54 protein-coding genes and 1 tRNA gene (2 of these 55 running past the window's edge) are annotated in these 55,639 nt (G+C 65.5%); 29 read left to right on the top strand and 26 right to left on the bottom strand.

The window, feature by feature from the left end; genetic code table 11:
• Positions 1 to 899, bottom strand: partial view of a DNA topoisomerase IV subunit B gene (locus tag BFE01S_RS14635; RefSeq protein WP_028226164.1) — the 5' portion only. The gene continues 1,084 nt to the left of window position 1, outside the view; only the first 899 of its 1,983 coding nucleotides appear in the window; the start codon lies at positions 897 to 899; its stop codon lies off the left edge, out of view.
• 322 nt (positions 900 to 1,221) lie between these two features.
• Between BFE01S_RS14635 and BFE01S_RS14630 the strand changes: the two genes are divergently transcribed.
• A complete protein-coding gene (locus BFE01S_RS14630; protein ID WP_028226163.1) occupies positions 1,222 to 1,512 on the top strand; it encodes a nucleotidyltransferase family protein in 291 nt (96 codons plus the stop codon).
• Positions 1,509 to 1,862, top strand: a complete 354-nt coding sequence (locus BFE01S_RS14625; RefSeq protein WP_028226162.1) for a HepT-like ribonuclease domain-containing protein — start codon at positions 1,509 to 1,511, stop codon at positions 1,860 to 1,862. Before BFE01S_RS14630 ends, BFE01S_RS14625 begins: the two co-directional genes overlap by 4 nt.
• A 45-nt stretch (positions 1,863 to 1,907) precedes the next feature.
• Here BFE01S_RS14625 and abc-f read toward each other — a convergent pair whose 3' ends face one another.
• Positions 1,908 to 3,836: a ribosomal protection-like ABC-F family protein gene (gene abc-f / locus BFE01S_RS14620; RefSeq protein ID WP_028226161.1), complete on the bottom strand. Its 1,929-nt coding sequence runs from the start codon at positions 3,834 to 3,836 to the stop codon at positions 1,908 to 1,910.
• Between the two features lie 166 nt (positions 3,837 to 4,002).
• Entirely contained in the window at positions 4,003 to 4,416 is a 414-nt protein-coding gene (locus BFE01S_RS14615) for a DUF4399 domain-containing protein (protein WP_028226160.1), read from the bottom strand.
• Between the two features lie 274 nt (positions 4,417 to 4,690).
• Here BFE01S_RS14615 and BFE01S_RS14610 point away from each other — a divergent pair, with 274 nt between their 5' ends.
• Complete coding sequence (locus tag BFE01S_RS14610) at positions 4,691 to 4,873, top strand: rubredoxin (RefSeq protein ID WP_028226159.1); 183 nt, start codon at positions 4,691 to 4,693, stop codon at positions 4,871 to 4,873.
• A 453-nt stretch (positions 4,874 to 5,326) separates the two neighbouring features.
• Here BFE01S_RS14610 and BFE01S_RS14605 read toward each other — a convergent pair.
• A tRNA-Arg gene (locus BFE01S_RS14605) sits at positions 5,327 to 5,401 on the bottom strand.
• A gap of 445 nt (positions 5,402 to 5,846) precedes the next feature.
• Between BFE01S_RS14605 and BFE01S_RS14600 the strand changes: the two genes are divergently transcribed.
• Entirely contained in the window at positions 5,847 to 6,401 is a 555-nt protein-coding gene (locus BFE01S_RS14600; protein WP_156967014.1) for a hypothetical protein, read from the top strand.
• Positions 6,402 to 6,555: 154 nt separating this feature from the next.
• On the opposite strand, the gene BFE01S_RS45025 is transcribed toward BFE01S_RS14600, so the two are convergent.
• Positions 6,556 to 6,723 carry a hypothetical protein gene (locus tag BFE01S_RS45025; RefSeq protein ID WP_169742631.1) on the bottom strand — a complete coding sequence of 56 codons (168 nt, stop codon included), beginning with the start codon at positions 6,721 to 6,723 and terminating at the stop codon, positions 6,556 to 6,558.
• Between the two features lie 284 nt (positions 6,724 to 7,007).
• Positions 7,008 to 7,667 (bottom strand): hypothetical protein, encoded by a 660-nt coding sequence (locus tag BFE01S_RS14590; protein WP_156967013.1) that lies wholly within the window; start codon positions 7,665 to 7,667, stop codon positions 7,008 to 7,010.
• A gap of 152 nt (positions 7,668 to 7,819) precedes the next feature.
• Here BFE01S_RS14590 and BFE01S_RS43005 point away from each other — a divergent pair, with 152 nt between their 5' ends.
• A complete protein-coding gene (locus BFE01S_RS43005; protein WP_084169845.1) occupies positions 7,820 to 8,512 on the top strand; it encodes a YadA C-terminal domain-containing protein in 693 nt (230 codons plus the stop codon).
• Positions 8,513 to 8,581: 69 nt separating this feature from the next.
• On the opposite strand, the gene BFE01S_RS44285 is transcribed toward BFE01S_RS43005, so the two are convergent.
• From BFE01S_RS44285 to BFE01S_RS44270, 4 genes are all read right to left on the bottom strand, one after another.
• Positions 8,582 to 9,496 (bottom strand): hypothetical protein, encoded by a 915-nt coding sequence (locus tag BFE01S_RS44285; protein ID WP_156967012.1) that lies wholly within the window; start codon positions 9,494 to 9,496, stop codon positions 8,582 to 8,584.
• A 31-nt stretch (positions 9,497 to 9,527) separates the two neighbouring features.
• A complete protein-coding gene (locus BFE01S_RS44280) occupies positions 9,528 to 10,082 on the bottom strand; it encodes a hypothetical protein (RefSeq protein ID WP_156967011.1) in 555 nt (184 codons plus the stop codon).
• Positions 10,079 to 10,321, bottom strand: a complete 243-nt coding sequence (locus tag BFE01S_RS44275; protein ID WP_156967010.1) for a hypothetical protein — start codon at positions 10,319 to 10,321, stop codon at positions 10,079 to 10,081. Before BFE01S_RS44275 ends, BFE01S_RS44280 begins: the two co-directional genes overlap by 4 nt.
• Positions 10,322 to 10,449: 128 nt before the next feature.
• Positions 10,450 to 10,611 (bottom strand): hypothetical protein, encoded by a 162-nt coding sequence (locus BFE01S_RS44270; RefSeq protein ID WP_156967009.1) that lies wholly within the window; start codon positions 10,609 to 10,611, stop codon positions 10,450 to 10,452.
• A gap of 573 nt (positions 10,612 to 11,184) precedes the next feature.
• Here BFE01S_RS44270 and BFE01S_RS14580 point away from each other — a divergent pair.
• The 7 genes from BFE01S_RS14580 (at position 11,185) to BFE01S_RS14540 (ending at position 17,098) form a co-directional block, all read left to right on the top strand.
• Complete coding sequence (locus tag BFE01S_RS14580; protein WP_028226155.1) at positions 11,185 to 11,457, top strand: hypothetical protein; 273 nt, start codon at positions 11,185 to 11,187, stop codon at positions 11,455 to 11,457.
• A gap of 404 nt (positions 11,458 to 11,861) precedes the next feature.
• Positions 11,862 to 12,125, top strand: a complete 264-nt coding sequence (locus tag BFE01S_RS38630; protein WP_322787827.1) for a hypothetical protein — start codon at positions 11,862 to 11,864, stop codon at positions 12,123 to 12,125.
• Positions 12,126 to 12,216: 91 nt separating this feature from the next.
• Complete coding sequence (gene dcm, locus BFE01S_RS38625) at positions 12,217 to 13,569, top strand: DNA (cytosine-5-)-methyltransferase (RefSeq protein ID WP_084169843.1); 1,353 nt, start codon at positions 12,217 to 12,219, stop codon at positions 13,567 to 13,569.
• Between the two features lie 33 nt (positions 13,570 to 13,602).
• Positions 13,603 to 14,052 carry a very short patch repair endonuclease gene (locus BFE01S_RS14555; protein ID WP_028226153.1) on the top strand — a complete coding sequence of 150 codons (450 nt, stop codon included), beginning with the start codon at positions 13,603 to 13,605 and terminating at the stop codon, positions 14,050 to 14,052.
• A gap of 185 nt (positions 14,053 to 14,237) precedes the next feature.
• The gene (locus BFE01S_RS14550) at positions 14,238 to 14,741 is read left to right on the top strand and encodes a YbhB/YbcL family Raf kinase inhibitor-like protein (RefSeq protein WP_028226152.1); all 504 of its coding nucleotides are present in this window, start codon (positions 14,238 to 14,240) and stop codon (positions 14,739 to 14,741) included.
• 142 nt (positions 14,742 to 14,883) lie between these two features.
• Positions 14,884 to 16,299, top strand: a complete 1,416-nt coding sequence (locus BFE01S_RS14545) for an MFS transporter (protein WP_042337667.1) — start codon at positions 14,884 to 14,886, stop codon at positions 16,297 to 16,299.
• Between the two features lie 229 nt (positions 16,300 to 16,528).
• Positions 16,529 to 17,098: a hypothetical protein gene (locus BFE01S_RS14540; RefSeq protein WP_028226150.1), complete on the top strand. Its 570-nt coding sequence runs from the start codon at positions 16,529 to 16,531 to the stop codon at positions 17,096 to 17,098.
• Positions 17,099 to 17,208: 110 nt separating this feature from the next.
• Here the strand turns inward: BFE01S_RS14540 and otsA are convergent, their stop codons facing one another.
• The 5 genes from otsA to BFE01S_RS38610 form a co-directional block, all read right to left on the bottom strand.
• Entirely contained in the window at positions 17,209 to 18,693 is a 1,485-nt protein-coding gene (gene otsA / locus BFE01S_RS38620) for an alpha,alpha-trehalose-phosphate synthase (UDP-forming) (protein WP_084169841.1), read from the bottom strand.
• A gap of 245 nt (positions 18,694 to 18,938) precedes the next feature.
• Complete coding sequence (locus BFE01S_RS14530) at positions 18,939 to 19,163, bottom strand: hypothetical protein (RefSeq protein WP_028226149.1); 225 nt, start codon at positions 19,161 to 19,163, stop codon at positions 18,939 to 18,941.
• Between the two features lie 147 nt (positions 19,164 to 19,310).
• Positions 19,311 to 19,508 (bottom strand): hypothetical protein, encoded by a 198-nt coding sequence (locus BFE01S_RS38615; protein ID WP_042337666.1) that lies wholly within the window; start codon positions 19,506 to 19,508, stop codon positions 19,311 to 19,313.
• Between the two features lie 67 nt (positions 19,509 to 19,575).
• Positions 19,576 to 20,982, bottom strand: coding sequence for a sigma-54-dependent transcriptional regulator (locus BFE01S_RS14520; protein WP_028226148.1), 1,407 nt, complete (start codon positions 20,980 to 20,982; stop codon positions 19,576 to 19,578).
• A gap of 341 nt (positions 20,983 to 21,323) precedes the next feature.
• Positions 21,324 to 21,635 (bottom strand): hypothetical protein, encoded by a 312-nt coding sequence (locus tag BFE01S_RS38610; protein WP_052420878.1) that lies wholly within the window; start codon positions 21,633 to 21,635, stop codon positions 21,324 to 21,326.
• Positions 21,636 to 22,101: 466 nt separating this feature from the next.
• Between BFE01S_RS38610 and BFE01S_RS14510 the strand changes: the two genes are divergently transcribed.
• From BFE01S_RS14510 to BFE01S_RS14500, 3 genes are all read left to right on the top strand, one after another.
• Positions 22,102 to 23,244, top strand: coding sequence for a sigma-54 interaction domain-containing protein (locus BFE01S_RS14510; protein WP_028226147.1), 1,143 nt, complete (start codon positions 22,102 to 22,104; stop codon positions 23,242 to 23,244).
• Between the two features lie 175 nt (positions 23,245 to 23,419).
• Positions 23,420 to 24,001 (top strand): hypothetical protein, encoded by a 582-nt coding sequence (locus BFE01S_RS14505; RefSeq protein ID WP_156967007.1) that lies wholly within the window; start codon positions 23,420 to 23,422, stop codon positions 23,999 to 24,001.
• Positions 23,998 to 24,531 (top strand): hypothetical protein, encoded by a 534-nt coding sequence (locus BFE01S_RS14500; RefSeq protein ID WP_028226145.1) that lies wholly within the window; start codon positions 23,998 to 24,000, stop codon positions 24,529 to 24,531. Before BFE01S_RS14505 ends, BFE01S_RS14500 begins: the two co-directional genes overlap by 4 nt.
• Positions 24,532 to 24,652: 121 nt before the next feature.
• Here BFE01S_RS14500 and BFE01S_RS14495 read toward each other — a convergent pair whose 3' ends face one another.
• Positions 24,653 to 25,999, bottom strand: a complete 1,347-nt coding sequence (locus BFE01S_RS14495; RefSeq protein ID WP_028226144.1) for an ABC transporter ATP-binding protein — start codon at positions 25,997 to 25,999, stop codon at positions 24,653 to 24,655.
• A gap of 22 nt (positions 26,000 to 26,021) precedes the next feature.
• On the bottom strand, positions 26,022 to 27,785 hold the full coding sequence (locus BFE01S_RS14490) for an ABC transporter permease (RefSeq protein WP_028226143.1): 1,764 nt from the start codon (positions 27,783 to 27,785) through the stop codon (positions 26,022 to 26,024).
• A 462-nt stretch (positions 27,786 to 28,247) separates the two neighbouring features.
• Here BFE01S_RS14490 and BFE01S_RS14485 point away from each other — a divergent pair, with 462 nt between their 5' ends.
• Positions 28,248 to 29,927 carry a sensor domain-containing diguanylate cyclase gene (locus BFE01S_RS14485; RefSeq protein WP_028226142.1) on the top strand — a complete coding sequence of 560 codons (1,680 nt, stop codon included), beginning with the start codon at positions 28,248 to 28,250 and terminating at the stop codon, positions 29,925 to 29,927.
• A 205-nt stretch (positions 29,928 to 30,132) separates the two neighbouring features.
• Entirely contained in the window at positions 30,133 to 30,399 is a 267-nt protein-coding gene (locus tag BFE01S_RS14480) for a double-stranded DNA-specific endonuclease (protein WP_028226141.1), read from the top strand.
• A 41-nt stretch (positions 30,400 to 30,440) separates the two neighbouring features.
• Here BFE01S_RS14480 and BFE01S_RS14475 read toward each other — a convergent pair whose 3' ends face one another.
• Entirely contained in the window at positions 30,441 to 31,793 is a 1,353-nt protein-coding gene (locus tag BFE01S_RS14475; RefSeq protein ID WP_028226140.1) for an ATP-binding protein, read from the bottom strand.
• Positions 31,777 to 32,508, bottom strand: a complete 732-nt coding sequence (locus BFE01S_RS14470) for a response regulator (RefSeq protein WP_028226139.1) — start codon at positions 32,506 to 32,508, stop codon at positions 31,777 to 31,779. The genes BFE01S_RS14475 and BFE01S_RS14470 overlap by 17 nt, the downstream gene beginning before the upstream one ends.
• Positions 32,509 to 32,746: 238 nt before the next feature.
• On the opposite strand from BFE01S_RS14470, the gene BFE01S_RS14465 reads away from it, so the two are divergent.
• The gene (locus BFE01S_RS14465) at positions 32,747 to 33,292 is read left to right on the top strand and encodes a periplasmic heavy metal sensor (RefSeq protein WP_028226138.1); all 546 of its coding nucleotides are present in this window, start codon (positions 32,747 to 32,749) and stop codon (positions 33,290 to 33,292) included.
• 231 nt (positions 33,293 to 33,523) lie between these two features.
• On the opposite strand, the gene BFE01S_RS14460 is transcribed toward BFE01S_RS14465, so the two are convergent.
• Positions 33,524 to 34,222 carry a pirin family protein gene (locus BFE01S_RS14460; RefSeq protein WP_028226137.1) on the bottom strand — a complete coding sequence of 233 codons (699 nt, stop codon included), beginning with the start codon at positions 34,220 to 34,222 and terminating at the stop codon, positions 33,524 to 33,526.
• A gap of 440 nt (positions 34,223 to 34,662) precedes the next feature.
• Here BFE01S_RS14460 and BFE01S_RS14455 point away from each other — a divergent pair, with 440 nt between their 5' ends.
• From BFE01S_RS14455 to BFE01S_RS14435, 5 genes are all read left to right on the top strand, one after another.
• Complete coding sequence (locus BFE01S_RS14455) at positions 34,663 to 35,439, top strand: ABC transporter substrate-binding protein (RefSeq protein ID WP_028226136.1); 777 nt, start codon at positions 34,663 to 34,665, stop codon at positions 35,437 to 35,439.
• Positions 35,440 to 35,484: 45 nt separating this feature from the next.
• Entirely contained in the window at positions 35,485 to 36,174 is a 690-nt protein-coding gene (locus BFE01S_RS14450; protein ID WP_028226135.1) for an ABC transporter permease, read from the top strand.
• Positions 36,175 to 36,202: 28 nt separating this feature from the next.
• Positions 36,203 to 36,925, top strand: coding sequence for an ABC transporter permease (locus BFE01S_RS14445; RefSeq protein ID WP_407668212.1), 723 nt, complete (start codon positions 36,203 to 36,205; stop codon positions 36,923 to 36,925).
• A gap of 20 nt (positions 36,926 to 36,945) precedes the next feature.
• A complete protein-coding gene (locus tag BFE01S_RS14440; protein WP_028226133.1) occupies positions 36,946 to 37,728 on the top strand; it encodes an ABC transporter ATP-binding protein in 783 nt (260 codons plus the stop codon).
• Between the two features lie 715 nt (positions 37,729 to 38,443).
• Positions 38,444 to 39,595 carry a porin gene (locus tag BFE01S_RS14435; RefSeq protein WP_028226132.1) on the top strand — a complete coding sequence of 384 codons (1,152 nt, stop codon included), beginning with the start codon at positions 38,444 to 38,446 and terminating at the stop codon, positions 39,593 to 39,595.
• A gap of 167 nt (positions 39,596 to 39,762) precedes the next feature.
• Here the strand turns inward: BFE01S_RS14435 and BFE01S_RS14430 are convergent, their stop codons facing one another.
• Positions 39,763 to 40,101 (bottom strand): P-II family nitrogen regulator, encoded by a 339-nt coding sequence (locus tag BFE01S_RS14430; protein ID WP_028210523.1) that lies wholly within the window; start codon positions 40,099 to 40,101, stop codon positions 39,763 to 39,765.
• 73 nt (positions 40,102 to 40,174) lie between these two features.
• Positions 40,175 to 42,265, bottom strand: coding sequence for an NAD(+) synthase (locus tag BFE01S_RS14425; RefSeq protein ID WP_028226131.1), 2,091 nt, complete (start codon positions 42,263 to 42,265; stop codon positions 40,175 to 40,177).
• 201 nt (positions 42,266 to 42,466) lie between these two features.
• Here BFE01S_RS14425 and BFE01S_RS14420 point away from each other — a divergent pair, with 201 nt between their 5' ends.
• Both BFE01S_RS14420 and BFE01S_RS14415 read left to right on the top strand, forming a co-directional pair.
• The gene (locus tag BFE01S_RS14420) at positions 42,467 to 43,639 is read left to right on the top strand and encodes a GNAT family N-acetyltransferase (RefSeq protein WP_028226130.1); all 1,173 of its coding nucleotides are present in this window, start codon (positions 42,467 to 42,469) and stop codon (positions 43,637 to 43,639) included.
• A 52-nt stretch (positions 43,640 to 43,691) separates the two neighbouring features.
• On the top strand, positions 43,692 to 44,039 hold the full coding sequence (locus BFE01S_RS14415) for a GIY-YIG nuclease family protein (RefSeq protein WP_028226129.1): 348 nt from the start codon (positions 43,692 to 43,694) through the stop codon (positions 44,037 to 44,039).
• Between the two features lie 88 nt (positions 44,040 to 44,127).
• Here BFE01S_RS14415 and ppa read toward each other — a convergent pair whose 3' ends face one another.
• Positions 44,128 to 44,655 carry an inorganic diphosphatase gene (ppa, locus tag BFE01S_RS14410; protein WP_028226128.1) on the bottom strand — a complete coding sequence of 176 codons (528 nt, stop codon included), beginning with the start codon at positions 44,653 to 44,655 and terminating at the stop codon, positions 44,128 to 44,130.
• 284 nt (positions 44,656 to 44,939) lie between these two features.
• On the opposite strand from ppa, the gene BFE01S_RS14405 reads away from it, so the two are divergent.
• The 3 genes from BFE01S_RS14405 to BFE01S_RS14395 all read left to right on the top strand — a co-directional run bounded on the left by BFE01S_RS14405 (position 44,940) and on the right by BFE01S_RS14395 (position 48,597).
• Positions 44,940 to 46,379: an aldehyde dehydrogenase family protein gene (locus tag BFE01S_RS14405; protein ID WP_028226127.1), complete on the top strand. Its 1,440-nt coding sequence runs from the start codon at positions 44,940 to 44,942 to the stop codon at positions 46,377 to 46,379.
• Between the two features lie 43 nt (positions 46,380 to 46,422).
• Positions 46,423 to 47,181, top strand: a complete 759-nt coding sequence (locus BFE01S_RS14400) for an SDR family oxidoreductase (protein ID WP_028226126.1) — start codon at positions 46,423 to 46,425, stop codon at positions 47,179 to 47,181.
• 96 nt (positions 47,182 to 47,277) lie between these two features.
• A complete protein-coding gene (locus tag BFE01S_RS14395) occupies positions 47,278 to 48,597 on the top strand; it encodes an MFS transporter (protein ID WP_028226125.1) in 1,320 nt (439 codons plus the stop codon).
• 128 nt (positions 48,598 to 48,725) lie between these two features.
• Here BFE01S_RS14395 and BFE01S_RS14390 read toward each other — a convergent pair whose 3' ends face one another.
• The 3 genes from BFE01S_RS14390 to hemC are packed head-to-tail and all read right to left on the bottom strand — an operon-like array spanning position 48,726 to position 53,140.
• Positions 48,726 to 49,925 (bottom strand): heme biosynthesis protein HemY, encoded by a 1,200-nt coding sequence (locus tag BFE01S_RS14390; RefSeq protein ID WP_028226124.1) that lies wholly within the window; start codon positions 49,923 to 49,925, stop codon positions 48,726 to 48,728.
• Between the two features lie 3 nt (positions 49,926 to 49,928).
• On the bottom strand, positions 49,929 to 52,076 hold the full coding sequence (hemDX, locus tag BFE01S_RS14385) for a fused uroporphyrinogen-III synthase HemD/membrane protein HemX (RefSeq protein ID WP_084169839.1): 2,148 nt from the start codon (positions 52,074 to 52,076) through the stop codon (positions 49,929 to 49,931).
• Entirely contained in the window at positions 52,073 to 53,140 is a 1,068-nt protein-coding gene (gene hemC, locus BFE01S_RS14380) for a hydroxymethylbilane synthase (RefSeq protein ID WP_028226122.1), read from the bottom strand. Before hemC ends, hemDX begins: the two co-directional genes overlap by 4 nt.
• 524 nt (positions 53,141 to 53,664) lie before the next feature.
• Between hemC and ppc the strand changes: the two genes are divergently transcribed.
• Positions 53,665 to 55,639, top strand: partial view of a phosphoenolpyruvate carboxylase gene (gene ppc / locus BFE01S_RS14375; RefSeq protein ID WP_407668215.1) — the 5' portion only. Its footprint extends 1,037 nt past the window's final position; 1,975 of the gene's 3,012 nt are visible here — the first part of the coding sequence; its start codon is at positions 53,665 to 53,667; its stop codon lies beyond the right edge, outside the window.

Here is a 55,639-nt window from a genome sequence, read left to right as displayed (position 1 = left end):
AGGCCGCTTTCGTGCGTGCCGCCCGCAGGCGTGGGAATGAGGTTCACATACGACTCGCGCGTGAGCGACCCTTCCTCGGTCCAGGCGACCACCCAGGCGGCGCCTTCGCCGTCGGCGAAGGTGTCGTCGCCCGAGCGCGTGTCGGCGTAGTGCTCGCCTTCGAAGAGCGGGATCAGGAGATCGCTGCCGCCCATGCCTTCGAGCAGATAGCCGCGCAGGCCGTCTTCGTACTTCCAGCTCTGGCGCTCGCCCGTCTTTTCGTTGACGAGCTCGACCTCGACGCCGGGCAGCAGCACCGCCTTCGAGCGCAACAGGCGCTGCAGCTCGCCGAACGGCAGATTGGGCGAATCGAAATACCTGGGATCGGGCGAAGCGGTCACGCGCGTGCCGGTTTTCTTCTCCTCGCGCGTGGCGTTGCGCACGCTAAGCGGCGTGACGACGTCGCCATTGGCGAAGCCGATCTGGGCCACCTTGCCGTCGCGCCACACGGTCACGTCGAGGCGCTTCGAAAGCGCGTTGGTGACCGAAACGCCCACGCCGTGCAGGCCGCCCGAGAACGTATAGGCGCCGCCGGCGGCCTTGTCGAACTTGCCGCCCGCGTGCAGGCGCGTGTAGACGATTTCGACGACCGGCACTTTCTCTTCGGGGTGCAGGCCGAACGGAATGCCGCGGCCGTCGTCCTCGACGGAGACGGACTGGTCCGCGTGCAGGGTGACGGTGATGCGGCGGCCGAAGCCGCCAAGGGCTTCGTCCGAGGCGTTGTCGATGACTTCCTGGACGATGTGCAGGGGATTTTCGGTGCGCGTGTACATGCCCGGCCGCTGCCGGACGGGCTCGAGGCCCTTGAGCACCTTGATCGACGCTTCGCTGTAGCCTGCGTTTGACTTCTTCGTAGACATGGTGGTCCGTCGGTTTCCCACGAGGTTATCCACAGCCGCTGTGGACATCTGCGTGGACAACACGTTGAGTTTTCAAAAAAAAGCGAAACGAAACAACGGGATGAACTGGCTTGCCCACCGCGCGGGCAGGTGCGGGGTCGGGCAGATTCGCCAGGTATTGTACTGATTTGGGGCGCTGCGGCAATTTGCTTGGGGGTCGGCCGTTCGGGGGAGGGGTGCGGCGAGGCGGGACTCGCGTAGAATGGGTCGTGCCAGGCACGGTCCGTGCCGCCGCTATGCCGTCCAGTGTGACGCCCCTCCTTGCAAGCCGTCTGGAGCTGTCATGAAACCCTCCGAAGCACTGCGCGCGCACCGCGCCGAGATCAGACAGATCGTCGAGAGTCACCACGCGACGAATGCACGCGTATTCGGCTCGTCGGCACGCGACGAGGACGATGAAAAGAGCGATCTCGACCTGCTGATCGACGCGACGCAAGAGACTTCTCTACTCGACATCGCGCGCATCCAGTTGCGGCTGGAAGCGTTGCTTGGTGTACCGGTGGACGTGCTCACACCCGAAGATCTGCCCGAAAAACTGCGCGGGCGGGTTATCGTCGAGGCGGTTCCGGTATGAAGAGAAGCGATTTGCGCACCCCCGATTACATCGAGCATATGCTCGAGGCCATCGGGCGCATTCGCGAATATACGGCACATCTTTCGCTGGAAGAATTCGAATCGACGCGCATCGCGATCGACGCCGTGGTGCGCAACCTGGAGATCATCGGCGAAGCCGCGCACAACGTCATGCTCCGCGATCCCGACTTCGTGACTGCGCACCCCGGGGTCCCGTGGCAGCCCATGTACGCCATGCGCAACCGCATCTTGCATGGTTACTTTGCAATCAATCTGAAAACCATCTGGGTCACGCTACAGCGCGATTTGCCCGAACTCGAGCGCGCACTGCTGCGCCTGAAGGCCGCATGAAAAAGCGGCCCTTGCAGGCCGCCTCCATGTCGTCCATGACGCGCATCACTTCCGCTTGCTCTCAAGCTCTTCCCAGCGCTCCAGCGCAACGAGCAACTCCTCGTCGATCTGCGCAAAACGCTCCGTGAGCCGCACGCCTTCCTGGGCGTCCTTCGCGAAGATCGAGCCCTCTTCGATCTGCGCGCCGATCGCTTTCTGCTCCGCTTCCAGCGCCTCGATCTGCGCGGGCAGCGCCTCCAGTTCGCGCTGCTCCTTGAACGACAGCTTCACGGTGCGCTGCGCGTTGCGCCCCGCCGCGCTTTCCTTGGGCGCGGCGGCAACCGGCGCGGCCGCCGCGGGCGCGCGCGCCTCGGCAATTTCCTGCGCCCGCGCGCTCTGCGTCTGCCAGTCGGTGAAGCCGCCCACGTATTCGCGCCACTGGCCATTGCCTTCGGAGGCGATCACCGAGGTCACGACGTTGTCGAGAAACGCGCGGTCGTGGCTCACCAGCAGCACGGTGCCGTCGTAATCGGCCAGCAGTTCCTCGAGCAGTTCGAGCGTGGGGATATCGAGGTCGTTGGTCGGTTCGTCGAGCACCAGCACGTTCGCGGGCCGCGCGAAGAGCCGCGCGAGCAGCAGACGGTTGCGCTCGCCGCCCGACAGCGACTTCACGGGCGAACGCGCACGCTCCGGGGAAAACAGGAAGTCGCCCAGATAGCTCATCACGTGCTTCTTCGCGCCATTGATCTCGACCCAGTCGCTGCCCGGGCTGATCGTGTCGGCGAGGCTCTTTTCGAGGTCGAGCTGGGCGCGCATCTGGTCGAAGTACGCCACCTGCAGGTTCGTGCCCACGTGCACCGTGCCCTCGTCCGGCGCCAGCTCGCCCAGGATCAGCTTGAGCAGCGTGGTCTTGCCCGCGCCGTTCGGGCCAATGAAGCCGATCTTGTCGCCGCGCATGACCGTCGTGGAAAAGCGCTCGACGATCGCGCGCCCGCCATAGCGCTTCACCACGTCCGTGAGTTCGGCCACGATCTTGCCGGACTTCTCGCCCTGCGCCACGTCGAGCCGCACGTTGCCCAGCACGTTGCGGCGCTCTTCGCGGTCGCGGCGCATCTGCACGAGCCGCGCAATGCGCCCGACGCTGCGCGTGCGCCGCGCCTCCACGCCCTTGCGGATCCACACCTCTTCCTGCGCGAGCAGCTTGTCGAACTTCTCGTTCTCCACGCGCTCCACTTCGAGCTGCTGCGCCTTGCGCTCCTGGTACTGCGAGAAGTTGCCCGGATACGAGAGCAGCCGGCCGCGGTCGAGTTCGACGATGCGCGTCGCCACGCGGTCGAGGAACGCGCGGTCGTGGGTGATGAAGAGGAGGCTCGAGCGTTGCGTCACGAGCAGGTCTTCGAGCCAGCGGATGCCGTCGAAATCGAGGTGGTTGGTCGGCTCGTCCAGCAGCAGCACGTCCGGCTGCAGCACCAGCGCGCGCGCCAGCGCCACCCGCTTTTGCATGCCGCCCGAGAGCGAGCCCACGCGTGCGTCGCCGTCGAGGCCGATCTGCGCGAGCGTGGTGGACACGCGCGTGCGCCAGTTCCAGGCGTCGGCGGCGTCGAGCGACGACTGCAGCGTGTTCATGCGCGCGAGCAGCGCGTCGTGCTCCGCGCCCTCGGGCGTGTCCGCCAGCTTGTGCGCGACGGCATCGTATTCGTCGAGCAGCGCGCGCACGCCTTCGAGGCCGGAAGCCACCGCGTCGAAGACCGAAACGTCGGCGTCGAACTCGGGCTCCTGCGGCACATAGACGGTGGAGAGACTCTGCTGGCGCGTGACGAGGCCGTCGTCGGGCTTCGCCAGTTCGGCGACGATTTTCAGAAGCGACGACTTGCCCGCGCCGTTGCGCCCGATCAGCCCGACGCGTTCGCCGGGTTCGAGCGAGAAGTCGGCATGATCGAGCAGCGCGACGTGGCCGAACGCGAGTTGCGCGCCGGTGATGGTGTAAAGCGACATGACGGGAAAACGATGCCTGCGTTGGACCTGAAGCGCGCATTGTACCGGTCCGGCGCAGCGGCGTTTTCAGGGGAGCGGCGGGAGCGGGCGCCTTCTGCCTCCTGCGCCCGACTCTGCTGCCTCTGCTGCCCCGCCGCCCGAAGCCGACGCACGGGGGCCGGCCGCGCTACTTCACATGGACTGTGATGGTCTGGCTCCACTCGGGACCGTACGAATGGTGCGCGCCGTCCGCGAACTGCGCGGTGAGCGTATGGTCGCCGGGCGGCAGCGTGATGTCCGTTTCGGTTTGGCCCTTGCCGTAGTGGATCGACTTGTCGCTCACCGGCACGACCTCGCCTTGCGGCAGCGGGCCGCTGTCGATCAGCAGATGATGGTGGCCGGTGCCCGGCGTCATGGTGCCGGCGGGGGCAACCGCCATGCCGTCGACGCCGAACTTCACGTGCACCGGATTCGTTACCGTGGCGCCGTCTTTCGGCTCGACGAAATAAACGCCCTCGGCGCGCGCGATGCCCGCTACCGCAAAGAGGGCCGTGAACGCCGCGGCGGCGAGCCATGTGCTTTTAAGCGTACTTCCGATCATCGTCGTTCTCCTCGGGATGGGGTATCCGACCGGCTCCCGCGCACGCCGTACGAGCCTGCGAGAAGAAGAGACGCAGAGGCGCGGGTGCCTTGCGCACCCAGCATACACCGGGCATGTGACAGCACGTCGCACCCGCGCCCGCGGGGGATGGCACGCCGGCTGCGGTAAGGGTGCCCGGAGGTGTCGCCGTCATTTTCCGGTAACATCGCGGGTCGCCTGCCGTCGCCAATAGGGGACGCATCACAGGCATCGGATTGAATGGAAAGGTAACGCTGTGAGTGAAGTGATCGAATACAAGAGCTGGGTCTGCCTGATCTGCGGCTGGATCTACAACGAGGAAGACGGCCTGCCCGACGAGGGCATCGCCGCGGGCACGCGTTTCGCGGACATCCCGGAAGACTGGCGCTGCCCGCTATGCGACGTGGGCAAGGCGGAATTCACTGTCGTCGAGTTCTGAATTTCCGGGCGCGGGAGCGGGGAGCGCGGCCGTCGCAGAGTGGCCAGCATGGCGGCCATTTTCGCGCCGGATCGCGTTTGCTATACTCCTCGTCCTGCATCGCGATTCGCCGCTTGCGCGAACGACGCGTACGCTTCGCGCCATGACGGGTGACACGGGAAACATGGCGAATAGCGAAGCCCGCAGGCTTCCCGTCCCGCACGCCTCCCTGTAGTTCAATGGATAGAACAAGTGCCTCCTAAGCACAATATACCGCCTTCCGCCATACGGCATTCCCATAAAAATCAATCAGTTATATCCCGTCTGATACCCCCTAATCCAGTCTAATCCCGTGCTTTCGTGTCCCAAATCTGTCCCAAAAGACCGGCAAATTTAATAAGCAATCCAAAACAACTGCGATAAGATGATCGGAAAATAGGCGTAAAAAAACCACCCCCAAGGATGGTTTCTAGATGGTCCCGCGACCAGGAATCGAACCTGGATTTGAGTCTTAGGAGGACCCCGTTCTATCCATTGAACTACCGCGAGACACATGCCGAAGCAAGCCTATTATGATAGCACCTAGCTATCGAAGGCACCACCGAACAACGAAACGCAGGATGCTCGATCCTGCCCAAACAGGCAGAGAATTCCCCGAAGAACCTTTCCGCAAGTCAAGAAATTCATCTCTACGGTGAAAATTGGCGAACCCAATCGTTCACCTACCATGCGGCAAGATCGGGGGGGGGGGCTCGGTGATATCGCCCCGTATTTCACCGGAATCCGTCGTAAGCATTCGGTAAAGATAGGATCGACATCTCGAATTCTCCGCCCGCCACTCGCGATCCAACATGGCTTCAATTGTGGCAAGTAGCCGATGCTCTGATACAAGAATTCTCAGAACATCCAGAACGCATGCAAATTGAAACTTTCCATGTTAACGCACAAGGCGATCTTGAGGTTAAGTGTGTTCTCACAACTTCAGAGTTGCACCATGCCCGCCATTGCATCATTTCATGCCCTACTGAACCCCAAGAATCTCACCAAGGCTCAATGTCTCACCGAGCTTCAGACAATGGTGGATGAATACAACCTGTTGGCTCAGGACTTTGAGCACGCTCAGAATCAAAAGAAACTGGAAGACCGGGAGAGCTTGCCCACTACCTGCTATCTGCGCGACACCTTGAAAGAATTGGCAAAAGTATCGCCAACCCCCAATCCCAATCATTTCATCCAGACCAGGGTGAAAGTCACAGCCTGCACACAGCTTCTGGCTATCGTTTATATGGATAAGATGCTTGGACTGAGAGTAAAATTCCTGCCTGCTACACAATGGGAAGACAGTGCATTGCTCGCCATTGATACCTTGTGGCAGATGTCACCCGCAGGAACCAATCATGAATTGATTGCAAAATTGCCGAACAAACCGATGCCATGGGATGAAGTCAGTTTTCTAAAAATCGTCAAAAACTACTACGACCATGTCGCACAATCTATCTGGTCTGTAGTTGAGCATGTTGAATTCAAGCATAAATTTGGAGTGATTTGAACTTCAAATACAGGTTTGCCAGGAAACAGGTTTATCGGTGTGGGTAGAAAAAGTCTTTCCACAACCTTTGCAACGGTATCGTGGCGTTTTCTGTTGAGTAATCACAAGCAAACGCAGGAACTACGCGCCCTTAGGTAACAAAACAACTATTCCCTCAATTTTTCGAATTTTCATCACCACCGAATTCGGCTTTATCCATAGCGTCAAGTTCAGCAAAAAACTCTTCAGCAGTGACATATTCGCCCCTACTGATATATTCCTGCCCGACTTCCAGAATTTTCAATAACGCTTCTGTTTGCTCCTGTCGTTCCTGTTCGTTCATCGCGACCTCCCGGTTAGTCACTACACAAGGCAAATACTACATCGCCTCGAGCCGAAAATGCCCGAACCCATGAGCCATGCGTGATCTCTTAAATCTAACCGGCTAGCACCGACCAGAACACGAGCATTTTTCACTTTCGCTGACCACTCAACCTCTTTCCCAACGGGATCGGTTTATCAAAGGTAAGCCAGACGGAGGACAATAAAAAGCCCGCCATGAAGACGGGCAATAAACCAAATCTGGTTGCGCACAACCGAGGGGGTGCTCATCTCGTGAGCAGGAGGCTACAGGTTCTCCGCCAGTTTGCCATCCTTATCCAGCGTGGTTCCCTTGGCAGTCTTGATGATGCCCACCTTCTTCAAACCGCGCCCCGTAGCCCACGCAAGCCTGAAGACAAGCCACAGCACATTGAGCGCCATGGCACCGAACACGACGAAGGACTGAAGACGAGTTCCGAGCATAAAATGCGCAAGATGACTCAACAGACCCCAACCGAGCAAATAAGCCAGAACGAACCCACCCAGATACCTCAGGACGAACATTGCCACCGCCATGACTGGAGCCATCAACGGTTTGACCACTGAAGGAGCCGCCTTCGGCACCACAGCAGGAACGGGCTTCGCCGTAACATTACGAGCGCCACCACTCACACCAGTAGCGCGAACCCGATCCGCCGTAGCAAGAGTAGGAGCACGAGGAGCGGCCCCCGCCGAATATTTCATCGGCTTCGCCACGGGTTGAACTGGCTTGTTCCAGCTTTTCGCCTGGTTCCACCGTTGTTGTGCCTGATGGTTCATCAGCTTGAAATGAACCATATGAGCGTTATCGGTGTAGTTGATGCCCGCCGCCTGTTGTTCGGCATAGCTCGCGCTGACATAGCCCGTGCCAGGGATAACCAGGTTCGGGTTCGAAGCCGAGCGTTGCATTTCGTATTCGTTGCTCATTGCCCCCTCTTCTATCGTTGTGCGCTCCCAGCATGACGCACTTTGAGTCGAATTTCAACCTGTTTTGTCTTACCTAACGCCTTGAAGCTATTGATTTATTTTTTCAATCTTCTATATTGACCTTATGACAATAACAACTAGGAGACAACAATATGACAACAACAGAACGAAAAATAGACAAGCTTAACAATGTTGGAAGCGCACTGAGTAGCCTCGATTCTCGTATCACTGCAAACACAACAGCCATCACCAACTTACAAAATAGCAGTTCCAGCACTGGAGGTTCCACTTCTACTGGTCCCGTGTCCTCAACCGATCCCAATGCCCTTCACTATGACAACGGCAACGGCACAGGTTCAGTGAGTATCAATGGAACAGGCCAGATTCATGGAGTGCAAGCAGGAACCGCGAGAACTGATGCAGCAAATGTTGGACAGGTTCAGGATGCCCAGGCAGAGGACAAGAGCTACACCGATTCCGTTGCTTCCCAGACTCTGACAAGTGCAAACAACTACACGAATCAACAAGTCTCAGGATTTCAGAATCAGTTGAACAATCAGCAAAACCAAATCAACGGTTTGCAAGGTCAGATTAACGGCCTGAAAGATGACATCAATGCAGTGGGAGCTACAGCCATGGCTACAGCAAGCTTGGTTCCATTGACCAATCAGCCAGGCAGCACTCAGTTGGCAGCAGGCATGGGTGAATATGGCGGTCAGTCAGCAATCGCAGTTGGAGCCTTCCATGTGTCAGCTTCAGGCAATGCCATCTACAACCTGAAGGTGTCAGCAGCAACCAGAGGACCTGTAGCTGTTGGTCTCGGAGCTACATGGATTATCAAATAATCCCGACATGTAGCAAGCAACAAAAAAGCCCCTGAATTTAGGGGCTTTTCTTCATTCATCGAAACGGTATCAATACCATGCTGATGGAGTGCCACCCTTCCCCTTTGCTTGTGCGGGATACAGATCATCGTGACTGAGCGCGACGAGAGGCTTCACACCTTGCACGTTGCCCCAAGCCACATCCGCATGATCGACATCAACGACGATATAGGCATAGGACTGTTGAGGCGTGACATTGGATACGCCTTGCTTCATGCGCACGTAAAACGTCACAGGCACCTGAAGGCTACCCGCTTGATCGCGAGCACCGCCGACGACATCTTCAATCTCACGAGCCTTGTCCTGCCCTACCTTCTTGACGACTTGAGCCAGACGATTATTGCCGTTACTGCCATCGGTCTCAAAGCGATATTCCCGAGCGATGTTCTGATGTCCAAAATTAAACGACACACCAGCATTGCTCACCATCTGAGTGGGCACGAGGAAATCAATCGTATAGGTTCCCGTGGCGACATCGCTCAATTTCAACGAGGCACCGTTGTCGACCGTGATAGCAATCAGCCCATCCTTGCCCCATGACAAAGCCTTCAGTTTCTCCGCATTCGCTTTGATGATGTCCTGTTGCTTGAACGCATTGTTTTCCTTCCAGAAGTCCGGCAACACAATCCGAGCAAGAGCCACCTGATCGACATTGGGCATGCTCGCGAAGTTGCGAACAAACGTCTCATCGTAGTTCTCAAAGTAGCTCTTCGGTTGAGCATTTACACCTTGTTTGCCGAATGCCAGATTGGTAGATGAGAGGACATCGCCAGAGCCAGTATTCTGTTTGAGCGCGACTTGTTGAACGGATGCTTGAGCCTGAGTATCGGTTGTCGTTGCAGGACTGTTACTGTTACTGGAGGTCTGGGCATCATCTTTATGAGAGCATGCCGACAGAGCCACAAGAGCAGTAACGGCGAGAGCCACTACCTTGAGCGTTTTCATGATGTTGTTTCCGATGTTGTTCGTTCAGTTATTAAGGCCGAGCAATCTTCATTGAAGAGATAAGCGTGTATGGGAGATTGGCATAAAGGGTTTTGAGAACGGGGTAAGCGCGATCAGTGCAGATGGCACCGTTGCAGTTACCACCAGAACCCTCACCGAAGCCATCGAAGTGCCCCGTCAAACCGAGGGCATGCAACATCTCATGTTCAACCAGAGGCTCCAGCGGAGCACAGGCAGCATTGCTGAAATCCACATCGACATTAAACGTCGTGCGCGGATCAATCAGAGGACTGGAGTTGACCTGAGCTTGCCAGTCTGATGACAGCGGAGGATTCACCGAATAATCGGGACCTACCCAAAGCCCAAACATATTTTGTTTATTGGCATAGACCTCGCCACAGTTATTGGGCTCAGATGCGCCTTGAGTCGGAGGAGTCTCGTTGTTGATGATGATTCCGCGAGTAACAGCCGATGCCGCAGTTGATGCAGGAAGACGGTTAAACAGAGTCTCACCCACAGCTTGTTCAAGATTTTTCAAAGCCGTGGCGACTTCAGGGCGGCCCGTAGTATCGAGAACAGGAATCAAACGCCCACCGAGTTATAGGGTTGCGAGGTATCCCAGATAGGCGTGGCGTTTGCGGATGCCTGACTGGTCTGGATGTCCGTGATGATTTGCGCATCCGTGACAGTTTCTGGTGTACCGGTTGAAGACGACGAGGAAGTAGTTTGGCTACCCGAGCCGGAACCCGAACTTCCACCACCTCCCCCCCCGCAACCAGCGAGCACCACACTGGCGAGCAATCCCCAAACCAATTTATTCTTCACGTCTTTTTCCTTCTAAGCAGTTGATTTATCTTGTTGTTACATCCAATCAACACTCAACATCAGAGGGAGCGCCAATTTGACGACTCCAAAGACAACTTATTTTTTCAATTTTGTGAACATGACCAACTTTACTGATCTCGGCTCATATAAGTTTCACCATTATCCACCGCCTCGATTTCAGAGAATAGCTCTTCGACTGGAACATACCGGCCCTGACGAATATCTTCCTGTCCCAATTCTAATCTTTTCAAAAGTGCTTCTGCTTGTTCTCGCCGTTCGTGATCATTCATCGCACAGCCCCGAGAAAAATGCCAATAGCATATTCTGGCGTGCCGAAACAACAGGCTCGATATCGCCTTTGGCGGACCTGACCGTTGCCGACTGCCTGTCCAGTCCCCTTCGCGCAAAGGTATCACCCATCCGAATCATAGACACGCCCGCAGTGGGAAACTTGCGTTTCGACATGTATTCATCGAAAATCTGGACTTTAGCACTAGCGCCTCTGAGACGCCAATTGCAATTCATAGTAACCACTTGTTTTTGAAGAAAAATTTAGCTTACAATCTCCGAACGATTAGTTTTAGACTAAGTGTCCCAAATTTGTCCCAACACTCCTAAATAATCGCGTAACCAACTGATTTTATTAGAGGAAGCCTCGGCCTCCTAAGCGCTAGATGCAGGTTCGATTCCTGCCAGGGGGACCAGTCACCCAATCCCGGCGCGCAATACGTGCAAGCCGCGCAAGCTGTACGGCAAAGGGCGCGGGAAACCGCTCCCGCAGCACGCCGGCGCGCGCGGCGCCGGCCGCCTTGCGGCCCCGCCGCGCCCCCTTCGCCGCGTCACTTTCCGAGCCAGGACACTCCATGGACATCAACAAGCAGGTCGCCGCCCTCACCGCTTCCGAACTGCAGACGGCGGGCGCGAGCCAGGCCACCGCCATCGCGTTGAGCGTGGTGCTGCGCCACCTGAACTCGCCGGAACTGGCGAAGCTGCTCGCGTCGGCGTTCGAAAACCATCAGGCCGTGATGCTTCAGACGCCCTGGCCCGACCAGATGCTGCAATCGTTCGAAGCGACGCGCCGCTTCTTCGAAGGCGCAGCGCGACCCCAGGCCGGCGCCGCGCCGCAGGGCGAATAAGCGCACGCCGGCCCGGCCGCGGCATCGCGCCGGGCCCGGCTGCCGGTTGGTTGTTTACCGCTTGCTCCATCGGATTTTGTCCATTGTTAACCTTTCCGATGCGCGCTATCGCCTACGATTGAATCCGTCAGATTCGATGGTGCAGGCAATGACTCCCTCCTACGTTTTTGCATTCATGGCGGCTTTGGCGACAGTCGTGGCTTCGTCGCTGGCCATGCTCCTGCTGCGCTAGACCCGGCCGCCCGCGGGCTTCCAGCTAGCCCCCGGCACCGTTCGCAGCCGCCGCCGCTGTCCGCCCGTCTCCGCCGATCCGGGTAAACGTGGATGCATGCGACCCTCAAGTTGCGGCGCTGCCTGCCGTAATGGCCCATATGGACTCCAACCGTTCCATCCCAGCCGGGCACATGATGTCGAACCTCATCGATCAGGACATCGCGCACATTCGCCGCGTCATGCCGCTTTCGCTCTCGGGCGACATGGGCGGCTCGATCCTGCCGGCGCCTTACTGGCGCAAGCGCCTGCACCGGCTGCTCGAAACCGGGCACGTCAACAAAGGCCAGTTGGGCGAAATCGACAGCCTTCTCCATCAGCTCGACGAACACGACACGCGCCGCACCGCGCAGGCTTCGGCTCAGCACCGCGCCGCCGCCGGCCCGGTGCACTGCTGAGCACGCCTCACGGGCGGCACGCGAGCCGCCCGCAACACCACGCCTGGCGCCCCACGGAAGTCCTGGCGCCGCGGGTCGCCTGTCGGTCATAATGTCCGCCAAAATACCCAGAGAGGACTTCGTGCCCACGGCCCATCCGCGAGACCTGCTTCAGCAGGCACGTCAGCGTTTCACCCAGCAGCAGATCGCCGAGCACGTCGGCAAGGACGTCAAGACCGTGCGCCGCTGGGAAAAGGGCGAAACGCCTTGCCCCGCGATGCTCGAAGCCGCCCTGCGCGAACTCCTGCGCGGCGGCGAGCGCGCCGCCGCTGCGCCGGCGCGGTTTCGCTTCATCGACCTCTTTGCGGGCATCGGCGGCATCCGCATGGGCTTCGAAGCGCAGGGCGGCGAGTGCGTGTTCACGAGCGAGTGGAATCCGTTCTCGAAGAAGACCTATCTGGAGAACTACGGCGAGCATCACCCCTTCGTCGGCGACATCACGACCTGCGAAGCCGCCGCCGTCCCCGACCACGACGTCCTGCTCGCGGGCTTTCCGTGCCAGCCGTTTTCGATTGCGGGCGTCTCGAAGAAGAACGCGCTCGGCCGGCCGCACGGCTTCGAATGCACGACCCAGGGCACGCTGTTCTTCGACGTGGCGCGCATCATCGCCGAGAAGCGCCCCGCCGCCTTCCTGCTCGAAAACGTCAAGAATCTGCTCTCGCACGACCGCGGCCGGACCTTCGACGTGATTCTCCAGGTACTGCGCGACGAACTGGGCTACGACGTGCATTACCGCGTGATCGACGGGCGGCATTTCACGCCGCAGCATCGCGAACGCATCATCATCGCGGGCTTTCGCGAGAAAACATCGTTTTCGTGGGACGCGCTCGCGCTGCCCGAAGAAGGTCCGCGCCTCGCCTCGATCCTGCATCGCACGGACGGCAGCGAGCCGGTGCTGCCGTGGGACGGCGAACGCTTCTTCGACCACGGCGCGCGCCAGGTGCAGCCGAAATACACGCTCACGCCCGGCCTCTGGCGCTACCTGCAGCAATATGCGGAGAAACACCGCGCCGCGGGCAACGGCTTCGGCTACGGGCTCGCGTTTCCCGAGAGCGTGACGCGCACGCTTTCCGCGCGCTATCACAAGGACGGCAGCGAGATTCTCGTGCATCAGGGCGAAGGTCTGCGTCCGCGCCGCCTCACGCCGCGCGAGTGCGCACGGCTGATGGGCTTTCCCGATACCTTCCGCATTCCCGTGAGCGACACCCAGGCCTACCGCCAGTTCGGCAACAGCGTGGTGATGCCGGTGATGCGCGAGGTGGCGCGCACGATGATGCCGCATCTCGATGCGACGCTCGCCGGGGCGAAAACCCAGGCGAGGGCGAAGGCGCCGGCGAAGGCAGTCACGCCCCGCCGCGCGGCGGCCAGGGCGGCACGCACCCAGCCGGTCGCTGAGGCGGCCTGAACGCTCGCACACCGCAACGGGACGGGCACAACGATGGTCGATGTCGTCGATCCCGCCACCCGCAGCCGGATGATGTCCGGCATCCGCGGCCGCAACACCCGCCCGGAGCGCGTGATCCGCAGCCTGCTGCACCGGCGCGGCTTTCGCTTCCGGATCGACGTGCGCGAGCTCCCGGGGCGCCCGGACATCGTCTTGCCGCGCTACCGCGCCGCCGTGTTCGTGCACGGCTGCTTCTGGCACGGCCACCGTTGCGCGCTCTTCAAATGGCCGCAAACGCGCCCCGAGTTCTGGCGCGAAAAGATCGCGCGCAACCAGGCCAACGACGCCCGGGCGCTCGCCGCGCTGGCCGCGCAGGGCTGGCGCGTCGCGGTGATCTGGGAATGCGCGCTGCGCGGCGCGAATCACGATCCGGCGCAAGTGGTCGAGCGGCTCGAGGCGTGGCTCAAGGACGGGGAATCGGGGTGGTTCGAAGCGCGTGGGTGAGGTGACGCAGCGAGCGACGCCGTCGTGCCATGCGGCGACGCGCGCGTGCGCCGCCCCTGTTTCGCCCTCGCCGTGCCCGCCCGCCATCTGCCTCCACCACGCGGTGATAAACTCGATCGACAAGCCGCATGTCCAGACACACCCAGACACCCACGCGGCGACAACACACGAGAAGGAGACATCCGATGGCTGAATTCCGACTCTGGTCCGACGACTTCCCCAACAACGGCTTCATGCCGAAAGCGCAGGAATTCGACGAACGCGCCTTCGGCGTGGACGGCGACAATGTTCCGCCCGCGCTGCAATGGGACGACCCACCCATCGACACGCAAAGTTTCGCGCTCACCGTCTACGATCCGGACGCGCCGACGGGCAGCGGCTTCTGGCACTGGGTCGTCGTCAACATTCCCGTCGATGTGCGCGCGCTCGCGCGCAACGCCGGCAAGGCGGACGGCAGCCTGCTGCCGGGCGGCGCCGTGCAGGTGCGCAACGATTACGGCACGGTCGGCTTCGGCGGCGCCGCACCGCCGCGCGGCGACAAGCCGCATCGCTACATCTTCCGCGTGCATGCGCTGAAGGTGGAGCAACTTCCGGTCACGCCCGAGACGACCAATGCGGTGGCACGCTTCATGACGCACCTGAACGAGGTCGATTCGACGACCTACGTCGGGCTCTATGAGCTGAAATAAACGCGCACCGGGCACGGCGGACGGGCGGAGGACGGGCGAATCCCGCGCGCCGCCACATGCCGCGCCCGCGTGCCTGCCACCTGCCACAAGGATCGCCACGCCGCTTCCGAATCCAGAACGCGGGCTGCGCGCCCGCTCATCGATGCCCACCACGTCCACGCTGCCCCACCCCGCCGCCGACTCCGCCGCCGATGCGGAACCCGGCCTGCCGCTTCCGCAGCGCTATCACGCCATCGTCGTGGTCGCGCTGGGCATCACGCTCGCCGTGCTCGACAGCGCGATTGCCAACGTTGCGCTGCCCACCATCGCGCGCCATCTTCACGCCAGCGACGCCAGTTCGATCTGGATCGTCAACGCCTACCAGCTTTCGGTCACGATCTCGCTCCTGCCGCTCGCTTCGCTCGGCGACCGCATCGGCTACCGGCGCGTCTATCTGTGGGGCCTCGGGCTCTTCACCATCGCCTCGCTCGGCTGCGCGCTCTCCGATTCGCTGCCCACGCTCGCACTCGCGCGCGTGGTGCAGGGGCTGGGCGGCGCCGGCATCATGAGCGTCAACACCGCGCTCGTACGCATGATCTATCCGCGCGCCCATCTGGGCCGCGGCGTCGCGATCAACGCGATGGTTGTGGCCGTGGCTTCGGCCGTCGGCCCGACCCTCGCTTCGGGCGTGCTCTCGATCGCCTCCTGGCCGTGGCTCTTCGCGATCAACGTGCCGATCGGCATTGCGGGATACGTGCTCGGCCTGCGCGCGCTGCCCGTGAACGAGCCGCATCCCGCCCCCTACGACTACTTGAGCGCCGTGCTCAACGCGCTGGTGTTCGGGCTCCTGATTTTCGCCGTCGACGGTCTCGGCCACGGCGAGCGCCGCACCTGGATCGCCGCCGAATTCGTCGCGGCGGCGGTGATCGGCTGGTTCTTCGTGCGCCGCCAGTTGAGCCAGCCCGCGCCGCTGCTGCCCGTCGATCTCCTCGGCATTCCGGTGTTCGCGCTCTCGATATGCACGTCGGTTTGCTCGTTCTGCGCGCAGATGCTCGCCTTCGTCGCGCTGCCCTTCCTGCTGCAGAACACCTTCGGGCTCTCGCAGGTGCAAACGGGCTTTCTCATGACGCCCTGGCCGCTCGTGATCGTCGGCGCCGCGCCGCTCGCCGGCTGGCTCTCCGACCGCTATCCCGCAGGCATCCTCGGCGGCATCGGGCTCGCGATGTTCGCAGCCGGCCTCGCGCTCCTCGCGACACTCGACGCGCATCCCACCGCCTTCGACATCGGCTGGCGCATGGCGCTGTGCGGCGCGGGCTTCGGCACGTTCCAGTCGCCCAATAACCGGCAGATGCTCTCCTCGGCGCCGCGGGAGCGTTCCGGCGGCGCGAGCGGCATGCTCGGCACGGCGCGGCTCACGGGCCAGACCCTGGGCGCCGCGCTCGTCGCGCTGATTTTCGGCGTGGCGCCGGGGCACGGCCCGACCCTCGCGCTCTACGTTGCGACGGCCTTCGCAGCCGTTGCCGCCGTCATCAGCATGCTGCGGCTCGTGCCGGGCAATGCGGCGCGTACGCCGGCCTGACTTCCACTGCCTATACTCAGTAGTGCTGCAGGGTTTCTACCGCCCCCACGCGCCGGCGAGCGCGCCACGGCGGCCGGGAAACCGCAGAAAGCGCGCAGAAAACCGCGGAGCACCGCGGAAAACAACCGCGGCAGCGGCGCGCCTCGCGTGCCGCGTTTGCGTGCGCCTCGCGCCCCGCCGCCCGGATTCTTCCCTTCACGGCGCATGAGCCAAACCAAGGGGGATGTCCATGTCATTGATCGTCGCTGGACGGTTCACCACCTTTCCCGCCGCCGAGGCCGTTGCCGAGCAATTGTTCGCACGCGGCTTCCTCGAGGAGGACGTGAACCTTTTCTTCGTCAACCCGCGCGGCCAGCATGCCCGCCACGCCGCGCATGCGGCCATGGCGCACGCGCCGGCCCTCGTGTCGCCGCATCTCGCGCGCAACCTGACCGCCGGTGCCGTGGCAGGCGCCGTGGTGGGGGTCGTGATCTTCGGCGGAATGTCGGCGTCGTTTCCGATCGTCGTGATTGCGGCGGGCGTAGGCGCCTGGGTGGGCGCGCGCATCGGCATGAGTGCGAGCCGCCAGCACATGGCCGAGCATCACGAGCGCGTGCTGCACGAAACGCGCAACTCGGGCGTGCTGCTCGCGGTGCACGTGTGCGCCGAAAACCAGGCCATTGCCGCCGAGGTGCTCAGCGCAGCGGGTGCCGCCGATGTCGAACGCGCCTCGGGCCGCTGGCAAGGCGGCCACTGGGCCGACTTCGACCCGACCCGCGCGCCCGAGCCCTACGGCGAGGCGGGGCGGCAGCAGGCTTGAGCAAGCGCTGCTGCACAGCAACGCGGCGGCTCGAAGGCCGCCGCGCGAGTGGGTTTATGTGCCGTGAAGCGGGCCTGGCTTCGGCCGCTGCAACCGCATCGACCGCTTCTTCAACCCGCCTTGGCCTTCGCCGCCGGAGAGGGAACCGGCGCCGGGACCGAAGCGGATGACGGAGCGCCCGCAGCCGGCGCGGCGCTACGCGCCTTTGCCGTCACCGAAGCCGCCGTCGCCACGCTGCGCAAATCGTCGAGGAACGTGTCGCGCCACACCGAAAGATTGTTCTTGCGCAGCCCCGCCATCATGTCCTCGTAGCGCGACCGGCGCTCGGCCAGCGGCATCGAGAGCGCGCGTTCGAGCGCCTCCGCCGTCTGGTTCAGGTCGTACGGGTTCACGACGAGCGCACCCGGCATCTGCTCGGCCGCGCCCGCGAACTGCGAGAGCACGAGCACGCCCGGATCGTCGGGATCCTGCGATGCCACGTACTCCTTCGCAACGAGGTTCATGCCGTCGCGCAGCGGCGCCACGTAGCCCACGTCGGCGAGCCGGAAAAGGCCCATCAGCAGATTGCGTTCGTACTTGCGGTTCAGGTACTGGATCGGCGTCCAGTCGAGCTGCGCGAAGCGTCCGTTGATGCGCCCCGCCTCGCCTTCGAGATTGCGGCGGATCGTCTGATAAGTCTGCACGTCCGAGCGCGTCGGCGGCGCAATCTGCAGCAGCGAGACGCGCCCATGCCAGCCGGGACCGTTCTGCAAGAGACGCTCGAAGGCCTGAAAGCGCTCGGCCAGCCCCTTCGAATAGTCGAGCCGGTCCACGCTCATGATCAGCTTGCGCCCGCGCATCGCATCGCGCAGGCTGCGCACCGGCTTGCGGTCGGAGAACTGGCCGGAGGCCTTCGCGATCGCATCGGGATAGATGCCGATCGGATACGCGCCCACCTTCAGGAAGCGGTCCCACGCGTGCACCATGCCGTCTTCGCTCGCGTTGCCGTGGCCGCCGCGCTCGATGTAATCGACGAACGCCTGGCGGTCCGCATCGGTCTGGAAGCCCACCACGTCGTAGTGGCACATGAACTTCATGAGCTCTTCGTGCGGCGGCACCGAGCGCAGCACCTCGGGCACCGGCAGCGGAATGTGCAGGAAAAAGCCGATGGGGTTCTTCACGCCGAGGTCGCGCAGGCAGCGCGCGAACGGGATCAGGTGATAGTCGTGCACCCAGATGATGTCGTCGGGCTCGATCAGCGGCTGCAACTGGCGCGCGAGCGCCACGTTCACGCGCAGATAGCCGCCGTATTCCTGGCGCTCGTAGCGCGCGAGGTCGTTGCGATAGTGGAAGGTCGGCCAGAGGGTGGTGTTCGAAAAACCTTTGTAGTACTGGTCGTAGTCGCGCCGGGTCAGGCCGACCGTCGCGTACGTGACGCTGCCCTGCTGCTCGATGACAGCCGGCGCGGGCTCCGCGACGGTCTCGCCGCTCCAGCCGAACCACACGCCACCGGTCTCCTTGAGCGCATCCAGCACGCCGACTGCGAGCCCCCCTGCGGCGGGACGCCCTTCCTGGGTCGGTGCGACGCGATTCGATACCACGATCAGTCTGCCCATCGGCAATCCTCCTGTTTCGTTATGACAGAGACTTGCCAGTGAACCGGATGCAAGATGCGTGCCGGCCGCAATCTGGCGGGAGGCACGGGTGTGCCGAACCGCATCCATTTCCTGCTGCCCCGGCGCAGGGGCGAGCGCATTCCGCGCGGGGCGTCGCGCAGAACGCAAGAATCGATAGCGTTCGATGAAACCGCTTGCGGCACACGGCGCGCCTTTGCGCGCGCCGCCCAGGCCCGGGCGTGCTCTCAGGCGTCCTGTTCGGAGCCGAGATCGCGCTGGTAGTCGATACCCTCGGCGCGCGAGCCGCCCTGATTGTGCTCGCCATCCGGCGGAGTGCCGGGTGCGGGACGGTTCTGCCCGGCGGAGTCGGGCACGACCATCGACGGCGGAATGCTGCCCTTCTGTTCTCCGTCGCGCGGGCCGCGTTTGCCCGAGTGACGTGCGGAGCGACGCAATGCAGGATGTCTCATGTCCAGGCCTCCAGCGGAAGGCTGCCACACGGCGGTGGCGCTTTTACAGTCTAGGGTTCGCGGCGTGAAATTGCCGGTAAAAATGGCGCGGCTTTTGTAACTCGTACATAAAAGCGGGGATGGCCACGACAGGGGTACGTCGCAGGGTCACATCGGCGGCGAGGCCGGCCGCGGGCCGCCCGAGCGCGGCACTTCGCCCGGCTCGGGCGGCGGGTCGCCGATGGGCGGTGTGTCGGGGCCGCCGGGTTCGCCCGGCGGAGGATCGTCCGGTTGCGGGGTGTGCGCAAGCCACGGCCGCACACGGGAGAAGTCGGGGGAAAAATCGGCGGATCGGCAAAACGGCATGGTGGACTCCTCGAATGAGCTGTCCTTGCCCGGGTTGCAAGCGACATACCGCGTACGGGGCCGCCGCTCAGACGTTCGCGCCGCCCGCCGCGCGCGCACGCGGCTGCTCTTCCACGCCGCCCTTGCCCGCCGGCTCGTTGCCGTACTCCACCAGCCGGTTATAGAGCGTCTTCAGGCTGATGCCCAGAATTTCTGCCGCCCGCGTCTTCACGCCGCCGCACTGCTCGAGCGTGGCGAGGATCAACTGGCGATCGGCGTCGGCCAGCGAAGTGCCGAACGGGATCGTCACGGCCGTCCCGGCCATCGGCCTCGACAGCGAGATCTGCAGCGGCACGGCAGCGGTGAGGTCGCCCTCGGCTCCCGACATGATGTGTGCGCGCTGCACGTAGTTCTTCAGCTCGCGCACGTTCCCCGGCCACGGATAAGTGGCCAGCGTCTCGCGCACGGCGTCGGGAAACTGCTTCTTCGTGCCGTGACGCTCGTTGAGTTCGTCGAGGAACGCCTGCGCGAGCAGCTCCACGTCCTTGCCGCGCTCGCGCAGCGGCGGCAGGCTGATCGGGAACACGTTGAGACGGTGATAGAGATCGAGGCGCAGCTTGCCCTCCTCGACGGCCTGCTCGGGGTCGCGGTTCGTCGCGGCGATCAGGCGCACGTCGGTTTCGATCTCCTTCGTCGTGCCCACGCGCATGAACATGCCCGTCTCCAGCACGCGCAGCAGCTTCACCTGGAGCTCGATGGGCATTTCGGTGATTTCGTCGAGGAACAGCGTGCCGCCGTTGGCGCGCTCGAAGTAGCCCTTGTGCTGACGGTCCGCGCCCGTGAAGGAGCCGCGCTCGTGGCCGAACATCTCCGACTCGATCAGATTGGGCGAGATCGCGCCGCAGTTCACGGCGAGGAATTCGTGCTTGCGCCGCAGGCTGAGCTGATGAATGGTCTGCGCGGCGACTTCCTTGCCGGTGCCCGACTCGCCCACCAGCATGACCGAGGCGGGAGTGGGCGCGACGCGGCTGATCTGGTCGTAGACATCCTGCATGACCGACGAGCTGCCCAGCATGAGCCCAAAGCGCCCCATGCGGCGCAGTTCGCCGCGCAAGGTGCCGATCTCGGCCTTGAGGTCGCCCGCGCGCGGCAGGCGGTTCAGGATCGCCTTCACGCGCTGCAGGTTGATCGGCTTGACCAGATAGTCGATCGCGCCCGCCTTGAGCGCATCGACGGCGGTCTCCACGGTGGCGTGGCCCGTGATGACCACGAGTTCCACGCCCGAGCGCGGGTCGAGATCCTGAAAGAGGTCCGTGCCGCTGCCGTCCGGCAGCTTCAGGTCGGTGAAGACCACGTCCGGCATCTGGCGCACGAGCTGGATGCGCGCCTCGCGCAGGTCGCCGGCCTGGGCGGTGGTGAGCCCGTCTTCGCCCACGACGGCGGCGAGCGCCTCGCGGGTTCCGGCATCGTCATCGACAATCAATACATGTGGCATCGCGTCTCGTCAGCCCTGAAAGGTGAATGGCTCCACGCAAGGCAGACCGGCCGCGTCCGATACACCGGACCACGGCGACGGGCGCCGCCCGCAGTGATGCTGCACGGTGGAGTACGAAACGTACGAAACGGCCGGATTCCCCGCCAGGCCCGAAAACGCGCGACGAAGAGGTGATGGAGGCAATTTAGCTGCTATACGGCAACAATCCCACCATCATCCGGCAATCCAAACTTAGATTGTTCCAAATATGACCATTATAGACCGATTCGGGTGCGGCACGGAGCCGCACCGTCCGCTGCCGCGGCGAGCGGGAAGCCGAGGGCTCGGGCGCCCGGCTGCGCTCAGGCGTTGCCGTGCGGGAACGGCCAGGGTGTGCCCGCCGCGCCGTTCGAAACCGCCGAAGCCGTCGAAGCCGCATTGGCCGAGGCCGCGCTCATGACCCCGGCCGGCGAGCCGCCGGACGCCGCCGCGGCCACCGCTTCCGCGGTCTCGGCCAGATCGGCGGGGTTCGAATCGAGCGAGCCGCCTTCGCCCTCCCAGCGGCTCAGTTCGCGGTGATAGGTGGAGCGCTGCGCGCGATGGCGCTGCGACCATCGCCACGCCAGCATCCCCGCTGTCGCGCTCAGCGCGCCGACGGCAATCAGCGCTCCCATCAGATTCGTCCTGTTCCTGCGCATATCGCGTCCTCCCTGGCACAAGCGGCCCCGCTTTCGAGGCTGGCTGCGGCACGTCTCATATTTCGTGCGACGCGCCGGAATCGTCCGAGTTCCCGGCTTTCCGTGGCGTCATGGCCTCGCCCCCCCCGGCATCGGCGCACTGCATTGCCTCACCGCGTTGGCCATACCATCGCCCACAACACGGGCCACAACATGGGCGAGCAGGATTCATGCCGTTGCGGCGCTGCCTGCCCTTTCGTCCCGCCCTCGCGGCACGTCCATTGCCCTGCAACACGGCACAGTGGTTAAATGTTTACGAGATGGAAATATTGCGGCCGTCGGCGCGCCTCGCCGGCGCCAGTCCTGGACGGCCATGCACGAACCCGCCCCCGGCGCGCGGCCGCACAGCGCCCGGGCCTTACGCCCGGCGGCGTTTGAAACCCTTTGCAGGACGACTACCCTTATGGCGTCAATCGAGCAGGGCTCGCCCACCGCCACGCGCAATGAGCGGGGCAACGGCAAAAGCGCCGGCAAGTCCGCCGGCAGCGATCGAGGCAACACGGCAGGCAGCACCGCAGGCGCGGGCAACGAAACCGGCAATGGCGACGCACGCGTCGCCGGATTACAGTCCTACGGCCTGCTCTACGGCTCGTCGGACGTGATGCAGGAACTCTACACGCAGATCGAACGCGTGGCCGTCACCGAAGCCACCGCGCTGATCGTCGGCGAATCGGGCACGGGCAAGGAACTCGTGGCCCGCACGATTCACGACCGCAGCGCGCGGCACGATGGCCCCTTCATCGCGGTCAACTGCGGCGCGATTCCGGACGAGCTGATCGAAGCCGAACTCTTCGGTCACGAGAAAGGCAGCTTCACCGGCGCCATCGAAGCGCGCGCCGGCCACTTCGAGCATGCGCGCGGCGGTACGCTATTTCTCGACGAAATCACCGAGATGTCGCTGCTGCACCAGGTGAAGCTCCTGCGTGCGCTCGAAACCGGCGAGTACCTTCCGGTGGGCGGCAACGCGGCCATATGCGGCGACGTGCGCATCATCGCGGCGACCAACCGCGACCCCGTGGCGGCCGTGAAGGACGGCTACCTGCGCGAGGATCTGATGTACCGGCTGGCCGTGTTTCCGCTGCGCACGCCGCCGCTGCGCGAGCGCGAGCGCGACCGCGAACTGCTCGCGCAGCACTTTCTCGCGCAGCTCAACCAGCAGGAGGGCACGCAGAAAACCTTCAGCAAGCGCGCGCTCGAAGCGGTGCGCAACTGGTCGTGGCCCGGCAACGTGCGCGAGCTCAAGAACGCGGTGTATCGCGCCTTCATCCTCGCGGAGAAGACGGTGGAGATCGCCCATCCGCAACTGGTGCCGCGCGTGAAGAGGCCGGTCACGCAGGGCGATGCAATGAGCGTGTGGATCGGCACCCCGCTCGCGGATGCGCAGAAGCAGATCATTCTCGGCACGCTCAAACACTGCGGCGGCGACAAGCGGCTGGCGGCGCGCACGCTGGGCGTGAGCCTCAAGACGCTCTACAACCGTCTCGGCAGCTACGGCGCGCAAGACAGCGCCGACGAAGAGGACGCGAGTACGCCCGAGCCGGGCTAGGCGTGCGGGCGCGATCGGGCGCCCCCAAGCACGCAACCGCGCATGCCGCACCAGATTTTGCAAACTTTTGCACTTTCCCTATCCTCATCGCGGGTCGCGTCCTGCACAATTCGCGACAGCACAAAGTGCGCCACACGCCCGTCCCGTGGCGGCCGGCGCAAGGCAGGGATAGAACATGCAAGATCGAAGTGCCGCGGCGCGGCCCACCTCCCCCGTCGCAATCCTCACGCTCTCTCCACGGCGCGCGGCCTCGTTCGCCCTGCTCGCCGCGTTGAGCCTCGCCTCTTCCGCCTGCAGCTCGCTCTATTCCGAAGGCGCGCAAACGGGTGCGGGTATCGGGGGTGCCGCCATCGCCTCGAAGGTCACGAACAATGCCTCGGTTGCGACCGGCATCGGCCTCGGTTTCGTCGCCGCGGCGAAAGCCGGCGTGCAGTACTCCGAACGGGTTGTTCACCGCAACACCCAGGACAGCATCGCGAAGGTGGCCGGCCCGCTCGACGTAGGCGGCGTGGCGCCGTGGTCCATTACGCACTCGTTCCCCATCGAGGACGACGAGCACGGCCGCGTCACCGTGAGCCGCACGATCAGCAGCGGCGCGCTCGATTGCAAGGAAATCGTGTTCTCGGTCGATCACGACGCGACGAAGGACGCCCCCGCCAGCAGCGCGTTCTACGTAGCCGCCGTGTGCCGCGACGGCGAGAACTGGAAGTGGGCCTCCGCCGAGCCCGCCACCGAGCGCTGGGGCGCGCTGCAATGACGGCGCGCTCCTGCCCGCCCGGCGCCGGCCTCCCGCGCTTGCTCGCGCTCGCCGCCGTCTGCGCGCTCGCGGCGCTCGGCGCGAGCGGCTGCTCGTCGATAGGCGCCGCCAGCGGCGCGGCGGCCGCCGCCGCAACGGGCATCGCCACGGCCAACCCGGCCGTCGGCGTGGGAGTGGGCATTGCCGTGCAGGCGGCCACCGACGAAGCGGTGAACCGCTTCATGAAGAACATGCACGCCGACCAGCAGCAACTGATCGCCGAAACCGCTGGCCGGTTGCCGGTGGGCGGCATGGACATCTGGCGCATCAAGCACACGCTGCCGGTCGAGAACGGTCACGGCCAGGTGCGCGTGACGCGCGCGTTCGCTTCGGCGCTCGCGCTGTGCAAGGAGTTCGCGTTCTCGGTGCAGGACGGCGACGCCGCCGACGCGCCCGAAATGTGGTTCACCGCCAGCACCTGCCGCGACGCGAGCGGCTGGAAGTGGGCATCGGCCGAGCCGGCCGTCGAACGGTGGGGCACGCTGCAGTAACGCCGCGAACCAGCAACGCGGCAAGAACGAAAAAACGGTCGCCAGGGCGAACTGCACTGCGCGACCGTTTTCTTTGCGGGCCTTGCAACCCGACGACAACCCGATGGACAACTGGGCGCGCTCAGGACTCCACGTCTTCGAGGCTGAAGATTTCCGACTGGTCGTTATACGAGAAGATCTCGCCGTAACGGCCCCAGTCGATCACCGTGTCGAGCGTCTCTTCGGCGGCGCCGTCGGAGAGGAAGTCCTCCAGCTCCTGCTCGAAGCGCACGCGCGGCGCGCGGTGGCCCGGGCGCTCGCCCAGCACCTTCTTGATCCGCGCCGCGAGCGGCACGTGCCGCAACAGATGCTCGGCGAACATCATCTTGCGCTCCTGCGTGCCGAACTCCGCGAACACGCGCCCCGGCGGCGTGAGCAGCACGTCGCCTTCGCGCACGTCGGCAAAGCCCAGGTTCTGCAGCACTTCCGCGATCGGGAAGAGATCGTCCACTTCCAGATGCAGCGTGCGCGCGATTTCCGGCATGTCCGCGCGGCCATGGTACGGCGCCATCGCGAGCGTCTCGATCAGACCGGCCATCAGGTTGGTCGAAACGCGCGGCAGCCAGCTACCGAGTTCGAGCCCCTTCTTCGTCGTCTCGCCGATCTGGCGCGCGGTCATCTTCGCGTAGATGTCGTCCACGAGCTTGCGGAACGCCGGGTCGAGACGGTTGCGCGGATGCTTGAACGGCACCTCGATCTCGGCTACCACCTTGCCCGGGTTCGACGAGAGCACGAGAATGCGGTCGCACATGAACACCGCTTCCTCGATGTTGTGCGTGACGATCAGCACCGACTTGATCGGCAGGCGCCCTTGCGTCCACAGGTCGAGCAGGTCGGTACGCAGCGTTTCGGCGGTCAGCACGTCGAGCGCCGAGAACGGCTCGTCCATCAGCATCAGCATGGGATCGACCACGAGCGCGCGCGCGAAGCCCACGCGCTGGCGCATGCCGCCCGAGAGTTCGCGCGGGTAGGCGTTTTCGAAGCCGTCCAGACCGATCAGGTCGATGGCCGCCAGCGCGCGTTCGCGGCGTTCGCGCGCGCCCACGCCCTGCGCTTCGAGTCCCGCTTCCACGTTTTGCAGCACCGTGAGCCACGGAAAGAGCGCGAAGGTCTGGAACACCATCGCGACGCCCTTGGCCGGGCCGTCGAGCGGCTTGCCGCGCCAGATGATCTCACCCGAAGTCGGCGAAATGAGGCCCGCGATGATGCGCAGGAGCGTGGACTTGCCCGAGCCCGAACGGCCCAGCAGCCCGACGATCTCGCCTTCGCGCAGCGACAGATTCGCGTCGTCGAGCACGAGCAATTCGCCCTGGGCCTTGTTGAAGCCCCGGCACACGTCCTGCACGCGCAGGATTTCCTCGCCCAGCCGCGGCGGCGCGGGCGTTTCGACGTCGCTGGCTACGGCACTCAGAGTCTTGGGATTTTGCATCGCGTTTGCCTTCGGTTTTCAATCAGTCAAGCCGGAGTTTGGCTTCGGCGTGAGCATATAACGGGCGCCACAGCAGGCGGTTGAACATCGTGACGAACAGGGACATCACCGCGATGCCCAGAATGATCTTCGGAAAGTCGCCGGCCGCCGTGGTCTGCGCAATGTAGGCGCCGAGACCGTGCGCCTCGACCTTGGTGTCGCCCCACTGAACGAACTCCGAGACGATGCTCGCGTTCCATGCGCCGCCCGACGCCGTGATCGCCCCGGTCACGTAGTACGGGAAGATGCCCGGCAGCATCACCTTGCGCCACCATTGCCAGCCGCGGATGCGGAAGTTCGTCGCGGCTTCGCGGTAGTCGTTCGGGTAGGCGCTCGCGCCCGCGATCACGTTGAACAGGATATACCACTGCGTACCGAGCACGATCAGCGGTGAAAGCCAGATGTCGGGATTGAGGTGGAACCTCACGATCACGATCACGAACACCGGGAACAGCAGGTTCGCCGGGAACGCGGCGAGGAACTGCGCGAGCGGCTGGATCTTTTCGGCGAGCGCCGGGCGCAGGCCGATCAGCACGCCGATGGGCACCCAGATCACCGAGGCAATCGCAATCAGCAAGATGACGCGGATGAGCGTGATGAGGCCGAGCACGAGCACGTGGCCCACTTCGTCGAGCGTGACGCCCGTGCGCACATAGGCCACCACGCGCCACACCACGTACACGGTGAGCGCGATCACGAAGACCGCCCATACGATGTCGCCGATGCGCGAGCGCAGCGTGCCCTTGCCCGGTGCGGCGGGCGCGGCGCGCTCGACCACGGGGAACGAAGGCAGCTTGAGCGGCACGCGCGCGGCCTTCGAGAAGCACCAGCCCACCGGCACGAGCAACTGATGGATGAGGTGGGTGCGGCGCACGAGGTCGAGCAGCCACGACTCGGGCGCGTCGCCCGAACTCGTGTTTTCCATGCGGAACTTGTCGGCCCACGCAACGAGCGGGCGGAACAGCAACTGGTCGTAGGCGACGATCACGACCGTCATCGCGAGAATCACCCAGCCCACCGCCCCGAGGTTCTTGTCGCTGATGGCCTGGGCCAGATACGCGCCCACCCCCGGCAGCGTGATCGTGTTGTTGCCCACCGTGATGGCTTCGGATGCGACCACGAAGAACCAGCCGCCCGACATCGACATCATCATGTTCCAGATGAGGCCCGGCATCGAGAACGGCACCTCGAGCTTCCAGAAGCGCTGCCACGCGGTGAGGTGAAAGCCCTTCGACACTTCGTCCAGATCGCGCGGCACCGTACGCAGCGACTGGTAGAAGCTGAAGGTCATGTTCCAGGCCTGGCTCGTCCAGATCGCGAAGATCGCGGCCAGTTCGGCCCCCAGCACGCGGCCGGGAAAGAGCGAGAGAAAGAAGGTGACCGTAAACGAGATGTAGCCCAGCACCGGCACCGACTGCAGGATGTCGAGAATCGGCACCAGCACTTGGCCCGCGCGGCGGCTCTTCGCTGCAAGCGTGCCGTAAACCAGCGTGAAGGCGAGCGACGCCACCATCGCCGCGAGCATGCGCAGCGTGGTGCGCATGGCGTACTCAGGCAGCATGCGCGGGTCGAGCGAGATGGCCTGGGTCTTGAGCGTGGACATCGGCGCGAGCGTCTGATGAAAGCCGATGGCCGCCATCGCGATCAGGCAGATGATGAGCGGAAACGCGACGAAGTCCCAGCGATTGGGCAGCACGCGCCACGCCGAAGCGTTGGCCGTGCGGTTCAGGTTGAAACCGAATTCCATCAGGCATCTCTCCGGCAGATCGTTATGCAACTGGCATCCAGGCCATCGAATTCGGGCGCACGGTCCGTCAAGGACACATTGGGGAAGGCAAGGCGCATGGGTACTCAGACTCGTTGGCGTTGATCAGGCGTCGGCGGCCGGGCCGCCGCGTGAGAGGACTACGGCAAAAAGCCAGCATTCGCAGGCCGGCTTCGGCCTCGGACAGGCTTGCCCTGATTTGAACGGCACGACACTACTACAACCTTTGTGACAGGCACAACCTCGCCCGGGCGTCGCGCGCGCACCACAGCTCGGGCGGCCATGCCCCCGCGCGGCACCCCGACATCGCGCGAAGTGCCGGCTCGCCCACTCAACGGGGGATCGCAGCACCGTTTTCGAGGGGTAAAATCGTGGCTCGCCTCGCGGCGCCAGCCGGCCCAGCCCCCGGCACGAATCCACGCCCATCCACGACACCCAAGGCCGATGAACAGGAGACTCTTGCGTCAGACAGCCGGACCCCTCGGGGTGATGGCCGTGGTGGTCGTCTGCTGGGCCGCAGCGGGGCTCCTTGCCGACCGTATGGTCCGGCAGGAACTCAATACGGCGCTCACCGTCCAGCGGCAGCTTTCGCGCTCCGTCGTCGACAACATGGCGGAGGTGATCGCGAGCGACCTCTCGATGTCGCGCGCGATTCCCGCCACCATGGCCGAAACGCGCGTGGTGCAGGAGGCGCTCACCGAGTCGGCGCGCTACGCGGCCTCGCCCCAGTCGACGGAACTGGAGCGGCGCACCGAACTCCAGAGCATTCCCGCGCTGCTGAGCGTGGACCGCTTCCTGCACGATGCCCAGGGCTTCTCCGGGCTCGACGCCATCTGGATCGTCAACGCCAACGGCATCTGCGTCGCCTCCAGCAACGCGCTCGACAAGCTCTCCTACGTGGGCGTGGACATGCGCGCGCGCGCCTACCTGAGCGACACCCTGCTCGGCGCGTTTTCCGAAGCCTATGGCGTGGGCATGTCCACAGGCGAGCCCGGCATCTTCGTGGCCGCCCCCGCCTACGACGACGGCATGCTGGTCGGCGCCGTGGTGGCCAAGGTCAGCATTTCGCGGCTGCGCCACTGGGTCACGCGCCCGGGCACCTTCGTCTCGGACAGCAACGGCGTCGTCATCATGTCGCACGACAGCGCGCTCGAAGGCCTGGCGCTGCCGGGCTCCCACGTCGAGGAAATGAACGCCGTGGACCGCGTGAACACCTATCTGCGCGAGCGCTTCGCCGAAATCTCGCTGCGCTCGGCCGCAGCCAGCGCGCTCAAGGAAGCGCCGTGGATGCCGCGCGGGGAAGCCTCGCAGATGGTCGATCTGCCCGGCCAGCGCGCACCCGCGCTCTACGAATCGCGCGGCGGCCTCAATTCGGGGCTCTCCGCGCACCTGGTCGACCCCATCAATGCCTGGCCCGAACTGCTCGCGAACCGGCAGCGCGACCGCTTCCTCATTTTCCTGACGCTCACGGGCACGGCGGCGCTCGCGGCGGTGATCTCGGTGTCGTGGGTGCGCGAGCGGCGGCTGCACCGCGCGAGCCGCGATCTCGCCGAGCAGTTGCAGTCCGCCAACGCGCTGCTGGCCGCCGAAGCCCGCCTGGATGCGCTGACGGGCGCGCTCTCGCGGCGCTACTTCCTCGACCTGCTGCGCCGCGAGATCGACCGCGCCTATGCGAGCGGCACGCCGCTGTGCATGGCGATCGCCGATCTCGACTACTTCAAGCAGATCAACGACCGCTTCGGCCACCCGGCCGGCGACCGGGCGCTGAAGCATTTCGTGGAGACCTGTCGCGCCGAGCTGCGCGCCGACGACGCGGTCGGGCGCCTCGGCGGCGAGGAGTTCGGCATCCTGCTGCCCGCCACCTCGCTCTCGACCGGCCGCGAAGTGATCGAGCGCCTGCGTCTGAAGGTGAAGGCGAATGCCTGCGCCGAGCTGCCTGCGGGATCGAACCTGAGCGTGAGCATCGGCATTACGGAACTGGCGGCCTCGCAGGATCAGCCCGAGCGGCTGATGAGCCGCGCCGACCTCGCGCTCTACATGGCCAAGGCGGGCGGGCGCGACCGCTGCGAGGCCATGCCCGCCGACGGCGCCGTGCCGCCGCGCGCCACGGCCGAGACCTGGTAGGCTGCGCGTCCGGCTCCGGCCGCTATCCGGACGGCACGGCACGATGCGGTCAATACGCCCTCCGGCCAAAGCCTTGGACAATCGGCCGCCCAATGAATCGGCCACTAAGCGGTATCATCGGACAAACGCCCGCGCTGCAGCATGGCGCGCTCTTGAAGCGTAGAAACGCGCGAACCGCGCCGTTTCGCTCAATCCGGAGGTATGCATGAAGGGGAATCTGGTCATCGTCTGCCGCGATCAGGATGCTCACGCGTTCGACCAGTTGATGGTCGAATACGGCGCGTTCCAGACGCGGCTCTCTTCGACGACGTGGTATCTGAAGCTCGAAGCGGCCCCCGAACTGATCCAGGCAGAGATCCTGGCGCGTCTCGGCAAGTACACGACGCACTATATCTTCGAGGCCGACACCGTCACCTACAACACCGTGGACAGCGAAGCCGCCGCCGCGCTCGACACGCTCTTCTCCGCGTAACGCGGCCGCCTGGCTCGCGCCTCAGCCCGGGGTGCGGCGCGTCACCACGCGTGCGCCGCTTCGGCGACGGTACGCTGCACTACTTCCACCGGGAACGTCATCCGCACGGCGAGGCCACCGCCCTCGCCATTGCCGATCTCCAGTTCGCCTCCCGCGCGCCGCACCAGCCGCTCGACGATGGCGAGGCCGAGGCCGCTGTGCCCGTTGCCGCCGCGCGCCGGGTCGAGCCGCACGAAGGGCCGGCTCGCGCGCGTGAGGTCCTGGGTCTCAATGCCCTTGCCGTGATCGCGCACGGTCAGCGTATAGCTTTCGGCGCTGCGCTCCGTTTCGATGACCACGGGCGGCGCGCCGTACGCATGCGCGTTGTCCAGCAGGTTCGACACCACCCGGTCGAGCGTTGCGGCCGGCAGCCGGAAGTCGCTGCCGGCAGTCAGCCGCATCTGGATGGTCGGGCTTTCGGCGGCCTGGGCCGTCGAGCCGAATGCCCGCATCGCGCTCATCGTTCGATAGTTGCGCACGATGCGCTCGCATTGCTCGTCCACTTCGACCGGCTCGCTGCGGTCCGCGCCGTCGTGCGCGAACACGAGGAACTGATCGACGATATGGGCCATGGAGTCCACGTCGCGCACCACGCCGTCGCGCGCGCGGGCCTCGTCCATCATTTCCGCGCGCAGGCGCAGGCGCGCGAGCGGCGTCTTCAGGTCATGCGCGACGCCGGCCAGCATCACGGCGCGGTCGTGCTCGTTGCGCTCCACCTCGGTCACCATCTGGTTGAAGCCGCGCGTGAGCAGGCGCAGCTCGCGCGGCCCGCGCTCGCGCACCGGCGGCACCGGCTCGCCCCGCCCGAAGCGCGCCACGGCCTGGGCAAGCAGGCTCAGCGGCTTTTGCAGCGTCCACGCCGCCACCAGCGCCGCGATCACCGCGGCCGAGAAGATGATCAGCAGCCACGGAATCATCCGGTCGATCGTGGGCCGCATGGGCCGCAGCGGCTGCACGGGCACCACGATCCAGCGCGCGTCCTGCGGACCCTTCACCCACAGCGTGGGCGGCCGGCCCGGCGGCCCGATGCGCACGTCGGTGCCGGCCGGCATGCGCTCGCGCACGTCGTCGACGAAGCGGCGCAGCGGCTCGGGGAGGTCGGCGTTGTCCGGGGGCACCGCGGCGCTCGCCGGCTCGACGAGCTGCACGCGCGACGGCAGCGGCTGGTCGGGCTCGCGCGCGACGTGCTGACGCACGGCATCGACGAGGAATGCCGCCTCTTCCACCGCATAGCGCGTTTGCATCTGGCTGCGCTCGAGGCGCATCAGCGCGAACCACGCCACATGCGAGAGCAGCAGGACACCCACGAAAAGCAGCGTGAGGCGCCCGAACAGCGAATCAACCGGCTGGCGCATGGTTGGCCTGCTCTCCGTCCGGCACGAACACATAGCCGCGCCCGCGCACCGTCTGGATGAAACGCGGGGTGGACGGATCGGATTCGAGAATGCGCCGCAGACGCCACACCTGAACGTCGATGCCGCGGTCGGTGCCGTCGTATTCGGGACCGTGCAGCAGTTCGAGCAGGCGCTCGCGCGTCAGCGTGCGCATGGGATGGTTGACGAAAATCTTCAGGAGGGCGAACTCGCTGCCCGACAGCATGATGGGCTTGCCTTCCTGCTGCAGCGTGCGCGACTGGAAGTCGAGCATGAAGCGGCCGAACGAAAACGGCTCGCGCTGCTCGGGCGCGGCGGCCGACGGTACCGTGCGGCGGCGGCGCAGCACGGCCTGCACGCGGGCAAGCAGCTCGCGCGGGTTGAACGGCTTGCCGAGGTAGTCGTCGGCGCCGAGTTCGAGGCCCACGATGCGGTCCACGTCGTCCGCGCGCGCGGTGAGCATGATGACCGGAATGTCGTCGCCGGACGCGCGCAGCTTGCGCAGCGCGGTGAGCCCGTCCACGCCCGGCATCATCAGGTCGAGCACGATCAGATCGGGGCGTTCGCGCTCGAGCCGCCGCTCCAGCGAGCCGGCATCGTGCAGCACGGACACTTCCATGCCCTGGCGCGCCAGATAGTCGCGCAGGAGGTCGCGGAGTTCGAGGTCGTCGTCGACGACAAGAATTTGAGTAGCCATGGGACGAAGTTTAACGCGCGCGCCGGGGCCCTTTCTTTACGGAGGGGCACTTTGGGTTACGGGGTGTTACGACGAAAGGCGGGTGTAATGTCGCGTAATGACACGGGCTCGCCACGTAACACGCCAGATGAGACCGACCGATACGCTAGGGACACCGGATGCGGAAACAGCAGCACTTGCCAGGGAGCGCCGCGCCTCACCGGATAAAACCCTTCACGGATTTGTCAGGAGCATCACCATGTACAAGAAGACCTCGCGCATTCTCGCGATTGCTGCCGCATCGCTCGCGCTCACCATGGGCGCAGCCCACGCCCAGACGCCGCCCCCGGGCGGTCCCGGCGGTCCCGGCGGTCCCGGCATGCACGCCATGCACCACGGCGATTTCATGATGGGCTTCAAGAAGCTGCACGACAAGCTGAACCTGAACGCCGATCAGGAAAAGCAGTGGCAAGCCGCGCTCGACACGATGAAGCAGAACCACGAGCAGATGCGCAAGATCCACGAACAGCTCAAGCAGCAGTTCGAAGCGCAGAAGAACCAGCCGATCCTCGACCTGAACGCGCTGCACGCGGCTCACCAGCAGGCCGAGCAGCAAAGCGCGCAACTGCGCGAGCAGAATGCCCAGGCCTGGCTCTCGTTCTACAACGGCCTGAACGACCAGCAGAAGACCACGGTCAGCACGGCGCTCAAGGAGCATTTCGCGAAGATGGAGCAGCGCCGCGAAAAGCTGCTCCAGCACTGGCAGCACCACGGCGCCGCGTCGGCACCGGCCGCAGCGCAGTAAGTGTCAGTCCCGGGCGGCGGGCGCGCCGCCCGGGACGGCAGCAAACCGGCCGGCGGAGCATGCCGGACCGGTCGTGCGGCCCGCTGGACCGGCAGTGGAGCCGCACAATGACGAAGCGCCGCGGGGCGAACCCGCGGCGCTTTTTCTTTGGCTGGCCTGCCCGGTGTGCCTGCCCGGTGCGCTTGCCCGGCGCGCTTGCCCGGCTTGTCTACCGAGCCCGGCCCGGCGAGATCAGGCCAGGTCGAACAGCAGCACTTCGGCCTGCTTGCCGTTTGCGAGCGCCACGGCTGCCTCGGCCTCGATCATGGCCGCGTCGCCGGCTTCGAGGCGCGCCCCACTCACGTCCAGCGCGCCGCGCGCCACGTGGACATACACGCGCCGCCCGGCCGGCACCGCGTACACCGCGCGCTCGTCGCCGTCGATCAGCGCCGCGTAGATCGACGCGTCGGACTGCACCGTCACCGAGCCGTCGCGCCCGTCGGGCGAGGCCACCACGCGCAGCCGGCCGCGCTTGTCCTCGTCGGCGAAGCGCTTTTCCTCGTAGCCCGGCGCCCCGCCCCGCTCGCGCGGCAGCAGCCAGATCTGCAGCAGATGGGCTTCCTCCTCGCGCGACGCGTTGAACTCGCTGTGCATCACCCCGGTGCCGGCGCTCATGCGCTGCACGTCGCCCGGGCGGATGGTCGAGCCGTTGCCCATGCTGTCGCGGTGCGCAAGGCCGCCCGAGAGCACGTAGGTGACGATTTCCATGTCGCGGTGACCGTGGGCGCCGAAGCCCTGGCCGCCGGCGATGCGGTCGTCGTTGAGCACCCGCAGCGCGCCGTAGTGGACGTGTTCCGGGTCGTGGTAATCGGCGAAGGAAAAGCTGTGGAACGAATCGAGCCAGCCGTGGCTGGCGTGGCCCCGTTCGTCGGAGCGGCGGATGGCAAGCATGGCAATCTCCCGTGTTTCGTTGCGATACCCGAAGGTAAGGGCGAAGCGTGCACACCACAATCGGCACCGGCGCACCGGATCGTTTCGCTGGCAGCGGCAATCGGCGTCAAGAGGCGCCGGGCGTTCTTCCACTGTGGCATTCCTGCCCCGTACCGCCCCATACTGCCCAATAAACTGGCATGCCCCCCGGCTTCGGGTAAAATACCGCGCTTTTCGGCCAGCGCGCCCCGCGAGCCGTCCCCGTACCGGCGCCGCACCGGGCGCGGGCCGTCCCGCCCAGGCGACGCCGTCCGTCCGACCCACATTTTTGATCGCCTAGAATGGCGGCGGCCGGCCACAAGCCGGCAGGCCGCGCGGCGGCAGCGCCTTGCAGAGCGGCCCGGCCACCTGGCGGGGCCGCCCCGCGAGGCGCGCCACGCGCCGTCCGTATCAGGAGAAAGATGAAGAAGTTCGCAGTGTGTGCGGCGCTCGCGCTCGTCGCCGGCAGCGCCGCCGCCAGGGAGTGGAAGACCGTTCGCATCGGCGTGGACGCCAGCTACCCGCCGTTCGAGTCGGTTGCGCAGAACGGGCAGATCGTCGGTTTCGACGTGGATCTCACGAAAGCGCTGTGCGCGCGCATGAACGTCAAGTGCGTCTGGGTCCAGAACGATCTCGACGGCATCATCCCTGCGCTGAAGGCCCGCAAGTTCGACGCGATCGTCTCGTCGCTCAGCGTCACCGACCAGCGCCGCCAGCAGATCGACTACTCCGGCAAGATGTTCGACGCCCCCGCGCGCATGCTCGCGAAGGCCGGCTCGCCGCTCCTGCCCACCCCGGCATCGCTCGAGGGGAAGAACGTGGGCGTCGAGCAGGGTTCGACCCAGGAGGCGTATGCGAAGGCGCACTGGGCAGGCAAGGGCGTGAACGTGGTGTCGTACCAGAACCAGGACGAGGTGTATCAGGACCTGATGTCGGGCCGGCTCGACGCCACGCTGCAAGACGAGGTGCAGGCCGACTTCGGCTTCCTCAAGACGCCGCGCGGCAAGGGTTACGCCTGGGCCGGCCCGGCCGTGGAAGACCCGCAGACGATCGGCGACGGCACGGCCATCGGCCTGCGCAAGGAAGATACGGATCTCAAGGCGCAATTCAACGCGGCGCTGGCCTCGATCCACCAGGACGGCACGTTCGACCGCATCGCGAAGCAGTACTTCGATTTCGATATCTACAAAGGCAAGTAGCACCCGATCAAGGTGCGCGGCGCGCGCCCCGTCAAGGACCCACCCATGTTTCTTCAAGGCTACGGCCCGCTGATCCTCGCCGGCACCTGGCAGACCGTCAAGCTCTCGGTGCTCTCGCTCGTGCTCTCGTTCGTGCTGGGGCTCATCGGCGCGGCGGCGAAACTTTCGAAGAACCGCGTCGCCCATGGCGCGGGCACCGTCTACACCACCCTGATCCGCGGCGTGCCGGACCTCGTGCTGATGCTGCTGCTCTTCTACAGCCTGCAGATCTGGCTGAACGACCTCACCGATATGCTGGGCTGGGACCAGATCGACATCGACCCGTTCGTCGCGGGCGTGATCGTGCTGGGCTTCATCTACGGCGCCTACTTCACGGAAACCTTCCGCGGCGCCTTTCTCGCGGTGCCGCGCGGCCAGCTCGAAGCCGGCCACGCCTACGGCATGACGAACTGGCAGGTGTTTCGCCGCATCATGTTCCCGCAGATGATGCGCTTCGCGCTCCCGGGCATCGGCAACAACTGGCAGGTGCTCGTGAAATCGACGGCGCTCGTCTCGATCATCGGGCTCGCCGACGTCGTCAAGGCGAGCCAGGACGCCGGCAAGGGCACGCTGCGCTTTTTCTTCTTCACGCTGCTCGCGGGCGCGATCTACCTCGTCATCACCACGGTGTCGAACTTCGTGCTGATGTACCTCGACAAGCGCTACTCCACCGGCGTGCGCCGCGCGGACCTGTAAGCGGATCCGGAACAACAAGGCGAACAACATGCAAGACCTGATCCAGCTTGTCCAGCAGTACTGGCAAAGCTACCTCTATACCGACGGCTACCACTTCACCGGCGTCGCCATCACGCTGTGGCTGCTCGTGGTGTCGATCGGACTCGGCTTCTGCCTCTCGGTGCCGCTCGCGGTGGCGCGCGTCTCGAAGAAGAAGTGGCTCTCCGGCCTCGTGTGGCTCTACACCTACATCTTCCGCGGCACGCCGCTCTACGTGCAATTGCTGCTCTGCTACACGGGCCTCTACAGCCTCGAGATCGTGCGCAACCACGAATTGACCGCCGCGTTCTTCCGCAGCGGCATGAACTGCACGCTGCTCGCGTTCACGCTCAACACCTGCGCGTACACGACCGAGATCTTCGCGGGCGCGATCAGGGCCACGCCCTATGGCGAGATCGAGGCGGCGCGCGCGTACGGCATGTCGCCGTTCACGCTCTACCGGCGCGTAATCCTGCCTTCGGCCCTGCGCCGCGCGCTGCCGTACTACAGCAATGAAGTCATCCTGATGCTGCACGCGACCACGGTGGCGTTCACGGCCACCGTGCCCGACATCCTGAAGATCGCGCGCGACGTCAATTCGGCGACCTACCAGACCTTCACCGCGTTCGGCATTGCCGCCCTGCTCTATCTGAGCATTTCGTTCACGCTCGTGTGGCTCTTCCGCCAGGCCGAGCGCCGCTGGCTCGCATACCTGCGACCGCAAGGCAAGTGAGCCCGCTACCCATGACCCAGATGAATTCCCAGAAGCAAAAGCTTTTCGTCGATGCCCTGCACAAGCAGTACGGCGACCATGAAGTGCTCAAGGGCGTTTCGCTGCAAGCGAATGCCGGCGATGTGATCAGCGTGATCGGCTCGTCCGGTTCGGGCAAGAGCACGATGCTGCGCTGCATCAATTTCCTCGAGCAGCCCAACGCGGGGCGCATCTTCGTGGACGGCGAGGAAGTGCGCACGCGTGCCGACAGCCGCACCGGCGCGCTGCAGGTGGCCGACCCGAAGCAACTCCAGCGCGTGCGCACGAAGCTCGCGATGGTGTTCCAGCACTTCAACCTGTGGGCGCACATGACGGTGCTGGAGAACGTCATGGAAGCGCCCGTGCACGTGCTGGGCATGCCGCGCAAGGAAGCCGGGGAACGCGCGCGCGAATACCTCGAAAAGGTCGGGCTCGCGCCGCGCGTGGAGAACCAGTACCCATCGCATCTCTCGGGCGGCCAGCAGCAGCGCGTGGCGATTGCGCGCGCGCTCGCCATGCACCCGGACGTGATGCTCTTCGACGAACCCACTTCGGCGCTCGACCCCGAACTCGTGGGCGAAGTGCTCAAGGTGATGCAGAAGCTTGCCGAGGAAGGCCGCACGATGATCGTCGTCACGCACGAAATGGGTTTCGCGCGCAACGTCTCGAATCACGTGATGTTCCTGCACCAGGGGCGCGTGGAAGAAGAAGGGCAGCCGGCCGAAGTCTTCGGCAATCCGAAGAGCGAGCGGCTGCGGCAATTCATTTCGGGGAGCCTCAAGTAAGCGGCTTCGGAGGCAGGCCCGGAGTTAGCCTTGAGGTTAGCCCCGAGGTTGGCCTTGAGGTTGGCTTTTAAGTTGGCTTTGAAGTTGGCCTTCAAGACACACCGGGCCCGGACGCGAGACCAGGACGCCAGGCGTTGCGCGGCAACGACGTCTGCCGGGTCATGTAGTAAATGTAGTTTTTCAAGGCGCTTTCAGCGCCTTTTCTTTTTTCTTCCAAAGCAATCTTCAATCCCACTTTTTCGGCATTCCGAAGGCCGTTTTCGCTTTACTCCTGACGTTTTTCTCCGTCAATAGTGGCAATCCTGAAGATCGTCCTGGAGCAAACCTGAGTCCCTTGTCCGACAAGGCTTTACGCCTCCTTTTTGAGAGACCTGGGACCTCCCCTGGCAACAGCATATTGCAATTTGACGACACACCCCGGGGCGTCAACGATTTCGTTCGCCACCGCCGCCCTTTTTTGCTAAATTAGTAACCAAAGTAGCAAAACAAAGTGTATTAAAAGTAGTTTCACTTCAAAAAGAACGGGAGATGCCAGTCAACCAGGGGACCCGCCAGACTACTCGAACAGGTTGTCGGGCTGCATTGCAGCCAGCACCTCGGGCCCCAGGGTAGTAGCTCCCTCACGTGACTACGATTTCTGTTCGTTGCGCCCTCACACGCGCGGACGTCTTTCGCAGTACTTAGGTTGACTCTTTGACAGGGTATGGAGGAGAAGATGAAGAAAGCTTTGCTCGCCGCAGCACTGATGTCGGCTGGGGTGGTCGCGCATGCACAAAGCAGCGTGACGCTCTATGGCCGCCTTGACGCTGGTGTGGCGTACATGAACGGCATCGGAACTGGCGGCGGCACCGGCGCCGCCACGGCAGGCAAGAGCCAGGTGCTGCTCGAAAGCGGCTACTGGGGCACCAGCCTGTGGGGCTTGAAGGGTGTCGAAGACATCGGCGGCGGCAATAAGGTTCTCTTCCAGCTGGAAGGCAGCTTCAGCACGGCAACCGGCTCGCTCGGCTCGGCCGGCTCGATCTGGAATCGCTGGGCAACCGTCGGCATGGCCAACGACAACTACGGTACGCTGCTGCTCGGCCGCGAACTGTTCATCTCGAACGGCATTTGGGACTTCGACCCGTTCGGTCAGTCGAACTGGTCGTCGGCGTCGCTCGTGCGTGGTCGTAACTGGCCGCAGTCGAGCAACAACGTGTCGTATCAGTCGCCGAAGTGGTATGGCTTCGATCTGTATGGCCAGTACTCGCTCTCGAACGCCACGAGCTGGAACGGCAACGGCACGACCTCACAAGGTCGTGAAGACGGTCTCCAGCTGACGTACACGAGCTCGCTGTTCCAGGTTCGCGGCCTGTATGACGAAATCCGCAACCCGGCAAACGGTACGCTCGGCGGCGCCTACGATCCGACCGGCATCAACTCGGGCAACACGGGCCAGGGCGTGTACGCGTTCGGTCGCGACTACATGGCGATGGTCAACGTGTTCCTCGGCCAGTTCAAGGTCCAGGGCGGCTTCGAAGCCCTGCGCACTTCGGGCATGAACGGCCAGCTGATCGGCCAGCCGACCGCGCTCGACCACGAATGGGGCGGTGTGACGTGGCAAGCCACGCCGGCAGCAGCCCTGATCGCGGCGGTGTACCACGTGAACGGCAACAACGGCGCGGGTAACGCCACGCTCTACACGATCGGCGGTTCGTACAACATCTCGAAGCGCACCCTGTTCGACCTCCAGGTCGCGACCGTGCAGAACAGCAAGACCGCGAACTACGGCCTGAACGCCAACAACTACGGCACGTCGGCTGCAACCGGCAACCCGCTCGTTGGCCACAGCCAGACCGGTGTGTACGCAGGCATCCAGCACTCGTTCTAATCGACGAGTGCAGACAGAACAGTCATCTGGTTAGACGTTTTCACGCTGCTGCGAGAGGCGCGTATCGGTGCGGTGTCCGAAAGGGTATCCGCACCGTTTTTTATTCTCGACGCGGGCCGCGCAAGCGGCCCGTTTCTATTGATGCAACGGTTTTGCGGCGGCTGGCGTCAGACCGCCGCTTCGTTCTCTTCGCCCGTGCGGATGCGGATCACGCGCTCGACGTCGGTCACGAAAATCTTGCCGTCGCCGATCTTGCCGGTGCGCGCCGCGCCGATGATCGCGTCGATCACCTGGTCGGCCTGGGCGTTCGCCACCACCACTTCGATCTTCACTTTGGGCAGGAAATCGACCACGTATTCCGCGCCGCGGTACAGCTCGGTGTGACCCTTCTGGCGGCCGAAGCCCTTGACCTCGGTGACGGTCAGGCCCGTCAGGCCGACTTCGGCGAGCGCTTCGCGCACTTCGTCGAGCTTGAACGGTTTGATGACGGCAGTAATGCGTTTCATGGCGGACCTCGTCTCGTATCGGGTTGGTGTCTGTCGAAAAATCGAAAGCAATAAGCAGGATTCTACGCTGCGCTCACGGTGCAGCCGACGCCTGCGGCGGATTCGCGGTGTCCGGCACCCGCTCCAGATCCGCGAGCCACACGGCGGACCCGGAATCGCTCGGCGCGCGCCAGTCGCCGCGCGGCGAGAGCGAGCCGCCCGATCCCACCTTCGGCGCGTTCGGAATGCAGGTGCGCTTGAACTGGCTCTGGCGGAAAAACCGGTCGAGGAAGATGCGCAGATTGCGCTTGATCGCCGCAAGCTCGTACTGGTTGCGCGCGACCTTCGTGTTCTCGGGCCAGGCGCCCTTCTCCCGGTCGCCCCAGGCATGCTGCGCGAGGAACGCGACCTTCGCGGGCGTAAAGCCGAAGCGCAGCGTGTAGTAGAGGTTGAAGTCCTGCAATTCGTACGGCCCGATCACGCTCTCGGTCTTCTGCTCGGGCGCGCCGTTGGCCTTGCCGGGAATCAGCTCGGGGCTGATGTCGGTGTCGAGAATCGCTTCGAGCACGTCCGAGCCGCTCTCGCCGATCTGGCCGGTTTCCGCCACCCAGCGCACGAGGTGCGTGATGAGCGTCTTGGGCACGCTCGCATTCACGTTGTAGTGCGACATGTGATCGCCCACGCCGTAGGTACACCAGCCGAGCGCAAGCTCGGACAGGTCGCCCGTGCCGATCACGATCGCATGATTGAAGTTCGCGAGGCGGAACAGGTGATTCGTGCGCTCGCCGGCCTGCACGTTCTCGAAGGTGATGTCGTAGCTTTCCTTGCCTTCGGAGTACGGATGACCGAGGTCTTCGAGCATCTGCATGCAGCTCTTGCGAATGTCGATTTCCTTCGCCGTGCAGCCCACGAGTTCCATCAACTGGCGCGCCTGGCGCAGCGTGCGCTCGCTCGTCGCGAAGCCCGGCATGGTGTACGCGAGGATATTCGCGCGCGGCAGGCCGAGCCGGTCCATCGCCTTCGCACACACGAGCAGCGCATGCGTGGAATCGAGCCCGCCCGACACGCCGATCACCACCTTCTTGATGCCGGCCTGCGAAAGCCGCTGCACGAGCGCCTGCACCTGGATGTTGTAGACCTCGTTGCAGCGCTCGTCGCGGCGCTTCGGATCAGCCGGCACGTACGGGAAGCGCTCCACGCGGCGCACGAGCGGCAGGTCGGGCGCGTCCCACGCGCCCTGCTGCGGCACCGCGCAGCGAATCACGCGAAACTTCGTGATCTCGTCGTGATGGCGGCGAATCGAGTCGCCGAACGTGGTCTGCCGGATGCGCTCCTGCGCGAGGCGCTGCAGATCGACATCGGCGACGATGAGGTGTGAATCGTCGAGAAAGCGCTCCGACTGCGCGAGCAGTTCGCCGTTCTCGTACACGAGCGCCTGGCCGTCCCAGGCCATGTCGGTCGTCGATTCGCCCTGGCCCGCCGAGGTGTACAGATAAGCGGCAAGGCACCGCGCCGACTGCTGCGAAACGAGTTGATGGCGATAGCCGGCCTTGCCCACCACCACGTTCGACGCCGAAAGATTCACGAGCACCGAAGCGCCCGCGAGCGCCGCGAACGACGACGGCGGGATCGGCACCCACACGTCCTCGCAGATTTCCACGTGAAAGCGCAGGCCCGCAACCGAAGGCACGTCGAAAAGCAGCGAGGCGCCGAACGGCACGTCTTCGCCGGCGAGGCGCACCGTGTCGGTGCGCGCGCAATCGGCGGCGCTGAACTGGCGCGGCTCGTAGAACTCGCCGTAGTTCGGCAGATAGCTCTTCGGCACCACCCCCGCGATGCGTCCGCCCGCCACCACCGCGGCGCAGTTGAAGAGCGTCTGCCCCACGCGCACCGGCAGGCCGACGATCATCGCGAGCGGCAGCGCGGCCGACCCGGCAACGAGCGTCTGCAACGCGTGCTCGCACGCGTCGAGCAGCGCCTGCTGGTGAAAGAGATCGTCGCAGGTATAGGCGGAGAGACCCAGCTCCGGAAAGGCCACGAGCGCGGCGCCTTTTTCGGCGGCCTCGCGGGCGAGCGCGAGCGTTTCGCCCGCGTTGAAGGCCGGGTCGGCCACGCGGCAGCGCGGCACGCCCACGGCCACGCGCGCAAAGCCATGCGTGTAGAGATTGAAGAAGCGCTCTTTCATTTCGATAACCCTGGAGGCACGCCGCGCGGCCTTCGTCGATAGCGGGCCGTCTGCCTGCGCTCGCGCGGCGCGGCGGCCCTCACCCGTTCGGGGCGTTTGCTTTACCATGACCGTTTGCCGCGCTGCCCGCCGGCGCTTGCCGATGCACGGGCAAGGCAGGCCAGGAGCGCGGCGCCACGCCTAATCGGACAGGCACGCAAGTTGAAACAGGAACATTTCGATTATCGCACGGGCATACTCGGCTCACCGGCCGAGGTGGACGCAGCCGAATGGAACGCGCTGCTCGCGCGCCAGGGGCAGCCCACGCCCTTTTTGCGCCACGAATTCCTCACGGCGCTGCACGCCACGCACTGCGCCACGCCCGATGCAGGCTGGGCTCCGCAGTTCGTCACCCTCACCGACACGCGCACGGGACGCCTTGCTGCGGCAGCGCCCGTGTACCTGAAGGGGCACTCGTACGGCGAATACGTGTTCGACTGGGCCTGGGCCGACGCGTACAAGCGCAACGGCATCGAGTACTACCCGAAGCTGCTGTGCGCGGTGCCGTTCACGCCGGTGCAAGGCACGCGGCTGATCTGCGCCGACGCCACCGCGCGCCGCCATCTGGCCGCCACGCTACTTGCGTTCGCGGAGCAGGCGGACGTGTCGTCCCTGCACGTGCTGTTCCCTACCGAGGAAGACGCGCAGGCGCTGACCAACCTCGGCATGATGCTGCGCGAAGGCGTGCAGTTTCACTGGCTCAACGACGGCTACCGCGACTTCGAAGACTTCCTTTCGACGCTCGAGCAGAAGAAGCGCAAGAACATTCGCGCGGAGCGGCGCAAGGTGCGCGACGCAGGCGTGACGATGCGGCGCGTGCGCGGCGAAGAGATCCGCGACGAAGACTGGCGCTTCTTCAGCCGCTGCTACCGGCAGACCTACCGCGAGCATTTTTCGACGCCGTACCTGAACCTCGACTTCTTCCGCATGATCGGGGCGTCGATGCCGGAGAACCTCCTGCTCGTGATCGCCGAATACGAGGGCAAGCCGATCGCGAGTTCGCTCGTCGTCTATCAGCGCGGGGAAAACGGCAAGGGCGGCACGCTATATGGGCGCTACTGGGGCGCGCTCGAACACGTGCCGTGCCTGCACTTCGAAGCCGCGTACTATCAGCCGCTGGAGTTCTGCATCGAAGAAGGGCTGGCGGTATTCGAGGGCGGCGCGCAAGGCGAGCACAAGATGGCGCGCGGCTTCATGCCCACCGTCACGCGCTCGGCCCACTGGCTCGCGCATCCCGCGTTCGCCGATGCGGTGGCGCGCTTTCTCGAAAGCGAAACCAACCACATTCATGCCTACGTTCACGAGCTGAACGAGCATAATCCGTTTCGTTCGTGACCCTTCGCGACCCTTCGTGACCCGCTCGCCGCCCGTGCCCGAAAAACGCCTGATGCCGTGGTTTCTCTATCTGCTCGAATGCGACGACGGCAGCGTCTATACCGGCATTGCCGTCGATGTCGCCGCGCGCTTCGAACAACATGCGAGCGGCATGGGCGCGCGCTATACGCGCTCGCGCAAGCCGGTGCAGGTGCTCGCGTCGTTCGAGCTGGCCGGGCGGGCCGAGGCGTCGCGCGCCGAGTATTGGGTGAAGCGGCTCAAGCCGCAGGAAAAGCGCGCCCTCGCGGCGGGGGCGCGCACGCTCGAATCGGTGCTGCCTGCGCCAGCACCTGCGCCGGGTCCCGGGATCGAAGCCGACGCCGACCCTGATGCAACGCCGGAAGCGGCCGACGCCCCATGAAAAAAGCCGCACGGGCCGGAGAACCCGTGCGGCTTCGTTCGCGGTGCCGCTTTTCACGCGCCCGAGCGCGCAAGAAGCGGCACGCAGCTTACTTCTTGAAGTTCGCGACGCCGTCGGTGATTTCCTTGTGCGCGGCGTCGATGCCCACCCAGCCCTCGATCTTGACCCACTTGCCCTTTTCGAGCGCCTTGTAGTTCTCGAAGAAGTGCTTGATCTGGTCCTTCAGGTACTCGGGCACGTCGTCCAGCGACTTGATGCCGGCCGTCATCGGGCAGACCTTGTCGTGCGGCACGGCGATCAGCTTGGCATCGACGCCCGACTCGTCGGTCATCTGCAGCATGCCGAGCGCGCGCGAACGCACCACGGAGCCCGCCAGCAGCGGGAACGGCGTGATCACGAGCACGTCGACCGGGTCGCCGTCGCCCGAGAGCGTTTGCGGGATGAAGCCGTAGTTGACCGGATAGCGCATGCCCGTGCCGACGAAGCGGTCGACGACGAGCAGGCCCAGATCCTTGTCGGCTTCGTACTTCACCGGGTCGCTTTGCGCGGGGATCTCGATGATCACGTTGAAGTCTTGCGGCAAATCCTTGCCGGCGGGGACGTTTGCGAAGCTCATGGGCGCTCTCAGTTCAAAGGGAAAACCGGCGCATCCGCGCGCTACCTGCTTCGTGCGCACCCTGCAGGCAAGGCGCGCCGGCGCGGAAACCGGACGTTAGAGGATGGCGCCATTATAGCCAATCGGGCGCGGCGCCCCCGGCTGCGGCCCCGCCCAAACCCGTGTAGCACGCTGCGAATAGCGCGATAATGGCCCGGCTGGCACGGCTCCGCCCTCATCCCGGGCAGCGGCCCGATCCAGCGACGTTTCCCGTTTTGCGTTTTCCCTGGCAGCGAGGCGCAGGCATGGACGAAGCGAAGCACTTCATCGACGGCGCGTGGTGCGCACCGGCAAGCGGCGCAACCCTCGCCGTGATCGACCCCTCCGATGGCGAGGCGTTCGCGCGGATCGCCCGCGGCACCGCCGCCGACATCGAGCGCGCCGTGCACGCCGCGCGCCGCGCCTACGAAGGCGCCTGGGGCGCCCTCTCTGCCGCCGAACGCGGCCGTGTCCTCGCCCGCCTTGGCTTGCTCGTCGCGCGGGACCAGGAGGCCCTCGCGCAACTCGAATCGCGCGACACCGGCAAGCCGCTCAGACAGGCACGCGCCGACGCCGCCGCACTCGTGCGCTATTTCGAGTTCTACGCCGGCGCCGCCGACAAGCTCCATGGCGAAACGCTCCCCTACCAGGCCGGCTACACCGTGCTGACCGTGCGCGAGCCGCACGGCGTGACGGGCCACATCGTGCCCTGGAACTACCCCATGCAGATCTTCGGCCGCAGCGCAGGCGCGGCCCTTGCCGCGGGCAACGCGTGCGTCGTCAAGCCCGCCGAGGACGCCTGCCTCTCGCTCCTGCGGGTCGCCGCGCTCGCGCAGGAAGCCGGCTTGCCGCCGGGCGCACTGAACATCGTCACGGGCCTCGGCCACGAAGCGGGTGCGGCGCTCGCCTCGCACCCCGGCATCGACCACATCTCGTTCACGGGCTCGCCGCAAACCGGCAGGCTCGTCGCCCAGATGGCGGGCGAACACTACGTGCCGGTCACGCTGGAGCTGGGCGGCAAGTCTCCGCAGATCGTCTTCGCCGACGCCGATTTCGACCAGGCCCTGCCCTTTCTCGTGGGCGCCATCGTGCAGAACGCCGGGCAGACCTGCTCGGCAGGCAGCCGCGTGCTGATCGAGCGCGCGGCCTACGAGCCGCTGCTCGAACGGCTCGCGGCTGCCTTCGAAGCCCTCCGGGTCGGCCCCGCCCCGGCGGATCTCGACTGCGGGCCGCTCATCAGCGAAAAGCAGCGGCAGCGCGTGCGCGCCTTTCTCGACGAAGCGCACAGCGCAGGCATCCCCACCCTCGCGCGAGGTCGCCTTGTCGCCGGCGCACCGCGCGGGGGCTACTACGAAGTCCCCGCCCTGCTGCGCGACGTGCCGCCGCAAAGCCGGCTCGCCCAGCAGGAAGTGTTCGGCCCGGTGCTCGCGGCCATGCCGTTCGAAGGCGAAGACGCAGCCATCGCACTCGCCAACGGCACGCCCTACGGCCTCGTGGCCGGCGTGTGGACGCGCGACGGCGCGCGCCAGCTGCGCATCGCGCGCCGCGTGCGCGCGGGCCAGGTGTTCGTCAACAACTACGGCGCAGGCGGCGGCGTCGAACTGCCGTTCGGCGGCACCGGGCAATCGGGCCACGGCCGCGAGAAAGGCTTCGAGGCCCTCTATGGCTTCACGGTGCTCAAAACCATCGCCCTGCGCCACGGCTGAGGCGGCGCTCTGCGGCACGTTCTTATAACGAAACGGAGACACCATGCGACTCAAGGACAAGACGGCCGTCGTCACCGGCGCCGGCTCGGGCTTTGGCGAAGGCATCGCGAAGACCTATGCGCGCGAAGGCGCGAACGTGGTCGTCAACGATCTCGACGAGGAAGCCGCCCAGCGCGTGGCGAGCGAAATCGCGCTCGCGGGCGGCAAGGCCATTGCGGTGGCCGGCGACATCGCGCGCGAGGCCGACTGGCGCGCCCTGCGCGACGCGGCCCTCGACGACTTCGGCAGCGTGCAGGTGGTCGTGAACAATGCCGGCACCACGCATCGCAACAAGCCCGTGCTCGACGTGACCGAAGCCGAATTCGACCGCGTTTATGCCGTCAACGTGAAGGGGCTCTACTGGAGCGTGCGGGCGTTCGTGCCGCACTTTCGCACACAGGGCGGCGGCGTGTTCGTCAACATCGCCTCGACGGCGGGGGTGAGGCCGCGCCCCGGGCTCGTCTGGTACAACGGCAGCAAGGGCGCAATGATCGTCGCGAGCAAGGCGCTTGCGGCCGAGCTCGGGCCCGATCGCATCCGCGTGAACTGCGTGAATCCCGTGATCGGCGACACCGGGCTCACCGCCGAATTCATGGGCGTGCCCGATACGCCCGAGAACCGCCAGCGCTTCATCGCGGGCATTCCGCTCGGCCGCTTTTCCACGCCGCAGGACGTGGCGAACGCGTGCCTCTACCTCGCCTCCGACGAAGCCGCGTTCATCACCGGCACCTGCATCGAAGTGGACGGCGGACGCTGCGTCTGATACGACCGCCACCCCCCACTCCGACACATCTTGCAGCACGGATAGAATGGTCGCGCCAGCGACCCGACACTCATCACAAGAAAGACAGGAGACCCTATGGCCAGTCCAGCAAACCACGCGCCGCAGGCAGGCGCCGGCACGCCGCCGTCCGCCTTCGAAGAAGCCACCTACCGCAAGGTCGCGTGGCGCCTCATTCCGCTCCTCATGCTCTGCTACGTGGTCGCCTACCTCGACCGCGTGAACGTCGGCTTCGCCAAGCTGCAGATGAGCGCGGCGCTCAACCTCTCCGATGCGGTGTACGGCTTCGGCGCCGGCATCTTCTTCATCGGCTATTTTCTTTTCGAAGTGCCAAGCAATATGATCCTGCATCGCGTGGGGGCACGCGTCTGGATCGCACGCATCATGATCACGTGGGGCCTCGTTTCGATGCTCACGATGTTCGTCACCACACCCGCCATGTTCTACGTCATGCGCTTCCTGCTGGGCGTGTGCGAGGCGGGCTTCTTCCCCGGCATCATCCTGTACCTCACCTACTGGTATCCGGCCCACCGGCGCGGGCGCATGACCACGTGGTTCATGACCGCCATCGCCATTTCGGGCGTGGTGGGCGGCCCGGTCTCGGGCTGGATACTCAAGTCCTTCGACGGCATGAACGGCTGGCAGGGCTGGCAGTGGCTGTTCCTGCTCGAAGGCGTGCCCTCGGTGATCGTGGGCGTGCTGGTGTTTCTCGTGCTCGACGACCGCATCGGCAACGCGAAGTGGCTCTCCGGCGAGGAGCGCGCGCTGCTCGAACGCAATATCGCCGCCGAAAACGCCACCAAGGAAGACCCGCCCCTGCGCACCGTCTTTTCGAGCCCGCGCGTGCTGGTGATGAGCCTCACCTACTTCTCGTTCGTGATGGGGCTTTATGGCGTGAGCTTCTGGCTGCCCACCATCATCAAGGCCACGGGCGTGAAGGACGCGCTCACCATCGGCCTGCTCTCGGCGATACCGTTCGCCGCGGCCGTGATCGGCATGGTGCTGGTGGCGAGGAGCGCCGACCGCGCGCGCGAGCGGCGCTGGCACATCGCGATTCCGGCGGCCGTGGGCGCGCTCGGCCTCGTGCTCTCGGTGGCGTGGGCGCACGACACGACGCTCGCCATGGCCGCGCTCACGCTCGCCACCATCGGCATCCTCACGACCCTGCCGCTCTTCTGGAGCCTGCCTACCGCGTGGCTCGCGGGCACCGGCGCGGCGGCGGGCATCGCGCTCATCAACTCGATCGGCAATCTCGCGGGTTTCCTGAGCCCCTATGCCGTGGGCTGGCTCAAGCAGGCGACGGGCGCCAACGATTCGGGGATGTACATGCTCGCGGCGTTCATGATCCTGGGCGGGCTGCTTGCGCTTTCCGCGCCGGCGAAGCTCGTGAACCGCTGAAGCCGCGCTGCGCCTGCGCGCTTCGTCGAGTGCTCGTCGAGCACAAAAGACGACGGCCGCTTTGCAGCGGCCGTTATTCCTTCAAAGCGCGATGAATGCGCTCGCGCGCGTTCCGGGTGGTCTCGAACTCACACGACGTTCATCGAAAGCGCGCTCTCGCGATAGTGGTTCGCGGCCTTCCCGCTGTCGCCCAGTTGCTCGTGCAGGCGCGCGAGCGCGCGATGCGAGCGGATCTTGAGCGGCTCGTTGCGGGTCGCATCCGCCGACTTGAGCGCCGCCTCGAGGAACGACTGCGCCTTGCCCCAGAGCTGCTGCTTCAGGCACAGGCGCCCCAGCGCGAACAGCAGGTCGCCGTCTTCGGGGCGGTCCTTGCGCCACGCCTCCGCCTTCTGGATGAGCGGCAACGCGTCGCTGCCCGAAGTGTCCGGATAGCGGCGCAGGAGGCGCGCGTCCCAGTTCTGCGCCAGCGCCTCTTCGACGATCTTGCGCGCGTCGTTCTGGCGATCGAGCGCGATCAGCAGTTCGGCGGCGCAGTCGGCCAGACGCGGCGAATGACGCTCGACGGGCGAGAGCGCGTGCCACAGTTCCAGCAGCGCATCGGCATTGTGACGGCGGTCGCGCAGAAGGTTCTCCGCCGCAAGCTGGCGCAGCCGCACGGCCACGGCCGGGTGCAGCGCCTCGCGCTTTTCCAGCGTCTTCACGAGCTTGAGCACTTCGCTCCAGTTCTTCAGTTGCTGCTGCGCGCGCAGCGCGATCTGCTGCGCGTGAATGCGGCGGCCGCCCTGCGTGCGCATTTCGGTGAGCGCAGCGAGTGCGCCGTCGGCGTCGCGGCCGTCGGCCCGCATGTCGGCGGTCGCCATGAGGCGCGCTTCCTGCAGTTCGGGATCTTCGACCTGGCCGAGCCACTCGTCGCGGCGCGCGTATTCATGGAGGCGGTGCGCGGCGCTCGCGGCAATGAGGCCCGCGGCGCCCTGGTTCTTCTCTTCGGCGAGCGAGTCGCGCGCGGCCTTCTCGGCGCGCGAGAAGCGGCCCGCGTAGAGATTGCCCACCGCGTCGCGCAGCGCCGCATTCGCCTTCTCCGTGCGCATGCGGGCGCGGTAGGCCGCCACGCGGCGCGGCATGGTCACGACGTTGCGCACGAAGCGCAGGATCGCGTAGAGCAGCAGGAAGGCCACCACCACGCCGACGATGAAGAGGTTCAGCGACACATCCACGCGGTAGGGCGGATAGACGAACACCACCTGCCCGGCGTCGAAGCGCCCTACCGTTGCAAGCGCAACGGCAATGACGAACAGGATGGCAAGCCACAGGAGTCCACGGATCGCCATGTCTTACCCCCGGCTCCGGTACTGCTGGATGGCCTGCAGGCTCGTGTCGAGGTTCGGCAGCGCAACGGCCGTCGAACCCGCGCTCACCTCCTTCACCAGATCGCGCACGGCCTGGGTTTGTTTCGACGCGTTGTCGAAGTAGCGCGCGAGCGCGGCATCGGCGGCGGCAAGGTCGGACTTGAGCGTGCCCTCGTTGCGCGAGAGCAGCGAGAGGCGCGCCGAAAGCAGCCGCAGCTTCACGTTCTCGCGCACGAAGTAGCCTTCGTCGGGCGAGATCAGCATGGCGTCGGCGTTGTCGATGCGGCGCACCTGCACGAGGCTCGTGATCTGCTGGCCGATGCCCGCGGCAACGGTCTGGAGCCACGCCTTCCAGCGCGGCTCGTGCTGGGCGGCGGCGGTCTGCGCGACGTCGGCGGGCGTGGCCGCCTGCGGCTTCGTATGCGCGACGATGGCCTCGCCCGCGAGCGGCAGCGAGTCGATCTGGGCCAGCGCCGTGTCGAGCTTGATGGCAAGACCCGTGAGGTCGGTGGAGGGTGCGGCCTTCAGCTTGTCGATGTCCTGGGCGACGGCCTTGCGCACGGCCAGCGCCTGCGGGCTGTCGGAGGCCGCGAGACGCGTGTCGGCGCTTTGCAGCGCGAAGAGCGCGAGCTGCGTGTTGCCCGTGAGCTGGAGCTGCTCGCTCGCGCTCGAAAGCATCTGGCCGACTTCGGCGAGCGTCCAGTCGTCGCGGTTCTTCGCGAGGTCGGCGTATTGCTGCGCGAGAGCCTGCTGCGAGGTCTGCGCGTCGGCAATCTTGCCTTCGAGCTGGGCGATCTGCTTGTCGAGCTGCTGGCCGCCTGCGATGGCTTCGTCGGCGCGCGCGCGCAGCGCGGCGGTCTGCTGGTCGGCGGCCTGCTGGCGCTGCACCAGTTGCTGATCGACGCGGTCGAGCTTGCGATTCAGCACGTAGCCGCCCGCCCCCGCTCCCGCCGCGACCAGCACCACCACGAGCCAGAGCAGCGCCGTGCCCGCGCCGCCGCGCCGCGCCGGCGCCGGCGAGAGCGGCCCCGGGGCGGCATACGTCGGCCGCGAAGACGCGGAGGCCGCGGAGGCCGCGGAGGCCGACGACGCCGATGACGCGCCCGCGGACGCGGTGTGCTGCTGTGCAACGTTGCTGGAATCGTTCGAATCAGTCATGCGTGGTTGTGCCGGCGCCGGGGCCGGAGTGTTCTGAACCGGTTGAACAACGGAAGAAGCGAGGCCAAGCAGCGTCTCGACGATGCGCTCGTCGCCCGCGCCGGACACCGTAATCCTATCAAAACCCACTCCCCGGGCCGTTTCGGCGATGCGCGGGTGCGGCGCGACGAGCGGCGCGTGGTGCAGTTCGGCGATCTCGCCGGCCGTGAGGTGCTCGCGCGCAAGCGCGTCGAGATTGCGCACGCCCTCGGAACTCGTGACGAGCCAGGCATGCGGCGCCCCGGCGAGCAGCGTATGAACGCGCGCCCAGGCGGCGATGGACGGCTCCGGCGCGACGCGCCGGTAGGCCGCCACGGCCTCCACTTCGGCGCCCGCTTCGCGCAGGCGGTCGGCGAGCCACTCGCGGCCGCCGTCGCCGCGCACGATCAGCACGCGCTTGCCCGCGAGCGCGTCGGGGCCCAGTTCGGTTTCGAGCGCCGCGTAGAGCGATTCGGAGTCGAAGCGCGCGGGTTCCTCGTCGGCGGCGCCGGCCGGGCTGATCACGCGATGAGCGGGCGATGCGACGCCGTGGCGCGCGAGCGCCGCCACGCTGGCGGGGCCGACCACGGCCACGGGCAGCGCATGCGGCCAGATCGACGAGATCGGGCCGTAGACGGCGAAGGCGCGATCGACGGCATTGGGCGACACGAACACGACGAGCGCGTAGCGGTCGAGCGCCGAGAGCGCCTCGCGCAAGAGGGCGTCGTCGCGGACCGCTTCGATCGAGATCAGCGGGAAGTCGAACGTGGCGATGCCGCGCGCGGCCAGTTGGCTGCCGAGCGTGCCGGATTGACCGGAAGGTCGGGTAATGACGACGGTGAACGGTGCGCCAGCGCCGGGCGCCGCGGCGCGAGCCTCGCCGGGGCCGCCCCCGGGCCCGCCCCATTCGTCAGGCTGGGCGTGGGCGCGCGGGCGCGGTTGCAGGGGGCCTGTCATGGCGCCGAAGCCGGGCCCGAGCCCGTGCCGGTGGTTGTGCCGCTCGCGCGCGGCGCGGGCGCGGTGTTGGGGCCATTGGGGCCGTCGGCGTGGGCCGCATCGGCGAGCGCCCGCACGATGTCGAGCGCGCCCTGCGCGATCAGCGCGTCGGCCACGCCGCGGCCCAGCGCGAGCGCTTCTGCCACGCTCGCGGGCCGTGCGGCGCCTTCGGCGCGCAGCACGCGGCTCGCGTCGGGCGTGGCGACGATGCCGCGCAGCTCCAGCGCCCCGTCGTGCCACTGCGCATAGGCCGCGAGCGGCACCGAGCAACTGCCGCCCAGCGCGCGCGACACCATGCGCTCGGCTTCCACGGCGTTCGCCGTCGCTGCGTCGTGCAGCGGCGCAAGCCATGCGGCAAGGTCGGCGCGGTCCGCGCGAATCTCGATGCCGAGGGCACCCTGCCCCGCCGCCGGCAGGCTGTCCTCGGGCTCGATGAGCGCGCGGATGCGCGCCGCGAGACCCAGGCGCATCAAGCCTGCCGCCGCGAGAATGATGGCCGCGTAGTCGCCGCGGTCGAGCTTGGCCAGCCGCGTATCGAGGTTGCCGCGCAGCGGCTTCACGACCAGTTGCGGATAGCGCGCGCGGATCATCGCTTCGCGGCGCAGGCTCGACGTGCCCACCACGCTGCCCGGCGGCAGTACGGCGAGCGAGTCGTAGTCGTTGGAGACGAAGGCGTCGCGCGGGTCCTCTCGCTCCAGAATGGCCGTCAGCGCGAAGCCTTCGGGCAACTCCATGGGCACGTCCTTGAGCGAATGCACGGCGAGATCGGCGCGCCCTTCCTCCAGCGCCTGCTCGAGCTCCTTCACGAAGAGCCCCTTGCCGCCCACCTTCGAAAGCGTGCGATCGAGAATTTGATCGCCGCGCGTCGTCATTCCGACGATTTTCACGTCGCAGGATGGATATAATTTGTGCAGCGCAGCTTGCACATGCTCGGCCTGCCACATCGCAAGGCGGCTCTCACGCGAAGCGATAACCAGCGTGCGGGGGGGGGCCGGCATGGGCGCGGATAACGTCTCGGAGTTCATGGCAAGGACATCGAATGACGGGATCGAAAAACAGAATCGGATAACGGGGAATGTTAGCACGCGCCCCTTTTGCGGCTGGCCCCGCGGGCGCCGGATGCGCGCGGCGCGTGCGGCCTCCCCGGCGTCCTCCCTGTGACGCCCTGTTAATCTGCGCAGTTGGTCCTGGCAGTTGATCTTCGTAGTTGGCCATCGTCGTGCCGGCTGAACCGAGGCCCCTCGCCCGGTAGCACCAGCCACCCGTTCCAGGTTGCACCCGCAGTAGCGACCCCGGCGCCACGCCCGGGCTCGTGCATCAGGCAGTCTCTAGATTATTGATCGACTCATCCCTGGCAAGCCTTGAGGAACCCATCGTGAAGTCTTCCGGATCGGCGCGCGCAGAGCGCCGCAGCAACGCATCGCAAAACACTGCTTCTTCGGCTCAGAACGCCACGGCCACGCAGGCCAGGCCGGCAAAAGCGACAAAAGTCACGACAAAAGTCACGACGAAAGCCACGACGAAGACCGCACGAACCGCGCAAGCCGCTCTGGCGGCAACGGCGAACCCGGCGGCCACCACGAAGAAGACGGTCAAAGCGACGAAGGCGGCCACAGCAGCCGCGAGCCCGGTAACGAAGACCTCGAACGCCAAAGCCGCACCTGCCGGGAAGTCCACCAAGTCCGCCAGGTCCGCGAAGCCCGGGAAGTCCGCCAACGCTGCGGCAGCCTCGCGCACCGCCCGCACGCGCGACGACAAGGACAAGCCGCTCTTCGACGACATCCGTTTCCTCGGACGCCTGCTCGGCGACGTGCTGCGCGAGCAGGAAGGCGACGCCGTGTTCGACGTGGTGGAAACGATCCGCCAGACGGCCGTGCGCTTTCGCCGCGAGGACGACAACGCGGCGGCGCTCGCGCTCGACAAGCAGTTGCGCGCGCTCTCGCCCGAGCAGACCGTGAGCGTCGTGCGCGCCTTCAGCTACTTCTCGCATCTCGCGAATATTGCCGAAGACCGCCACCGCAACCGCCGCCACCGCATCCACGACCTCGCCGGCTCGGTGCCGCAGGCCGGCACCGTCGCGCATTCGCTCGAACGCCTCGCCCAGGCGGGCGCGGCCGCCACGCCGGTGCTCCAGCAGTTCTTCAACGACGCGCTGATCGTGCCCGTGCTCACGGCGCACCCGACCGAAGTGCAGCGCAAGAGCATTCTCGACGCGCAGCACGACATCGCGCGCCTGCTCGCCGAACGCGACCAGCCGCTCACGCAGCGCGAGCGCGCGCAGAACGAGTCGCTCCTCGGCGCCCGCGTGACCTCGCTGTGGCAAACGCGCATGCTGCGCGATGCGCGCCTCACGGTCGGCGATGAAATCGAGAACGCGCTTTCGTACTACCACACGACCTTCCTCACCGAGATCCCGGCGCTGTACGGCGAGATCGAAACGGTGCTCAAGGAGCACGGCCTTTCGGCGCGCCTGCCCGCGTTCCTCCAGATGGGCAGCTGGATCGGCGGCGACCGCGACGGCAACCCGAACGTCACCGCGGAAACGCTCGAAGCCGCAAGCGAGCGCCAGGCCGTCGTGATCTTCGAGCATTACCTCGAAGAAGTGCACAAGCTGGGCGCGGAACTCTCGGTGTCGAACCTGCTCGCGGGCGGCAGCGCCGAGCTGAAGGCGCTGGCCGCGGCCTCGCCCGACCAGTCGCCGCACCGCGTGGACGAACCGTACCGGCGCGCGCTGATCGGCATCTATACGCGCCTCGCGGCGAGCGCGCGCGTGCGCCTCGGCGAAGGCGTGGTTTCCGTGCGCCGCGCGGGCCGGGGCGCAGCGCCGGTGCGCGCGCAGCCCTATGAAGACGCCGCGGAATTCTCGCGCGATCTGCACGTTCTGATGGACTCGCTCGCCGAGCATCACGGCGGCTCGCTCGCCACGCCGCGGCTCGCCCCGCTCCTGCGCGCCGTGGAAGTGTTCGGCTTCCACCTCGCGAGCATCGACCTGCGCCAGAGCTCGGACATTCACGAAGCCGTGATCGCCGAACTGCTCGCGCGTGCGGGCGTCGAAGCCAATTACGCCGGGCTGTCGGAAGAAGACAAGCAGATCGCGTTGCTCGCGCAGCTTGCCGACCCGCGCACGCTGCGCTCGCCCTACCTCGAATACTCCGACCTCGTGAAGAGCGAGCTGGGCGTGCTGGAGATGGCCCGCGTCACGCGCGAGAAGTTCGGCGCGCGTTCGGTGCGCAACTACATCATCTCGCACACCGAAACGGTTTCCGACCTGCTCGAAGTGATGCTGCTACAGAAGGAAACGGGCCTCTTCACGGGACGCCTCGGCCACGCCGACGAACCCGCGCGGGCCGGCCTCATGGTGATCCCGCTCTTCGAGACGATCCCCGACTTGCGCAACGCGCCGAACATCATGCGCGATCTGCTCGCGCTGCCGGGCATCGACAGCCTCGTCGAACATCAGGGCAACGAGCAGGAAATCATGCTCGGCTACTCGGACAGCAACAAGGACGGCGGCTTCCTCACCT

The organism is Paraburkholderia ferrariae NBRC 106233, from assembly GCF_000685035.1.
Lineage (GTDB): Bacteria > Pseudomonadota > Gammaproteobacteria > Burkholderiales > Burkholderiaceae > Paraburkholderia > Paraburkholderia ferrariae.
Note: the sequence above shows the minus strand (reverse complement) of the source record. Positions and strands in the feature narration are given on the sequence as shown.

Coding starts and splice junctions, on each gene's coding strand:
- BFE01S_RS14625 (WP_028226162.1), top strand. CDS start 1,509: ATGAAGAGAAGCGATTTGCGCACCCCCGATTACATCGAGCATATGCTC.
- BFE01S_RS14520 (WP_028226148.1), bottom strand. CDS start 20,982: ATGCCACATGTATTGATTGTCGATGACGATGCCGGAACCCGCGAGGCG.
- BFE01S_RS14450 (WP_028226135.1), top strand. CDS start 35,485: ATGTTTCTTCAAGGCTACGGCCCGCTGATCCTCGCCGGCACCTGGCAG.
- hemC (WP_028226122.1), bottom strand. CDS start 53,140: ATGAACTCCGAGACGTTATCCGCGCCCATGCCGGCCCCCCCCCGCACG.
- BFE01S_RS45025 (WP_169742631.1), bottom strand. CDS start 6,723: ATGAACGAACAGGAACGACAGGAGCAAACAGAAGCGTTATTGAAAATT.
- BFE01S_RS14445 (WP_407668212.1), top strand. CDS start 36,203: ATGCAAGACCTGATCCAGCTTGTCCAGCAGTACTGGCAAAGCTACCTC.
- BFE01S_RS14545 (WP_042337667.1), top strand. CDS start 14,884: ATGCCCACCACGTCCACGCTGCCCCACCCCGCCGCCGACTCCGCCGCC.
- BFE01S_RS14490 (WP_028226143.1), bottom strand. CDS start 27,785: ATGGAATTCGGTTTCAACCTGAACCGCACGGCCAACGCTTCGGCGTGG.
- BFE01S_RS14500 (WP_028226145.1), top strand. CDS start 23,998: ATGACGGCGCGCTCCTGCCCGCCCGGCGCCGGCCTCCCGCGCTTGCTC.
- BFE01S_RS14615 (WP_028226160.1), bottom strand. CDS start 4,416: ATGATCGGAAGTACGCTTAAAAGCACATGGCTCGCCGCCGCGGCGTTC.
- BFE01S_RS14485 (WP_028226142.1), top strand. CDS start 28,248: ATGAACAGGAGACTCTTGCGTCAGACAGCCGGACCCCTCGGGGTGATG.
- BFE01S_RS14505 (WP_156967007.1), top strand. CDS start 23,420: ATGCAAGATCGAAGTGCCGCGGCGCGGCCCACCTCCCCCGTCGCAATC.
- BFE01S_RS14530 (WP_028226149.1), bottom strand. CDS start 19,163: ATGAGACATCCTGCATTGCGTCGCTCCGCACGTCACTCGGGCAAACGC.
- BFE01S_RS14550 (WP_028226152.1), top strand. CDS start 14,238: ATGGCTGAATTCCGACTCTGGTCCGACGACTTCCCCAACAACGGCTTC.
- otsA (WP_084169841.1), bottom strand. CDS start 18,693: ATGGGCAGACTGATCGTGGTATCGAATCGCGTCGCACCGACCCAGGAA.
- BFE01S_RS44285 (WP_156967012.1), bottom strand. CDS start 9,496: ATGAAAACGCTCAAGGTAGTGGCTCTCGCCGTTACTGCTCTTGTGGCT.
- BFE01S_RS14400 (WP_028226126.1), top strand. CDS start 46,423: ATGCGACTCAAGGACAAGACGGCCGTCGTCACCGGCGCCGGCTCGGGC.
- dcm (WP_084169843.1), top strand. CDS start 12,217: ATGTCCGCCAAAATACCCAGAGAGGACTTCGTGCCCACGGCCCATCCG.
- BFE01S_RS38615 (WP_042337666.1), bottom strand. CDS start 19,508: ATGCCGTTTTGCCGATCCGCCGATTTTTCCCCCGACTTCTCCCGTGTG.
- BFE01S_RS14470 (WP_028226139.1), bottom strand. CDS start 32,508: ATGGCTACTCAAATTCTTGTCGTCGACGACGACCTCGAACTCCGCGAC.
- BFE01S_RS14415 (WP_028226129.1), top strand. CDS start 43,692: ATGCCGTGGTTTCTCTATCTGCTCGAATGCGACGACGGCAGCGTCTAT.
- BFE01S_RS14555 (WP_028226153.1), top strand. CDS start 13,603: ATGGTCGATGTCGTCGATCCCGCCACCCGCAGCCGGATGATGTCCGGC.
- ppa (WP_028226128.1), bottom strand. CDS start 44,655: ATGAGCTTCGCAAACGTCCCCGCCGGCAAGGATTTGCCGCAAGACTTC.
- BFE01S_RS14425 (WP_028226131.1), bottom strand. CDS start 42,265: ATGAAAGAGCGCTTCTTCAATCTCTACACGCATGGCTTTGCGCGCGTG.
- BFE01S_RS14580 (WP_028226155.1), top strand. CDS start 11,185: ATGGACATCAACAAGCAGGTCGCCGCCCTCACCGCTTCCGAACTGCAG.
- BFE01S_RS38630 (WP_322787827.1), top strand. CDS start 11,862: ATGATGTCGAACCTCATCGATCAGGACATCGCGCACATTCGCCGCGTC.
- BFE01S_RS14455 (WP_028226136.1), top strand. CDS start 34,663: ATGAAGAAGTTCGCAGTGTGTGCGGCGCTCGCGCTCGTCGCCGGCAGC.
- BFE01S_RS43005 (WP_084169845.1), top strand. CDS start 7,820: ATGACAACAACAGAACGAAAAATAGACAAGCTTAACAATGTTGGAAGC.
- BFE01S_RS14630 (WP_028226163.1), top strand. CDS start 1,222: ATGAAACCCTCCGAAGCACTGCGCGCGCACCGCGCCGAGATCAGACAG.
- BFE01S_RS14440 (WP_028226133.1), top strand. CDS start 36,946: ATGAATTCCCAGAAGCAAAAGCTTTTCGTCGATGCCCTGCACAAGCAG.
- BFE01S_RS14395 (WP_028226125.1), top strand. CDS start 47,278: ATGGCCAGTCCAGCAAACCACGCGCCGCAGGCAGGCGCCGGCACGCCG.
- BFE01S_RS14480 (WP_028226141.1), top strand. CDS start 30,133: ATGAAGGGGAATCTGGTCATCGTCTGCCGCGATCAGGATGCTCACGCG.
- BFE01S_RS14540 (WP_028226150.1), top strand. CDS start 16,529: ATGTCATTGATCGTCGCTGGACGGTTCACCACCTTTCCCGCCGCCGAG.
- BFE01S_RS14465 (WP_028226138.1), top strand. CDS start 32,747: ATGTACAAGAAGACCTCGCGCATTCTCGCGATTGCTGCCGCATCGCTC.
- BFE01S_RS14405 (WP_028226127.1), top strand. CDS start 44,940: ATGGACGAAGCGAAGCACTTCATCGACGGCGCGTGGTGCGCACCGGCA.
- BFE01S_RS14510 (WP_028226147.1), top strand. CDS start 22,102: ATGGCGTCAATCGAGCAGGGCTCGCCCACCGCCACGCGCAATGAGCGG.
- BFE01S_RS44270 (WP_156967009.1), bottom strand. CDS start 10,611: ATGAATGATCACGAACGGCGAGAACAAGCAGAAGCACTTTTGAAAAGA.
- BFE01S_RS14430 (WP_028210523.1), bottom strand. CDS start 40,101: ATGAAACGCATTACTGCCGTCATCAAACCGTTCAAGCTCGACGAAGTG.
- BFE01S_RS14460 (WP_028226137.1), bottom strand. CDS start 34,222: ATGCTTGCCATCCGCCGCTCCGACGAACGGGGCCACGCCAGCCACGGC.
- hemDX (WP_084169839.1), bottom strand. CDS start 52,076: ATGACAGGCCCCCTGCAACCGCGCCCGCGCGCCCACGCCCAGCCTGAC.
- BFE01S_RS14600 (WP_156967014.1), top strand. CDS start 5,847: ATGCCCGCCATTGCATCATTTCATGCCCTACTGAACCCCAAGAATCTC.
- BFE01S_RS14475 (WP_028226140.1), bottom strand. CDS start 31,793: ATGCGCCAGCCGGTTGATTCGCTGTTCGGGCGCCTCACGCTGCTTTTC.
- BFE01S_RS14590 (WP_156967013.1), bottom strand. CDS start 7,667: ATGAGCAACGAATACGAAATGCAACGCTCGGCTTCGAACCCGAACCTG.
- BFE01S_RS38610 (WP_052420878.1), bottom strand. CDS start 21,635: ATGGGAGCGCTGATTGCCGTCGGCGCGCTGAGCGCGACAGCGGGGATG.
- abc-f (WP_028226161.1), bottom strand. CDS start 3,836: ATGTCGCTTTACACCATCACCGGCGCGCAACTCGCGTTCGGCCACGTC.
- BFE01S_RS14495 (WP_028226144.1), bottom strand. CDS start 25,999: ATGCAAAATCCCAAGACTCTGAGTGCCGTAGCCAGCGACGTCGAAACG.
- BFE01S_RS14390 (WP_028226124.1), bottom strand. CDS start 49,925: ATGGCGATCCGTGGACTCCTGTGGCTTGCCATCCTGTTCGTCATTGCC.
- BFE01S_RS14435 (WP_028226132.1), top strand. CDS start 38,444: ATGAAGAAAGCTTTGCTCGCCGCAGCACTGATGTCGGCTGGGGTGGTC.